The sequence below is a fragment of the Streptomyces sp. NPDC050549 genome, assembly GCF_040655035.1.
GTDB lineage: Bacteria > Actinomycetota > Actinomycetes > Streptomycetales > Streptomycetaceae > Streptomyces.
On sequence record NZ_JBFAJD010000018.1, the window covers coordinates 113,527 to 169,795 of the forward strand.

Here is a 56,269-nt window from a genome sequence, read left to right on the forward strand (position 1 = left end):
AGGACCGTGCGCTCGACGGTGGCGCCGTGACGTTCGGCGTACGAGGCGAAGAGACGCTCGGACGCGGTGTTGCCCGGCGTGATCGTGGTCTCGATCGCGGTCAGGCCGTACTCGGCCGCGACCCGCTCGGTGAGTCCGTCGAGCAGCCGGGCGGCCAGCCCGCGGCCGCGCTGTGCGGCCTCGACGGCGACCTGCCACACGAGCAGGGTGCCGGGCCGGTCGGGCGGGATGTAGCCGGTGACGAAGCCCATCGGTTCCCCGCGCTCGTCCCGCACGACGGCGGAGGTGCCGGCGAAGTCCCGGCACCACAGCAGATAGCTGTACGACGAGTTCAGGTCGAGGGCGTTCGAGTCCTTGGCAATACGCCAGAGCGCGGCGCCGTCGGCCACCGTGGGGTGGTCTATGTGCAGGTCTGCTCGGGTGGCGGTCATGCAAATTGAATTTACCGAGGGAAATTCGAAATTGCATGGAGGGACGGGGTTACGTCTGGGGCTGTGCTGTGCTATCACGCGTGCGGACAGGGGAGGTATGCGTATATTTGTCCCGCAGATAAAGGGCGAAGTGGACTGTCTGTGTAACGGGTCACAAGGGTGTAACCCTCACGAGATCTACGCGAATTATTTGCGTTTAGGTGCGCGGAAATCGGGCAGAAGAATTCCGGAATTACATCCGAATTAGGTGCCGGTCATGCCGTCGATGCTTTCCCGCAAGATATCGGCGTGACCGTTGTGCCGCGCGTACTCCTCGACCATATGAATAAGCACCCACCGCAGACTGACCTCGACGCCGGCGAGCGGCCCGTCCGGGATCCGCCCGAGATCGTCCGGCGCCGGCCGGGCGCAGTGCTCCTCGTCGAGCCCGAACACCCGCTGGAACCAGTTCCGTTCGACCTCGGGGCCTGTTACTGCGAACCTCTGCCACTCCAGCCCGTCCGGCGTTTGAGGACGAGGCCCTTCAGGCCGATCGGGGGGCCGGGGGCGGAGCCCTCGGCGGTACCTCGGCCGAGGGTTACCGCCACGCCCCTTCCACGGCCGTGCGAGCCCCCTCCGGGTCCACCGACACCCCCTGCTCGGCCAGCGCAGTGCCCAGTGCCGACAAGGAGCTCTGTACCGCGTCCGCCGTCGCGTCCACCCCGTAGTGGTTGACCCGGATCATCTCCTTCGACAGGGCGCCGCCGCCCGCCGCGAGCGGCAGCGTGGGGTCCGATGCCAGGGCCCTCGCCACCAGCTCCGACGCGACGACGTCCGACGGCGTCCTGAGCGTCGTAGCGACCGGTGCGGCCTCGGACGCGTCGTGGACGTACGGCTCCAGGCCGCCGCCCAGGGCCAGCGCGCCCGCCCTTGTCGCCGCAGCCGCTACGGCGTGCCGGCGCATCACCGTGTCCAGGCCCTCCGCCTCGATCCGCTCGACGCAGGCCTCCAGCGCCAGCATCTCCAACTGGGCCGGGGCGTGCGGCAGCGCCTTGCGGCCGGCGTCGGTCCAGCGGTCCTTCCAGTCGAGGAGGGAGAGGTACGAGCGGCGCGGGGCTCGGGGGTTGGAGGCCATCCGCGACCACGCGCGCTCGCTCACCGACACCGCCGACACACCCGCAGGGCCGCCCATCGCCTTCTGCGCTCCGATCACGCACAGGTCGACCCCCCACGCGTCCGGCAGCACCGGCTCCGCGCCGATGGAGGCGACCGCGTCGAGGTAGAAGAGGGCGCCGTGCGCGCGTACGACCTCGCCGATCTCCGCGACCGGGTTGGTGTTGCCGGTCGCGGCCTCCGCGTGGACCAGGGACACGAAGTCGATCTCCGGGCGCTCCGCGAAGGCCTCCCGGATCTGGTCTGCGGTCACCGCCGTGTGGAAGGGGACGGCCAGGTCGATCACCTCGGCGCCGCAGTCCCGCAGCCAGTTCCCGAAGGTCTGCCCGTAGGGGCCGGTGACGACGTTCAGCGCGACTGTGCCGGGACCGGCCGTCGAACGGATCGCGCCCTCCAGCGGCAGCAACGCCTCGCCCTGCATGATCACGACGTCCTGCTCGGTGCCGAGCAGCCGGGCCACCCGGTCCTCGATCGAGGCGAAGTGCGCGGCGCTCAGCGGGGCCAGGTCGAGGAAGGGGTGCGTCACGGCGGTGCTCTTTCACTCGCGGGGACCGAAGGTGTCCCGGGGATCGAAGGTGTCCCGGGGATCGATGGGAACGAGCGTAACCGGCGCCCCCGGGCCACCCCTGACCGGCGACTTCTTAGCCCGTACGGCCCCCTTGCCGATACCTCACCACGAGCGGTCCGCCCCGCCCCTCCCAATAATCGGAAGCCACAGTTCCGTCACAGGAGGCCTCCGTGAACACGCTCCTCGGCCGCCGGGCCCGCACCCTGGCCGCCACCACCGCGACGGCCGCACTCGTCCTCGTGGCCGGCTGCACGTCGAGCGACAGCGGCGGCAGCGGTTCGAAGACCGCAGCCGGTGGCGTCGAACTCGTCAAGGCCGGGCGGCTCACCACCTGCACCCACCTGCCCTACCCGCCCTTCCAGTCCGAGATCGACGGCAAGGTGCAGGGCTTCGACGTCTCCCTCATCGACCTGGTCGCGGGGGACCTCGGCGTGAAGCAGACGATCCTGGACACCCCGTTCGAGAACTTCAAGACCGGTGCCTTCCTCAACGCCGGCGAGTGCGACCTGGCCGCCGCGGGCATGACCATCACCGCCGAGCGCAAGAAGAACGTCGACTTCTCCGACCCCTACTTCGATGCCACGCAGGCCGTCCTCGTCGACAGGAAGAGCGGGATCACCTCCCTCGCCGACGTGAAGGCAAAGGGCAAGAAGCTCGGCGCGCAGGCGCAGACCACCGGCGAGGACTACGCGAAGAGCAAGGGCTTCGACCCGGTCTCCTTCGAGTCCTCCGACGCCGTCCTCAACGGTCTGCGCACCGGCCAGGTCCAGGCCGTCATCATCGACTACCCGGTGGTCCAGGGCTGGCTGAAGACCAAGGCCAACGCCGATGCCTTCCAGGTCGTGGACAACCTCAACACCGGTGAGCAGTACGGCTTCACGGTCAAGAAGGGCAACACGAAACTCCTCGCCGCCATCAACAGGGCGATCAAGGACGCGAAGGCCGACGGGACGTACAAGAAGCTGTACGAGAAGTGGATCGGCCCGTACGACGCCTCGGCCGCCTCGCCCTCGGCCTCATGACCGCTACGGACACCCAACTCCAGCCCAGGGCAAAGGGGCTGACGCGGCGTCAACGGCGCAGGCTGTCCCGGGGAGTTCAGTACACCGTGTTCCTCGGCGCGGTGATCGCCTTCGCGGTCACCGCCGACTGGGGACGTCTGAAGAACCAGTTCGCGCAGTGGGGCATCGCCAAGCAGATGTTCCCCGACGTCATCACACTGGCCTTGAAGAACACCGTGCTCTACACCCTGTCCGGCTTCGTCTTCGGGCTCGTCCTCGGCATGATCGTCGCGCTGATGCGGCTGTCCTCCGTCGGGCCGTACCGCTGGCTCGCCGGTATCTACATCGAGATCTTCCGGGGACTGCCCGCCCTGCTGATCTTCATCTTCGTCGGGGTCGCGGTTCCCCTCGCCTTCCCGGGCACGGAGATCGTCGGCGGCACGTACGGCAAGGTCGCCCTCGCGCTCGGCCTGGTGTCGGCGGCGTACATGGCGGAGACGATCCGGGCCGGCATCCAGGCGGTGCCCAAGGGCCAGTTGGAGGCGGCCCGTTCGCTCGGCTTCTCGCCGGCGCGGGCCATGGTGTCGATCGTCGTCCCACAGGCGTTCCGGATCATCCTGCCGCCCCTGACCAACGAACTCGTCCTCCTCTTCAAGGACTCCTCCCTGGTCCTGTTCCTCGGCGTCACCCTGGAGGAACGCGAACTGTCCAAATACGGAAGGGACTTGGCCAGTACGACGGCCAACTCCACGCCCATCCTGGTGGCGGGCCTGTGCTATCTCCTCGTCACGATCCCGCTGAGCTTCGTGGTGCGCCGTATGGAGACGAAGACCGGGGAGGCCGTGCGATGACCGCCCCGCCCGGGAACCCCGAGATCGAAGTGCGCGGCCTGCACAAGTCGTTCGGCACCAATGAGGTGCTGCGCGGCATCGACCTGGAGATCGGACAGGGCGAGGTGGTGTGCGTCATCGGCCCGTCCGGCTCCGGCAAGTCGACGCTGCTGCGCTGCGTGAACCTGCTCGAAGAACCCACCGAGGGGCGGGTGTTCGTCGGCGGCACCGAAGTCACCGACCCCGATGTCGACATCGACGCCGTACGCCGCCGTATCGGCATGGTCTTCCAGCAGTTCAATCTCTTCCCGCACCTGTCCGTCACCGAGAACCTCACCCTGCCCCAACGCCGGGTCCTGCGCCGGGACAGGGCGGCGGCGGAGAAGGTGGCCGCCGAGAACCTGCGCCGCGTGGGCCTGTCCGAGAAGGCCGCCGCCTACCCCGCGTCCCTCTCCGGCGGACAGCAGCAACGCGTGGCGATCGCCCGGGCGTTGGCGATGGACCCCGAGGTGATGCTCTTCGACGAGCCGACCTCCGCGCTCGACCCGGAGCTGGTGGGCGACGTACTGGCGGTCATGCGGATGCTCGCGAACGAGGGCATGACCATGATGGTGGTCACCCACGAGATGACGTTCGCGCGTGAGGTGGCCGACCGGGTGGTGTTCATGGACGGCGGGGTGATCGTCGAGGACGGCACGCCGGACCGGGTCATCGCCAACCCGACACACGAACGCACCCGCCACTTCCTGTCACGCCTGCTGGACCCGGCGATGGCCGAGGTACAGGACGAGGACGGCGCCCCTTGAGGGGACCCGCACCCGACGAACTATCGTGCGTCCCATGAGCGATCAACCGGTGCTGCACGTAAAGGGCCGGGTCCTGGTGGGCCCCGAGGACATCCGCGACGAACTCTGGGTGATCGACGGCCGCATCTCCTACGACCGTCCCGTCGACGACGGTGACATCCGAACCGTCGACGGCTGGACCCTCCCCGGCCTCGTCGACGCCCACTGCCACGTCGGCCTCGGCCCCCACGGCCCCGTGGACGCGGCCACCGCCGAAACGCAGGCCCTCACCGACCGCGACGCCGGCACCCTGCTGCTGCGCGACGCCGGCTCGCCGTCCGACACCCGCTGGATCGATGACCGCGAGGACCTCCCGAAGATCATCCGCGCCGGCCGGCACATCGCCCGCACCCGCCGCTACATCCGCAACTTCGCCCACGAGATCGAACCGGACGAACTCGTCGTCTACGTCGGCCAGGAAGCCCGACGCGGCGACGGCTGGGTCAAGTTGGTCGGCGACTGGATCGACCGCGACCTCGGCGACCTGTCGGCCTGCTGGCCGCGCGAGACCGTGGAGGCGGCGATCGCCGAGGCCCACCGGCTCGGTGCCCGTGTCACCGCGCACTGCTTCGCGGAGGACGCGCTGCGCGACCTCGTCGAGGCGGGCATCGACTGCATCGAGCACGCGACCGGCCTCACCGAGGACCTGATCCCGCTGTTCGCCTCGCGGGGCGTGGCGATCGTTCCGACCCTGGTGAACATCGCGACCTTCCCGCACCTCGCCGCAGGCGGCGAGAGCAGGTATCCGAGCTGGTCGGCCCACATGCTCCGGCTCTACGAGCGGCGCTACGACACCGTGCGCGCCGCCTACGACGCGGGCGTCCCGGTGTACGTCGGCACCGACGCCGGGGGATCGTTGGCCCACGGCCTGGTCGCCGCCGAGGTCGCCGAACTCGTCACCGCCGGCATCCCGGCCGCGGAGGCGCTGTCGGCGACCGCGTGGGGTGCTCGGCGGTGGCTCGGGCGGCCCGGGCTCGAGGAGGGCGCGTCGGCGGACTTCGTCGTGTACGAGTCGGACCCGCGCGCCGATGTGCGCGTCCTGGCGTCGCCGCGACGGGTGGTGCTGAACGGGCTGGTGGTCGAATAGTCGCCAGCCGATTCGAATGCGTTCACGGAAAACCCACGATGGGGTGAAGTGACGCAGGATCGCTGACGGTTCACCCTTCGTGGGTAATTCTTACCGGGTCCCAAGCATGTCTCTTCTGGGGGTCCCACACCTTGAACGGCACCAACTTCCGCATGCCCGCACGCCGTTGGGCCACCGTCGCCACGGCCACCGCCCTCGCCGCCGGTCCCGCGACGCTGGCCGGAGCGGGCTCCGCCCACGCGACCACCGACCAGGGTCGCGCGAGCGCCGTCGTACTGCGCACCGGGCTCGACGTGTCCCTGCTCAACAAGACCGTGGACGTCCCGCTCTCGGTCTCCCTCAACGAGGTCCAGGCACCGCGGACCGCCGAAAAGACCGCGCTCAGCGCTCAGTTGGACGGCGTGAACGGCGGGCAGTCCTTCAGTGTGCTCAGTGCGGACGTCGCCACGGCGAAGGCGACGGTGTCCGCTACGAAGGCCGAGGGGCACACCGACCTCGCCCATGTCCGGCTCCATGTACCAGGGTTGCCGTTGCTCTCGCTCATCGAACTCGACGCGGTCACGTCCAAGGCGACGTGTGAGGCGGGGAAGGCGCCGGTCGCCACGTCGCATCTGCCGGGGGCGGTGACGGTGCTCGGCAAGCGCGTCACGGTGACCGCCGGCGGTCCTACGGAGGTTCGGGTGCCGGGGGTGGGGTCGGTGCGCCTCGACTTGTCCAAGACCTCGACCACGTCGCGTACGGCGGCTGCGACCGCGCTTGAACTCAAGGTGTCCGTAAACCCGTTGAAGCTGAACGTGGCCGATGTGGAGGGGACGGTGACGTTGGCGCGGGCAACGTGTGAGTCACCGTCGCCGGCGCCGACGCCGGATGTGAAACCGCAGGGGGCTCCGGTGGAGGAGGGGTTGGCCGAGACGGGGGGTAGCTCCATGACGCCGTATGCCGCGGGTGGGGCGGTGGTGTTGCTGGCGCTGGGCGGGGTAGCGGTGCTGACAGCGCGCCGCCGTCGGGGCTGAGCCAACTACCTTTCCCACCCACCCGACTCGGTTGGTTGAGAAGCGGGCCCCAAAGGTCCCCCTCACCGGCCCGACAACGTCACCGCCTGATCCAGCGCCTGCAGGAAACGGTTCACCGTCGTCCGGTCCCGTACCGCCAGCCGTAGCCACTGCTCGCCCAGTCCGGGGAACGTGTCCCCGCGCCGGACCGCGAAGCCCAGGTCGCGCAGATGCCGACGTACGGCGAGCGCGTCGGGGACGCGGACCAGGACGAAGGGGCCCTCGGCGGGTTCCATGACCTGGAGGCCGTCGGGGGCGAACTCGGCCAGTCCGGCGACGAGATGGTCCCGGTCGGCGGCGATACGGTGGGCCGCGTGCGCGGCCTCCGCGAGGGCCGGTGCGTCCATGCACGCCTCCGCCGCGGCGAGCGCGGGCGTGGACACCGGCCACAGCGGCTGGGCCCGCTCCAACTCCGAGATCGTCTCGGGGGCGGCCAGGACGTAGCCGATCCGCAGCCCCGCCAGACCCCACGTCTTCGTCAGACTGCGCAACACCACCAGGCCGGGGATGTCCGTGCGGCCCGCGAGCGCCTCGCGCTCACCCGGCACCGCGTCCATGAACGCCTCGTCCACCACCAACGTCCGCCCCGGGCGGGCGAGTCGGGCGATCGAAGCCGCGGGGTGGAGGACCGACGTGGGGTTCGTCGGGTTGCCGATCAGCACCAGGTCCGCGCCCTCGGGGACGGCCTCCGGGGTCAGCCGGAAACCGTCCGCCTCCCGCAGCAGCACCCGCTCCACCGCGTGCCCCGCGTCCCGCAGCGCCGCCTCCGGCTCCGTGAACTGCGGGTGCACGACCACCGGCTGACGGACCTTCAGCGCGCGGGCGAGCAGCACGAACGCCTCGGCGGCGCCCGCCGTCAGCAGTACGCGGTCCACCGGCAGCCCGTGCCGCGCCGCGACCGCCGCCCGCGCCGCCCGCCCGTCGGGGTAGGCGGCGAGACCTGTCAGCGAGCCGGCTATTCGCTCGCGCAGCCACGTCGGGGGCGTGTCCGCGCGGACGTTCACCGCGAGGTCGATCAACCGGGCGCCGTCGTCACGGACTTCGGCGTCACCGTGATGACGGAGATCGTGGGCTCCGTGCGCGGGGTCGTGCGCGCTGTCCGCGGGATCGTGGGCTCTGTCAGTGTGCATGGGCGTGCCCACCGTGATGGTGATGCCCGTGGTGGTGGCCGTCGTGACCGTCGTCGTCCGGATGGAAGTGCGGCTGCTGCGGCTGCCCCACCTTGTCCTCGAATCCGGGCAGCGCGATGCGGTACACGCACGAGTCGCAGTTCATCCGCAGATCACCCTTGACCGCCTCCCGGTACCGCTCCATGACAAGGTCGAGCAACTCCGGCTCCGGACCGATGACTTCGGCCGACCGTACCTCGGTCTCCGGGTGCGCCGCCGCCCAGCCCTCCGTCTGCTGCCGTACCCGCTCCGGCAGGATGCCCGTGAACAGGAAGTACGGCAGTACGACTATCCGCCGCGCGCCCAGCTTCACACACCGGTCCAGGCCGCTCGGCACGTCCGGCGCCGCCAGCGACACGAACGCCGGTTCCACGCCCGCATAGCCCCGCCCCTCCCACAGCAGGCGCGCCGCCTTGTGCACCTCCGCGTTGGCGTCTGGGTCCGTCGACCCGCGCCCCACGAGGAGCACGGTCACATCGGCCCGGTCCTCGGGCGTCCGTGCCGACTCGCCGAGCGCCTCGTCGAGCCGCCGCTCCAGCACCTTCAGCAGCGACGGGTGCGGGCCCAGCGGACGGCCGTACGTGTAGGAGATCCCCGTGTGCCGTTCCTTCTCCCGGGCCAGCGCCGCCGGGATGTCCCCCTTGGCGTGCCCGGCGGACACCAGCATCAGCGGTACGGCGGCGAACCGGCGCACCCCGCGCTCCACCAGCTCGGTCACCGCGTCGCCCAGCGGCGGCGGCGACAGCTCGATGAACCCGCCCGCGACGGGCAGTTCGGGGTGACGGCGGCCCAACTCCCGTACGAAGGACCGGAACGCCTCGGCTCCGGCCTCGTCCCGGGTGCCGTGTCCGGCGATGAGCAGGGCGGGCGGCGGGGTGGTCACGATGTCTCCTCGGACGGTGATTCGGATGGTGAAGTGGAGTGGTACAGAAGGGCGTTGAGGGCAGCCGCGGCAACTGCCGAACCGCCCTTCTCGGACACGTTGCTCACGGCGGGCAGCCCGCTCTCGCGCAACGCTGCCTTGGACTCGACCGCGCCGACGAAACCGACGGGCAGCCCGATGACCAGCGCGGGGGAGGCGTCCAGCGTCAGCAACTCCTCCAGTGCGGTGGGCGCGTTGCCGATCACCCACAGGGCGCCGGGCCCGACCTCCTCGTAGGCGAGCCGGATCGCGTGCGCCGAACGCGTCAGCCCGGGACCGGACTTGGCGTCCTTGAGCCGGCACACGGTCTTGAGCCGCGTGATCCCGGCCGCGACCATCGCCACGTCCACGACCACTGACGCCCCCGCGTGCAGCGCACTGTGCGCCTTCGCCAACTCGCCCTCGTCCAGGACGAGATCGGTCGCGTACTCCAGATCGGCGGCGGAGTGGACGACCCGCTCCACGACCGCGCGGGTCAGCGGCGGGAGCTGCGAGGTGTTCAGGCGGGCGCGCATCCGCCGGTAGGACTCCACCTCGATCGGATGGACGACACGGTCCACGCTGATCACTTGACCACCTCCTGCGGAGCCTGCCAGCGGTACCCGCGCGGTGTCACCATGCGTCCGGCGATGTCCCGGGTGGCCGTGTTGCCGACGGTCACCACCGTCATCATGTCCACCATCGCCGGATCCAGCGCCGCCAGTGTCGTCAGACGGCTGGATTCGTCCGGCCGCGAGGCGTTCCGTACGACACCGACCGGCGTGGCCGGCTCCCGGTGCTCGGCGAGGATCGCCAGCGCCTTCGGGAGCTGCCAGTCGCGGCCCCGGCTGCGGGGGTTGTAGAACGTCACCACGATGTCCGCCTCGGCCGCGGCCCGCACCCGGCGCTCGATGATCTCCCACGGCGTGTGCAGATCGGAGAGGCTGATCGACACATGGTCGTGGCCGAGGGGCGCCCCGAGGATCGCGGCGGCGGCGAGCGCCGCCGTCACGCCCGGGACTCCGACCACGTCGATGTCGTCCGAAGCCTCCGCCAGCGCGGGCGAGGCCATCGCGTACACCCCGGCGTCACCGCTGCCGATCAGCGCGACCGCCCGGCCCTTGCGCGCCTCGGCCACGGCGGTACGGGCCCGCTCCTCCTCGGCGCCGAGCCCCGACTCCAGGACCAGCGTCCCGGGCCGCAGCAGATCGCGGATCTGGTCGACGTACTGGTCGAGCCCCACCAGCACGGCAGCGCGCCGGAGTTCGGCCTTGGCGCGCGGGGTGAGCAGGTCCCGGGCGCCGGGTCCGAGCCCGACCACCGCGAGCCGCCCGCGCGCGAGCCGCCGTACGACGGCACAGGTCGCCATCGCGGGCCGCCCGTCGGCGCGCTCCGACTTCCTCTTGGGGACGAGGAGTTCGCCCCCGCCCACGAGCGCGGCGGCCTCCGCCACGGACGGGGTTCCCACGGCGGCGAGGGGCGCCTCGGACGGATTGGGCACCTGCACGGCCGCCAACTCCTCGGCGGAGTGCGTCACCAGCGGCACCCCGAGCCGCCGGGCCGCCTCGACGATGCCGGGCTCGTCCGACTTGGCGTCGACGGTGGCGAGTTCGGCGAGGGACGCGAGGGACAGCCCGGCGTCACGCACCGCGCCCTCGACGAGCCCCAGCACCTCGTCCACCGGCGCCCCCCTGGATGCGCCGACCCCGACGACGAGCGACGGCGGCCGGAGTACGACCTCCCGCTCCGCGGGCTCCACGGCGCGATCGGTGACCCGGACGACGTGGGCGCCGTGGTCCGACACCTTCAGCGGCGGCAGCGGCCACGCCAACTCGGCCTCCAGGGCCACCGGTTCGCCGTCGAGCAGAGCCCGCGACACCCCGGCGACGTCCCCCTCCACCGGGAACCCGAGGGTGTCCAGGCCTGGCACGCCGACCGCGTCCGTGGCCGTGGTGACGACGGGCTGTGCGGACAGCAACTCGCCCACCTCCAAGGCGAGTTCATTGGCCCCGCCGTCGTGCCCGCCGACCAGCGACACGGCGAAGCGGCCGCCCTCGTCCACGCACACGACTCCGGGGTCGGTCCGCTTGTCGCCCAGCAGCGGGGCGATCAGGCGTACCACGGCCCCCGTGGCGAGGAAACAGACCAGCTGCTCGCACTCCGCGAACGCGGCCCGGACGGCGTCCCCGACGGGACCCTCGTACACGCGCGTACGGTCCGGCCACGCGGCGGCCAGCCGGTCCCGCGCCGTCGCTCCCGCCGCGGTGGCGGAGATGAGGCCGATCACTGAGCAACTCCTTCAACAGATGCCGGAGGCCGGACGCCCCACAGCAGAAAAACGGGGTTGGTCGCCGCCAGCCGGGTCACGTCCCCCGGCAGCGGCGCGAGCCGGGACGACTGCAACAGCACTCCGTCGACCGCGAGTCCGGCACCGCCGAGCGCCTCGCGCACCGCCGGTACCCGGTCGAGCGCGGCCATCGCGACGACCACGGTCCGCCGGGCCCGTCGAGCGCACGCGGTGACGATGGCGGGCAGTTCGCGCCCGCCCCCGCCGACGAACACGGCGTCGGGGTCGTCCAGGTCGGACAGCACGGTCGGCGCCGCTCCGTGCACGGTGTGCACGTCGACGCCGTGCGCCTCGGCGTTGGCGCGGATGCGCTCGACACCGTCCCGGGTCTTCTCGACGGCGGTGACGGCGGCGCCGAGCCGGGCGCACTCGACGGCCACCGAACCGGACCCGGAGCCGATGTCCCAGACCAGTTCGCCGAGCCGCGGCCCGAGCCGGGCCAGCGCCAGCGCCCGTACCTCGAACTTGGTGATCATCGAGTCCCGGTGCTCGAACTCCCGCTCGTCCAAAGCCCATTGGGCCGGCCCGACGGCGGCCCCCGCGACCGTCCGCACGCCACCCGGGCCCCGCGACTCGTCGAGGCACAGGATCACGCTCGCCGCCGTACCCCAGTCGCGGGCGGCGGCCTCGGCGGGCGTGACCCGTTCCACCTGTTCCTCCCCGGAGCCCAGCGCGGACGCGACGACGAGGACGCGTCCGGTGGTGCGGTGGGTGAGGGCGGCGCCCAGTTCGGCGGGTCCGGCGCCCGGTCCGGTGAGCACGGCGACCTTGGGATGCGCGCGGCATGCGTTGACCGCCGTACGGAGATCGCGGCCGTGCGCGCTCACCACGACCGCGTCGTCCCAGGTCAGGCCGGCGCGGGCGAAGGCGGTGGCGACGGAGGAGACACCGGGCCGTACGTCGAGGGCGTCGGCGCCGAAGCGTTCCGCCAGCGCCCGTGCGATTCCGAAGAACCCGGGGTCCCCGGAGGCCAGCACGACGACCGGCTCGCCCTTCCCGACGTACGCCTCGATGGTGTCGAGGGCGGGCGCGAGGGGGCCGAGGACGATCTGCTCGGCACCGTCCGGGAGCGTGGCGGCGGCCAGATGGCGCCGGCCGCCGACGACGAGCCGGGCAGCGGCGAGCACGTCGTCCGCGACCGGCGTGCCCGTCCCCGTACCGACGACCGTGATCACGTGCTCGCACCCCGCGAGCGCAGGGCCCGGCGGGCCTCCGGGTCGGCCTTGCGGTAGCCGTGGAAATGGCCGGGGTGGTACAGGTGCGAGCGGGTGCCGTGGGCGCCGAGGGCCGGGCCGACCAGGAAGAGGGTGTGCTTCCAGAGCTTGTGCTCCTTGACCGTCTCCTCCAGCGTGCCGACCGTGCAACGCACGATCAGTTCCTCGGGCCAGGTCGCCTGGTAGGCGACGACGACCGGGGTGTCCGTCGGATAGCCGCCCTCCAGCAGTTCACGCACCAACTGCCCACTGCGCGCGGCCGACAGGAAGATCGCCATGGTCGTACCGTGGCGCGCGAACTCCCGCACCTCCTCCCCGGGAGGCATCGGCGTCTTGCCGCCGCCGAGCCGGGTGAGGACGACGGACTGCGCGACCTCGGGGATCGTCAGCTCGCGCTGGGCGAGGGCGGCCACGGCGGAGAACGCGGAGACGCCGGGCACGATCTCGGTCTCGATGCCGATCGCACGGCACCGGTCGAGCTGTTCCTGCGTACCGCCCCACAGGGCGGGATCGCCGGAGTGGATGCGGGCGACACGCAGCCCCTCCGCCACGGCCCGCTCGTACACGGCGACGACGTCCTCCAGGGACATCGTGGCCGAGTCCAGGATCTCGGCGCCCTCGCGCGCGTGGTCGAGGACCTCCGCCTGGACCAGGCTGGCCGCCCAGATCACCACGTCGGCCTCGGCGATGGCGCGCGCGGCACGGAACGTCAGCAGGTCGGCGGCGCCGGGGCCGGCACCGACGAAGGTCACCTTGCCGGTGGGGGCAGCGGCATCGGCCATGGGGTCGGATCCTCTCAAGCGGGACAAACAGAACGGGAACGTCAGTGCACGTGGGGGCGGAGTGGTCCAGGATGTGCGCGAACAGGGGTTGATCGGATAGCAAGGGGACTATGGCGGTCTTCGTCGCGCTCGGCGCGTTCCTGATGACGCTGGCCGGCGGCTGGACGGCACAGCGCGTGACCGACCGCCGCCATCTCGTCCTGGGCCTGGCCGGCGGCCTGATGCTGGGCGTGGTCGGCCTCGACCTGCTGCCGGAGGCGCTGCGCGCGGCGGGCCGCGAGGTCTTCGGCGTACCGGCCGCCCTGCTGCTCTTCGTGGCCGGCTTCCTCGTGGCCCATCTGGTCGAACGCACGCTCGCCGCCCGCCAGGCCGCGCACGGAGCCGACGAGAGCAACGGGCGCGCGCCCGAGGTCGGCCTCACGGCGGCTGCCGCGATGGTCGGCCACAGCTTCATGGACGGGGTCGCGATCGGCGCCGCGTTCCAGGTGGGCGGTGGCATGGGCACGGCGGTCGCGCTCGCCGTCATCGCCCATGACTTCGCGGACGGCTTCAACACGTACACGATCACGAGCCTGTACGGCAACGCCCGCCGCAAGGCGATCGCGATGCTGGTCGCGGACGCGGCGGCCCCGGTGGCCGGCGCCGCCTCGACGGCGTACCTGACCATCCCGGCCCCGCTGCTCGGCGGCTATCTCGGCTTCTTCGGAGGCGTGCTCCTCTACCTCGCCGCCGCCGAGATCCTCCCCGAGGCCCACCACGAACACCCCGCACCCGCGACTCTGCTGTGCACGGTCGCCGGAGCGGCGTTCATCTGGCTGGTGGTCGGCCTGGCCGCCTGATCTTCGGGTCGTCACAGTTTCCCGCCCCGCCCGCCCTCGCGCCGCGCGGGGGCGATGAGCGTCGACAGATAGGGCAGCGGCTCCCCGTCCAGTTCGGCGGCCGGCCGGATCGACTCCTCGGGCAGCCCGAGCGCCGACCCCCACACCGCGTCCCCGATCCGCCCGGTCTCCCGCAGCGCCTCGGCGACCTCGGCCGCCTGCCGCCCGAACTTGTACGCCACGACCGTCCCCGGCCCGGCCAGCGCGTCCTTGAGCACGGCGGACCCGGCGGTCACCGGCACGAGCGTCAACGGCTCGGTCCCTTCGGTGAGTACGGCCCCGGAACGCGCGGCGAGATCCTGCATCGCGGTGATCCCGGGCACGGTCTCGACCACCACTCCCGGCACCGACTCCCCGATGGTCAGGGCGAGATAGGTGAAGGTGGAGTAGACGTTCGGGTCCCCGATGGTGGCGAACGCGACGACGGGATGCGCGGCGAGCAGCTCGGCCACCTTCGCCCCCGCCGCGTCCCAGGCGGCCTCGCGCCGCGCCCGGTCGGTCCGCTCGTTGAGCGCGAACACGACCCGCAGCACCTTCTCCTGGGGCACATAGTGCAGCACGGTGGCCTCGGCCCGCCCCCGCTCACCCGTGTCCATCACGGGCACGACGACGACATCCGCCTCCCGCAGAGCGTTGACGCCCTTGACGGTCACCAGCTCCGGATCGCCGGGACCCACCCCGACTCCGATCAACCTGCTGCTGCTCATGACGTCCGGCACCTCTCCACGAACCGACGGGCCACACCGGGCTCGGCCGCCCAGTGCGTGTGCAGATAACTCGCGTGCACACCCTGTTGTACGAAACCTTCGACCCGCCGCTCGGGGGCGTGCATCCCCCAGGCGGGAGCCGCCCCCGAGCCGGGCTCGACGACGGTCCGGTGGAACTCGTGCCCGCGCATCCGCGTCCCGGCCACGGCCAGCACACTGTCGCTCAGTGCGACGGCGTCCCGATACCCCAGGGTCAGCCGCTCGCTCATCCGCGCGGTGGCATCGAGCACCCCGCACATCGGCCGACCGTCCAACTCCCGGCACAGATACAGCAGTCCGGCACACTCGGCGGCCACGGGAGCGCCACTCTCCGCGAGGGCGGAGACGGCATTGCGCAACGGCTCGTTGGCCGACAACTCGGCCGCGTACACCTCGGGGAACCCGCCCCCGACGACCAACCCGCTTGTCCCGTCCGGGAGTTGCTCGTCGCGGAGGGGGTCGAACACGACGACCTCGGCACCGGCGGCGGTGAGGAGCTCGGTGTGCTCGGCGTAGGAGAAGGTGAAGGCGGGGCCGCCGGCGACGGCGACTCTTGAGCGAGGTTGTGCATGCTCAGCCCGTCCGGCGTTCGAGGACGAGGCCCCTTCGGGGCCGAAGCGGGAGTCTGGGGGCGCAGCCCCCAGGGACGATGGGGGTCCCCCCGCTCGAACGAAGCCGAGAGTGGGGGAGGGCAGGGGCGGCGGGGGCGAAGAAGCCAGAGCCTCAGCCGCAGCCCAAGCCGCACAGGACAACGCACCGGCACTACGTGCCAGCGCCATCAACCCCTCAAGATCACACCCGGCGGACACCTGTGCCCCCATCGCCGCGACCGCATCCACCGCCGCAGCCCGCCGCTCGGCGACCGGCACCAACCCCAGATGCCGCGACGGCGTGTCCACCTGCGGCGCCCGCCGCAGCACACCCAGCACCGGCACCCCCGCCGAGTCCAACGCCTCCCGCAACAGCGCCTCGTGCCGGTCCGACGCGACCTTGTTGAGGATCACGCCCCCGACCCGCACCTCCGGATCCCAGGACGCGAACCCGTGCACCAGCGCGGCGACGGACCGGGACTGCGAGGACGCGTCGACGACCAGTACGACCGGCGCCCGCAGCAGCTTCGCCACCTGGGCCGTGGACGCCAACTCCCCTTCGCCCGCGGCCCCGTCGAACATCCCCATCACACCCTCGACGACGGCGAGATCACACCCCCGCGACCCGTGCGCGAACAGCGGACCGACCAACTCCGGCCCGCACAGGTACGCGTCGAGGTTCCGCCCCACCCGCCCGGTGGCGAGCGCGTGGTACCCGGGGTCGATGTAGTCCGGCCCGACCTTGTGCGGGGACACGGCGAGCCCCCGCGCGGCGAACGCGGCCATCAGCCCCGTGGCGACGGTGGTCTTGCCGCTGCCCGATGAGGGCGCGGCAATGACCAGCCGAGGCACGGAAGACATCACCACTCGATGCCCCTCTGCCCCTTCTGCCCCGTGTCCATCGGGTGCTTGACCTTCGACATGTCGGTCACGAGATCGGCGAAGTCGACCAGCTTCTCCGGCGCGTTCCGCCCGGTGATCACCACGTGCTGCGTCCCCGGACGGTCCCGCAGTACGGAGATCACCTCGTCCGTGTCGACCCAGCCCCAGTGCATCGGGTACGCGAACTCGTCGAGCACGTACAGCCGGTACGTCTCGGCGGCGAGATCCCGCTTGACCTGCTCCCAGCCCTCGCGCGCCTTCTCCTCGTTGTCCATCTGGGAGTCGCGCTGCACCCAGGACCAGCCCTCGCCCATCTTGTGCCAGTCGACGGACCCGCCCTCGCCGGAAGCCCCCAGCACCCGAAGGGCGTTCTCCTCGCCGACCTTCCACTTCGCCGACTTGACGAACTGGAACACCCCGATCGGCCACCCCTGGTTCCAGGCCCGCAACGCCAGCCCGAAGGCGGCGGTGGACTTGCCCTTCCCGATGCCCGTGTGCACGACCACCAACGGCCGGTTGCGCCGCTGACGGGTCGTCAGTCCGTCGTCCGGTACGACACTCGGCTGCCCCTGCGGCATTACGCGGCCCTCCTCTGTACGTCCTTGACCAGCCCGGCGATCGAGTCGGCCCGCAACTCGTCCAGCGTCACCGCCGTACCCTCCAGCTCACCGGCCAACTGCCGTGCCAGACCCAGCCGTACGGGCCCGGACTCGCAGTCCACGACCACGGAGGCGACCCCGTCGGCCGCGAACAACCGCGCCGCCCGCCCGGCCAGCGCGACCGGCTCAGGACCACCGGTGGCCCGCCCGTCGGTCACCACGACCACCAGCGCCCGCCGCGCGGGATCCCGCAACCGCTCCACCCGCAGCACGTCCCGCGCCTTCAGCAGCCCGGCCGCGAGCGGAGTCCGCCCACCGGTCGGCAACGACTCCAGCCGTACGGCGGCGGCGTCCACGGAGGAGGTCGGCGGCAGGGCGACATCGGCGGCGGACCCCCGGAAGGTCACCAGACCCACCTTGTCCCGCCGTTGATACGCGTCGAGCAGCAGCGACAGTACGGCGCCCTTGACCGCGCTCATCCGCTGCCGGGCCGCCATCGACCCGGAGGCATCCACGACGAACAGCACGAGGTTGCCCTCACGCCCCTCCCGCGTCGCCTGCCGCAGATCGTCCCGGCGCACGACCAGACCGCGCCCGGCCCGCCCACGCGCCAGCTGATGCGGTGCCGCCGCCTGCACGGTCGCCGCCAAGTGCAGCTTGGTGAGCGCCCCTCGGGGCCGCCGGGCCCCCGTGGTCCGCCCGTGCTCGGTCCGCGCCCGCGAGCGCCGCCCGGCGGCACCCTCGCCGATGCCCGGCACGCTCAACGCCTTGGTGCGGAAGGGTTCGGAGGCGCGTACGGGCTGCTGCTCCCCGGAGTTCTGCGGCCGACCGCCCTCGCCGGCCTCCGGCTGCGCACCGGTGTCGCCGCCCTGAGGGCCGTCCGAGTCGTCCTCGGGCGATTGCCCACCGCCGCCACCCGGGCCGTCCGGCCCGGGATCGTCGTCTTCGGGCGCCTGCTCCTGCTCGGCGAACTCCTCCAACGTGTCGTCGAGCTTGTTCTCGTCAAGTCCCGGCGCGTCGAAGGGATTTCGCCGCCTGCGGTGCGGCAGCGCGAGCAGCGCGGCCTGCCGTACGTCCTCGGCGAGCACGTCGGTCCGCCCGGCCCAGGCGGCCAGCGCGGTCGCCGTACGCGCCATCACGATGTCGGCACGCATACCGTCCACCTCGAAGGCGGCACAGGTCGCCGCGATCTGCCGCAGCGCCCCGTCGCCCAGCCGCACGGACGGCAACAGCGCACGCGCGGCGATGATCCGGGCCCGTACGGAGGACTCCTCGTCCGCCCAGCGCTCGGTGAATCCGGCCGGATCGTCGTCGTAGGCGAGCCTGCGCCGGACGACCTCGACCCGCTGATCGGGCTCCCGCGAGGCCGCTACTTCCACGGTCAGCCCGAAGCGGTCGAGCAACTGCGGGCGCAGTTCGCCCTCTTCGGGGTTCATGGTGCCGACGAGCAGGAAGCGGGCGGCGTGCCGGACGGAGACGCCCTCGCGTTCGACGTACGACGCGCCCATCGCCGCCGCGTCCAGCAGCAGGTCGACCAGGTGGTCGTGGAGGAGGTTGACCTCGTCGACGTAGAGGATGCCGCGGTGCGCGTCGGCCAGCAGGCCCGGCTCGAAGGCCTTGACGCCCTCGGCGAGCGCCCGCTCGATGTCGAGCGCGCCGACGAGCCGGTCCTCGGAGGCGCCGACCGGCAACTCGACCATGCGGGCCGGGCGTTGGGTGCCGGGTCCGGTCTCGTGCGGTCCGTCCGGGCAGGCCGGGTCGGGTGCGGCGGGGTCGCAGGAGAAACGGCAGCCGGGGACGACGGCGACCTCCGGCAGCAGCGCCGAAAGGGCGCGTACGGCCGTCGACTTGGCCGTGCCCTTCTCGCCGCGCACCAGCACCCCGCCGACCGCCGGCGACACGGCGTTCAGCAGCAGCGCGAGCCGCAGGTCGTCCTGGCCGACAACGGCCGTGAACGGAAAGGGAGTTGTCACTGGTCGTCGCCCTCCAGGTCGCCTTCGAGCTCCAGATAGGTGGCCCGCAGTCGCTCCAGCGTGTCCGCGTCCGGCCCGGCCCACAGACCGCGCTCGGCGGCTTCGAGGAGCCGTTCCGTGATGCCGCGCAGCGCCCACGGGTTGGACTTCTTCATGAAGTCCCGGTTCTCCGGGGCGAAGACGTACTCCGCGCTGAGCTTCTCGTACATCCAGTCGTCGACGACCCCGGCCGTCGCGTCGTAGCCGAAGAGGTAGTCGACGGTCGCCGCCATCTCGAAGGCGCCCTTGTAGCCGTGCCGCCGCATCGCTGCCATCCAGCGGGGGTTGACCACCCGGGCGCGGAATACCCGGTGGGTCTCCTCGCCGAGCGTGCGCGTCTTCACCTGGTCCGGAGTCGCCGAGTCGCCGACGTACGCCTCGGGGGAGGCGCCGGTGAGGTGGCGGACCATGGCGACCATGCCGCCGTGGTACTGGAAGTAGTCGTCGGCGTCGACGAGGTCGTGCTCACGGGTGTCGACGTTCTTCGCCGCTACGGCGATTCGGCGGAACGCCGTCTCCATGTCCCCGCGTGCCGCCCGCCCGTCCAGGCCGCGCCCGTAGGCGTAGCCGCCCCACACCGCGTACACCTCGGCGAGGTCCGCGTCGCTGCGCCAGTTGCGGGCGTCGATCAGCGGCAGCAGACCGGCGCCGTACGCGCCCGGCTTGGAACCGAAGATGCGGGCCGTCGCACGGCGGCGGTCGCCGTGCTCGGCGGTGTCCTCGTCGGCGTGCGCGCGGACGTAGTTGGACTCGGGGGGTTCCGGCAGGTCGGCCACGGCCCGTACCGCGTCGTCGATCAGTCCGACGACGTGCGGGAACGCGTCCCGGAAGAAGCCGGAGATGCGCACCGTGACATCGATGCGCGGCCGGCCCAGCTCCGTGACCGGCACGATCTCGAAGCCGGTCACCCGGCGCGAGGCGTCGTCCCAGACCGGACGGCAGCCCAGCAGCGCGAGGATCTCGGCGATGTCGTCGCCCTGGGTGCGCATCGCCGAAGTGCCCCACACCGTGAGGCCGACGGACTTGGGGAACTCGCCGTTGTCCTGGAGGTACCGCTGCACGAGCGAGTCCGCCAGCGCCTGCCCGACCTCCCAACTCAGCCTGGACGGAATGGCCTTGGGGTCGACCGAGTAGAAGTTGCGGCCGGTCGGCAGGACGTTGACCAGCCCGCGGGTCGGGGAGCCCGAAGGCCCCGCCGGGACGTAACCGCCGTCCAGGGCCTTGAGGATGTGGTCGATCTCGTCGGTGGTGCGGGTGAGCCGGGGGACCACCTCGTCGCAGGCGAACTCCAACACCGCCACGGCGGCCGGGAGTTCGGCGCCGATGACGGAACGCACGAGCGCCGGGACGGCGGTGACGTCCCACTCCTGGGCCTCCATGCCCTCCGCGAACCGGCGGCACAGCTGCTCCAGCAGATCGATCGCGTCGGCCGCCGAACGGGCCGGTCCCTCGACGAGATCCGTCAGCTCCACCGGCACCTTCAGGGGAGCGCCGGGCTCGGCCAGCAACTCCTTCTCGTCGAGCCCGAAATGCTCCGCCAGCGAAGCCCGTAGCCCCGGCAGCGCGTTGGCCTGTCCGCCCCACACCTGCGAGGCGCGCAGCACGGCCAGCACGAGGTTCACACGAGCCTCGCCGACCGGGCCGCCGCCGAGGATGTGCAGGCCGTCGCGGATCTGCACATCCTTGATCTCGCACAGATAGCCGTCGATGTGCATCACGAACTCGTCGAACGCCGCGTCGTCCGGCTGGTCGTCCACATGCAGGTCGTGGTGCAGCTCGGCCGCCTTCACCAGCGTCCAGATCTGCGCGCGGACGGCCGGTGCCTTCGTCGGGTCCAGGTCGGACACCAGGGCGTACTCGTCGAGGAGTTGCTCCAGCTTCGCCAGGTCGCCGTACGTGTCGGCACGCGCCATCGGCGGCACCAGGTGGTCGACGACCGTGGCGTGCCCGCGCCGCTTGGCCTGGGTGCCCTCGCCCGGGTCGTTCACGATGAACGGGTAGATCAGGGGGAGTTCACCGAGTACGGCGTCCGGCGCACAGCCACTGCTGAGCCCAAGTCCCTTGCCGGGCAGCCATTCCATGGTGCCGTGCTTGCCCATGTGGATGATCGCGTCCGCGCCGAAGCTGTCGTCCAGCCACCTGTACGCGGCCATGTAGTGGTGCGACGGCGGCATGTCGGGGTCGTGGTAGATCGCGATCGGGTTCTCCCCGAAGCCGCGCGGCGGCTGGATCATCACGACGACGTTCCCGAACTGGAGGGACGCGAGCACGATGTCGTCGCCGTCGACGTAGAGGCTGCCCGGCGGCTCGCCCCACGCGTCCGACATCCTCTGCCTGAGGTCGGGTTCGAGCTTGTCGAACCATGCCCGGTAGTCGGCGAGCGGTACCCGCGCGGGCGCGGCGGCCAGCTGCTCCTCGGTGAGCCACTCCACGTCATGCCCACCGGCATTGATGAGCCGGTGGATCAACTCGTCCCCGTTGTCGGGGTGTTCGTCGACTCCGTACCCGGCGTCCCGCAGCGCGTCCAGCACCCGGATCGCCGACGCGGGCGTGTCCAGGCCGACCGCGTTGCCGACGCGCGAGTGCTTGGTCGGGTAGGCGGTGAAGACGACCGCGAGCTTCTTCTCGGCGTTCGGCTTGTGCTTCAACTTCGCGTGCCGTACGGCGATTCCGGCGACCCGCGCGGCCCGCTCGGGGTCGGCGACGTAGACCGGGACGTCGTCCGGGCCCTGCTCCTTGAAGGAGAAGGGGACGGTGATCAGCCGCCCGTCGAACTCGGGGATCGCGACCTGCATCGCCGCGTCCATGGGGGAGAGGGCGGCGTCGGACTCGTCCCAGGCCGAGCGGGACGACGTAAGGCAGAGTCCTTGCAGCACAGGCACGTCGAGGTCGGCGAGCGCGCCGATGTCCCAGGCCTCCTCGTCACCGCCGGCCGAGGCCTGCGAGGCGTGCGTACCGCCCGCGGCGAGGACGGTGGCGATCAGGGCGTCCGCCCTGCCGAGGATCTCGTACAGCCCGGAGTCGGCACCGCGCAGCGAACCGCAGTACACGGCAAGGGCGTTGGCGCCCTTCGCCTCGATCTGTTCGCACAGGGTGTCCACGAAGGCCGTGTTGCCGGAGAGGTGATGCGCCCGGTAGAAGAGCACGCCGACGGTCGGGCGGCCCTCGACGAAGGCACGCTCGCCGTGGACGCCGAACTCGGGCATCTTCTGCGGCGCTTCGAAGCCCTCGCCCGTGAGCAGCACGGTGTCCGAGAGGAAGCGGGCGAGTTCGGTGAGGTTGTCAGGCCCGCCCTCGACGAGATAGCGCAACGCCTCGGCCACCACACCCGCCGGTACCGACGACTCGGCCATCAGCTCGGCGTCGGGGACGGTCTCCCCGCCCAGCAGCACGGTCGGGATACCCGAGGCCTTGAGCGCGGCGAGCCCGTCCTCCCAGGCCCGCTTGCCGCCGAGCAGCCGTACGACGGCGATGTCCGCGCCGGCGAGGAGCGCGGGCAACTCCTCGGAGGCGTCCACGCGGGACGGGTTGCCGATCCGGTACCCGGCGCCGGAGGCACGCGCCGCCAGCAGATCCGTGTCGGCGGTCGACAACAACAACACTGTGCTCATGCGGGCGCTCCCGGTGGAATGAAAGGCAGTCCTTGTGGCGCGCCGGACTCGATGAGCCGCCACAGCGCGTCCGTGTCCGCGTGCTGTTCGATCAGGTCGCCGAGCCGGTCGAGCTGCTCCTCGCGCAGCGCGGCGAACGAGGTGTCGGCGGCCGGTACGAACCGGCGCCCCGCGGCGGCGGCCACCTCGCGCAGGAACGCCCGCCGGAACCCGTCCGACTCCAGCGAACCGTGCCAGTGGGTGCCCCAGGTCCGACCGACCCGGCAGCCGTCCAAGAAGGCTTCCCCGCCGGTCAGTTGGGCGACACCGTGATGGATCTCGTACCCCTCCACCCGCTCGCCGAGGGCTTCGCCGACGGGTCGGGTGAGGGTCTTCTCGTGCGCGAACCGCACGCGCAGGGGAAGTACTCCGAGTCCGTCGACCGAGCCCCGCCGGCTCTCGACCTCGTCGTCGATGTGCTCGCCGAGGATCTGGAAGCCGCCGCAGACGCCGAGGATCGGCCGCTGTTCGGCGGCCCTGCGGACGAGGGCGTCGGCGAGACCGCGCTCCCGCAGCCACTCCAGCGCCTGCACCGTCCCCCGGGTCCCGGGGATCACGACGAGATCGGCGTCGGCCAGCTCCTCCGCCCGGTCCACGAACCGCACCACGACACCCGGTTCGGCGGCCAGCGCGTCCACGTCCGTGAAGTTGGACATGAGCGGGATCGCGCAGACGGCGACCCGCAGCACGTCCTCGCCGACCGGCGGCGCGGTGCTGGACTCGCGGACGGTCCCGCGCAGCGAGATGCGCAGCCCGTCCTCCTCGTCGATGCCGAGCCCGTGCCGGAACGGCAGCACGCCGTACGTCCGGCGCCCGGTGAGGCCGTGCAGCATCTCCAACCCCGGCTCCAGGAGAGACACATCGCCCCGGAACTTGTTGACGAGGAACCCGGCGACGAGGGCCTGATCCTCCGGGCCGAGCAGTGCGACGGTCCCGAAGAAGGAGGCGAAGACGCCGCCGCGGTCGATGTCCCCGACGACAAGAACGGGTAGCCCGGCATTGCGTGCGATACCCATGTTGACGATGTCGGTCCGCCGCAGATTGATCTCGGCGGGACTGCCCGCCCCCTCGCAGATCACCGCGTCATACGTGCCCCGCAACTCGGCGAGACAGTCCAGCACGGTGCCGAGCAGCGCCTCCTGCCGCCCGCCGTGATAGCCGCGCGCACTCATCTCGCCCACGGGCCTGCCCATGAGCACGACCTGACTGGTGCGGTCGCCGCCCGGCTTCAGCAGCACGGGATTCATCAGCGCGGTCGGCTCGATGCGGCAGGCCTGCGCCTGCATGGCCTGCGCCCGGCCGATCTCGGCACCTTCGCGCGTGACGAACGAGTTGAGGGACATGTTCTGCGCCTTGAAGGGCGCGACCTTCACGCCCTGCCGCACCAGCCACCGGCAGATCCCGGCGGTGACGACACTCTTCCCGGCGTCCGAGGTGGTGCCCGCGACCAACAGCCCGCCGCCGCTCATGACTTCCGTCCCTTCACCAGCAGCCGCCCGGCGACACTGACCCCGAACGCGAGCCAGCCGACGCGCCGGGACAGCCGTACGGCACGGTCTATGTCCGGTACGGCGACGGCGCGCCCGTCGCCGTTGAGCACGGGCCGGTGCTCGACCCGGCCGCCGTAGGAGAGCGTCCCGCCCAGTCGCACGCCGAGGGCACCCGCGAAGGAGGCCTCCACGGGACCGGCGTTGGGGCTCGGGTGCTTGCGGGCGTCGGTGCGCCAGGCGTGTACGGCACCGCGCGGGTCGCCGCCCGCAACGGTCGCGAGGGCGGCGGTGAGGCGGGCGCCCGGCCAGCCGGCCACGTCGTCGAGGCGGGCCGAAGCCCAGCCGTAGCGACGGTACTTGGCCGACTTGTGGCCGACCATGGCGTCCAGGGTGTTCACGGCCCGGAAGCCGAGCAGACCCGGGACACCCGCGATGCCGCCCCACACCAGGGCGCCCACCACCGCGTCGGAGGTGTTCTCGGCGACGGACTCGACGACGGCCCGGGCGATCCCGTCGGCGTCGAGGGCCTGCGGGTCGCGGCCGCAGAGGTGCGGCAGGCGCGCCCGCGCGGCCTCGATGTCACCGGCCTCCAGCGCCCGCCCGATGGTCCCGGCCTCGCGCGCGAGCGAGGTCCCGCCGACGACCGCCCAGGTGGCGGCGGCGGTGAGGGCGGCAGAGGCCGTACGGGACGGTCGCAGGGCCGAAGTGGCTACGGTGGCGAGGGAGACGGTGCCGCCCACGCACACGGCGGTGTGCAGGGCGCCCCAGCCTCGGTGGTCGCGCCACAACAGCTGTTCCACGGCACCTGCGGCGCGGCCGAACGCGGCGACCGGATGCCCGCGGCGGGGATCGCCGAGCAGATGGTCGCCGAGAAGGCCGGCGGCGGCGCCGTACGCGAAGACGCGATCGGCACGCATCGGCTCAGCCGGTCGCTGAGTCGGACACTGCGCTGGTACGGGACCTCGAACGGCAGCCGAGCATGGCGATATGTCCTCACTCAGGGTGTCCACGCCCTGGTTCGACGAGACCGGCGGTGAGAGTTCCTGGCTCCCGGGGTTGTCTACCCCGGTGACAGTGGCGGGACCGCGCCGGATTCGCACCGGCTTCCTCTCCTGCCGCCGTACATGGCTCCGGCAGTCCACCACGGGGTTGGAAGGGGCGTCAACTTGCTGTTGACCTGCGGGGGAGGAGTGTGCTGATGCCCACACGCGGGTCGTCGGAGGGGGCACGAAGACGTGGGGTGCGGTTCGGTGATCCGTCCCGCACCCCACGGTGGGTCCAACTGGCGGCCGGTCAGGCCACGATGATGTAGATCCCGTACGCCACCGCCGCCGCGCAGGCCGCGAAGCAGGCGTACGCGCCGGTCAGGGCGAGGGTCGCGGAGTCGCCCTGGGCGGTGGCCCGTTCGCGGCGCGAGAGGGCGGTGATGCCGAGGGTGAAGACGGCCACCAGGGCCACGGTGACCACGAGGCTGACGCCGAAGACGGAGCCGAGGGCTGCCCAGTCGATGTCCATGCTGATTCGTTCCTTCCAACCGGGGGCGCGGGCTCAGACGGCGGCGGCCGGCGGGGTCGCCGGGTCGGACTTCACGACGGGGGCCGGGGTCGCGGGCGGCGAGGGGATCGTCGCCGTGAGGCCTTCGGAGAGGGCGACCGACGGGGGCGGGGTGACGGCGGCGATCGCGGCGGTCACCACACCGGCAGGCTCCTCGAACTCGTTGACGTTCGAGGCGTCGACCACCTGGCGGCGGGAGAGCAGCCAGATCGCGGTGCTGGAGGCGATCAGGAAGACGGCCACCAGCGCGGTGCCCCAGTCGCCGAGGTCGGTCACGGACTCGGCGAGCGCCCCGACCAGCGCGGCGGCCGGCAGCGTCAGACCCCAGGCGACGAACATCCGGGTGGCGGTCGACCAGCGGACGACACCGCCCTTGCGGCCCAGGCCGGCACCCATCACGGAGCCGGAGACGGCGTGCGTGGTGGAGAGCGAGAAACCGATGTGCGAGGAGGCCAGGATGACCGCGGCGGCGCTGGTCTGGGCGGCGAAGCCCTGCTGCGGCCGGAGGTCGGTCAGGCCCTTGCCCATGGTACGGATGATGCGCCAGCCGCCGATGTAGGTGCCCATCGCGATGGCGAGGCCCGCGGAGAGGATGACCCAGGTGGGCGGGTCCGAGTCGGGGGCGATGGAACCGCCGGCGATCAGCGCCAGAGTGATGATGCCCATCGTCTTCTGCGCGTCGTTCGTGCCGTGGGCCAGCGAGACCAGTCCGGCGGAGGCGATCTGGCCGACCCGGAAGCCCTTGTCGGCGGCCTTGCCGTCCGAGTTCCGGCTCAGCGTGTACGAGAACCGGGTGGCGAGCATCGCCGCGACACCCGCGACGATCGGGGCCGCGACCGCGGGCAGGAGCACCTTGGTGACCAGGACGTCGCCGTGGACCGCGCCGGTGCCGGCCGAGGCGATGGTGGCGCCGATCAGACCGCCCATCAGGGCGTGCGAGGAACTGGACGGCAGGCCGACGAGCCAGGTCACCAGGTTCCAGAGGATCGCACCGACCAGGGCGGCGAAGATGACCTCGGGACGGATGCCGCTCTCATCGACGAGACCTTTGGAGATCGTGTTGGCGACCTCCACGGAGAGAAAAGCGCCCACCAGGTTGAGGGTGGCCGACATGGCCACCGCGACCTTGGGCTTGAGTGCACCGGTCGAGATGGTGGTGGCCATCGCGTTGGCGGTGTCGTGGAAACCGTTCGTGAAATCGAACGCGAGTGCGGTGACTACCACAATCGCGAGAATCAGCGAGAAGCTTTCCATTTACCCAGGCAATCGTTCGAGGTCATTGTTGCGTTGACCGTAGGAAACCTGGGTGAACGGAAGATGAACTGAGGGGGTCTCCAAAGTGTCTGTACGGGCTAGTAGCCGCGGGCGAACTTCTTCAGTTGGCTCAAGGACCCGTTGAAGAGGTTCTGATCACCCGGGAGGCCGCCGCTGTTGTCGTACTGCCAGAAGGTCCAGTACGACCAGCCGGCGGGCAGCGGGCCCGTGTCCGCCGACTCGTGGCGGGCGATCCACAGCGCGTGTGTCGAGGCCAGGGCGGTGCTGCCGCCCGTGCAGGTGTTCCACCAGTGGGCGGTCGTGTAGATCACCGGACGACGGCCGGTCTCCCGCTTCACCTCGGCGCTGAAGGCCTTGATCCAGCTCACCGTCCTCGCCTTGCTCAGGCCGTAGCAGCCGTGCTTCTTGTCGTACGGGTTGTATTCGATGTCGAGCGCCGGCGGCAGCGTCCAGCCGTCCGCCTTCCAGCCGCCGCCGTGCGCCACGAAGTACGCGGCCTGGGTCGTGCCCGACGACTTGTCGGGGAGCGCGAAGTGGTAGGCGCCCCGGATGATGCCGGCTGCCCGGGCGCCGTTGTACTGCTGGGTGAAGTAGGGGCTGACGTAGTCGGTGGACTCGGTCGCCTTGACGTAGACGAAGGTGGCGCCCTTCGCCTTCGCGCTCGGCCAGTTGACGTTCTTCTGGTGCGAGGAGACGTCGTGGCCCTTGGCGGGGCTCGCGGCGGCGGCCGGAATCTCGGCGAGCGCGAGCGCGGTTCCGCCGGCGGCGAGCGCAGTGACGGCCGCGACGAGGCGGGCGCGATGACGGGACGGTTTGCGATCACGGGCCATGTTTCCCCCGGGAATGGCGGCGTGTACGACAAATCCCCCAGAGGCTATTGGAAGATCTGTCGACGCCGATCGGTCTCCGGCCAAGCGGCCTGAGTGGGCGTTACATGCCTATATGTACTCTTTCGGAGATGCGGCTTCCGGCTTAAAGTGCCCGCGCCCGAGCGCGTGTTGGAGAACCGGCTGGCAGGATCGCGGCATGGCTGAGCGGCGGCGGGACGAGCGGGGCGGACGGGAAGTCGGGGAGGGCGCACAGGCTGTGGGGGAGCCGTGGCGCAGGCGTGTGCGCCCCGAGGAGGCGCAGGCCTGGGGCGAACTCGTCGCGACGGCCCGCCGGACGGTGTCCGACGGCCTGGTGGTCGGCACCTCCGGGAACGTCTCGGTGCGCGTCGGCGACATCGTCCTGGTCACGCCTTCGGGCGTGCCCTACGACCGGCTGACACCCGACGACACGGTCGGCGCCGACCTCGAAGGCCGACAGGTACTCGGCACCCTCCTCCCGACGAGCGAACTGCCCATGCATCTCGCCGTGTACCGCAGCACCGACGCCCGCGCCGTCGTCCACACCCACGCCGTCCACGCGACGGCCGTCTCGACCCTCGTCCCCGAACTCCCCTCGATCCACTACATGTCCGGCGCCCTCGGCGGCCCGGTCCGGGTTGCCCCGTATGCGACATACGGCACCGAGGAGTTGGCCGAGAACATGCTCCAAGCCCTCGCCGACCGCTCCGCCTGCCTCCTCCAGAACCACGGCACGATCGCCTACGGTGCCTCCCTGGACCAGGCGTTCGACCGCACGGCCCAGCTGGAGTGGATGTGCCGGTTGTGGCTGACGGCGTCGTCGGTGCCCGGGCTGTCGCCGACGCTGCTGTCGGGGGAGCAGGTGGCGGAGGCGGGGGAGCGGTTGCGGGGGTATGGGCAGCGGGGGTGACCCGCCCGCGGCGCCTCTCGCTCGCTTCGGCGGCCCGCGATACCTTCGCGGCCCGCGTCGACCCTGTGCCGCCTTCGGCTGGCCGCCGGGCGGGTCCGCCGGGACACTGGAGCCGTGCGCACAGTCAAAGCGACGGCCGCGGCCGTCTCCGTGGCCCTCGCGGCCGGTGCGGTGGGCGTCGCCGCCGGGCGGTACGCCAGCGACGCCGCGCTGAAGGCGCCGCCCGGCCGTCCCCTGCCGACCGAACCCCGGCTCACGGTGCACGCCACCGCCGCCGGGCAGATCACCCTCACCCGGGACCTGGCCTCCCTGCGCCCCGGCATCTACGGCCTCGCCGGTGACGGCTCCCACGCGGTCGTCGGTCACGTGATCGACACCGCGCCCCACTCCGCCGACGCCGTCGTACGCCGCCTCGAACGCGTCACCCACGGCACCCTGCACCCCCGCGACAAGGTGTGGCTCACCCCCAACGTCCACATCGGCAACCCGAGCGCCGCCCTCGGCCTCGACCACGCCGACATCGACATCCCCGGCGAACTCGGCTCCCTGCCCGCGTGGTTCGTACCCGGCGCGCGCAGCACCTGGGTGATCGCGGTGCACGGCCTGGCCACCACCCGCGAACTCGCCCTGAACGTCATGGAGTTCCTGCACCGCAACCGCTTCCCGGTCCTCGCCCCCGCCTACCGCGGCGACCTCGGCGCACCCCGCAACCCCGACGGCCTCGGTCACCTCGGCGAGACCGAGTGGCGCGACCTGGACGCGGCGATCCGCTACGCCGTGCGCTACGGCGCCGAGCACGTCGTCCTGTACGGCTGGTCCACCGGCGCCACCATGGCGTTGCGCGCCGCCGCCCACTCCGGGATGCGCAACCGCGTCTCCGGCCTGGTGCTGGACTCGCCGGTGCTCGACTGGGAGACGACGCTGCGCGCCCTCGCCACCGCCCGGCGCACCCCGGGCGCGCTGCTGCCGCTCGCGGTCCGCGCCGCCCAGGGCCGCACCGGTCTGCACGGCGACCGCATCGCCGAGGCCGCCGACCCCGCCCGGCTCAAGGTCCCGACCCTGATCTTCCACGGCCCCGACGACACCGTCGCCCCCTGGTCCCTCTCCCGGCGCTTCGCCGCCCGGCGCCCCGACCTGATCACCCTCCAGCCGGTCGCCCGGGCCCCGCACGGCGCCATGTGGAACGCCGACCCGGCCGCCTACGAGGAGATCCTGCGCCGCTTCCTGACTCCGCTGATGTGACCCCGGCCCACCCCCCTCCCACCTTCCGTTTAGCCCTGTACCACTGGCCTGAACCAGGCCCCCAGCAGCCCGCGGGACCCCCTGCCCGGGCCCTCCCCGTCGCCCGCCGTGACATTCCGTTTGGGTTTTCGGACCGTCAACCGGAAGACTGCACCCGTGACGTCCCGTATCCCGCGCGACTCCAGGCTTCGACTCGTTCGCCCGCGACCCCTGGCCGCCGCCCCCCGAGCGATGAACCAGCGGCGCTCGCGCCGCCCCGCGCCCCGTCCTCCGGAGGGCACACCGGCCCCCGCGGAACTGGCCAGAATGGCACGCTCCGGCCTGGCCGGCGCGGCCCGCGTCGCCCACTGGGCCGACGCCGCACTACGCCCCGGCCGTGACGGCGCCGGCCCCGACGGCAAAGGCACCCTCTCCGAAGCGACCGCCGAACTCGCGGCCGAGGACTTGGGCCTGACCCCGGCTCAGGTCCGCGCCGACTGGGACACCGCCCGCCTCGCCGGCCTCGTCGAGGTGCACGGCGACAGCGCCCGCCCCGGCTGGCGGCTGCGCGCCTGGGACCGCGACGACAGCGCCGTCCTGCGCGGCTGGGTCGCCCTCTTCGACGCCTGGTCGCTCGCCCACCCGGAACCCCGGGATTACGAGCCCTCCGCCGTCGCCGAGGTCGTCTCGGCCATGCCTCAGGTGCTCTCCTTCCTCCAGCTGTCCGCCGGGCCCGTCCCCGTCGCCCAGCTCCTCGACCTCCTCGGACAACGCGTCACCGAACTGCGCACCGAGCGCTGCGAGATCCCCTACGGCCCGCAGCCCGAGCCGGTCCAGCAGCCCCCGGCCGACGACACCCCTCTCGACGCCCTCCTCGACTGGGCCCTGCACGCCCTCGCCTCCGTCGGTGCCCTCACCTACGGCGACGGCCAGGCCACCCTCACCCCGCTCGGCAGCTGGGCGGTCTGGGTCAAGCTGGAGCAGATCTGCGTGGCCGCGCAGAGCCCCGCCGGGAACATCGAGCAGTCCGCCGAGGACATGCTCCGCGGCTGCTCCCAGCTCCGCCCGAACGCCGCCCGCGCCGAGTACCGCGCCTGGCTCGCCGCCCGCACCGTGGGCAGCGCGGTCGGCGAGCTGATCGATGCCGCCCGCGGCGAGGACGCCCTGCTGCGGGGCCTCGCCTTCGAGGCGCTGCGCGTCGTCGGCGCCCCCGCCGAGCCCGACGTCCGCGCGGCGGTGGACGACGCGACGCTGCGGCCGTACGCCCTGCTGTGGCTCGCCGAGCACGACGGGATCGACCCGGAGGACGCCCACGAGGTCCTCACCCGCGAAGAGGCCACCTGGATGTGGGTCGACACCGCCGCCGCGGTCGCCGACCACGGGGAGGCCCCGCTGCTCGTGCGCCACCTGGAGTCCGCGATCCAGCCGACCGTCCCCATGCTCCTCGACGAGGTGCGCGCCGTGGGGCACCCGCGCACCGTGCAGGTCCTGGTCGCGCTCGCCGCGGCCCACCCCGACCCGGCGCTCGCCAAGGCCGTACGCCGGGCTGCCTTCCAGGTGCACACGGGGGGCAGCTAGGCGGGGTCAGGCACCTGCCGTCCCGGGTATCTCCGGGGCGTAGGCACCGAAGCTCCAGATGTTGCCCTCGATGTCCCGGGCCATGTAGTCCCGGGATCCGTACTCCTGGTCCGTCGGGGGCATCAGGATCTCCGCGCCGTGCTCCACGGCCCGTCGGTGGTGGGCGTCGACGTCGTCCACGACGACGTACACCCCGACGGGTCCCGCGGTCTTCATCGCCTCGTCGAAACGCCCGCCGCGGCCCTTGGAGCCGAGCATCACCGCGCCGTTGCCCTGCACCAGCTCGGCGTGCATCACCGAGCCGTCCTCGCCCTCGTACACCGCGAGTCCGGTGAAGCCGAAGGCCTCCGTGAGCTGCCGGATCGCCGCCTTCGCGTCCGTGTACAGCAGGGACGGGTAGATGCTGGGACGCCCGCTGTCCTTGCCTGCCATGCCCATCACTTCCTTGCGCATCCGGTGTTGTCAGGTGCCGTGTGCTTTTGCTGTCTTTCCGCTGCTTCGATCGCTTTCGACGAGTCTTGCACCCGCCACTGACAACGCCCCGCGAACCGGCGCCCCGACCCTCAGTGGAAGGTGTCGCACTGCGCCATGTCGCCGGTCCGGTAGCCCTGGTGGAACCACTGCTGCCGCTGCGCCGCCGAGCCGTGCGTCCACGTCTCCGGCGTGACCCGGCCCTGGAATCGCTCCTGGATCCGGTCGTCGCCCACGGCCGCCGCCGCGTCCAGCCCGTCCCGGATGTCCGCCTCCGTGAGGCTGGTGATCAACGGCCGCCCGGTCGACTCGTCCTTCGTGGTCGTCGCGTGATGCGCCCAGACCCCCGCGTAGCAGTCCGCCTGCAGCTCCACCCGCACCGCGTTGCTGTTCGCACCGGTCCGCCCGTCCTGCGCCCTGCCGAGCGTGCCCATCAGGTCCTGTACGTGGTGCCCGTACTCGTGGGCCACGACATACGCCTGCGCGAACGGGCCGCCGCTGGAGCCGAACTTCGTCCGCAGCTCGTCGAAGAACCCCAGGTCCAGATAGACCTTCCGGTCGCCGGGACAGTAGAACGGCCCCACCGCCGAGGTCGCCGTCCCGCACGCGGTGGCGACCTGCCCGCTGAAGAAGACCGTGGGGGAGCGGGTGTACGTTCCGCCGCGCCGCCGGAACTCCTGCGCCCAGAAGTCCTGCACGCTGTTGACCACCGCCACGACGCGGCAGTCCTCCTTGGTGTTCGCGTCCTGTCCGGTGCGGCAGCTCGACTGCACCTGGGCCGGTGAGGACGCGGTCGCCACGGCTGAGTCGCTGCCCGACGACAAACCGAGGTTGTCCGGGCCGACACCGAAGAACAGTCCCAGGAGCAGCGCGATCAGCCCCGCGAGTCCCCCGCCCACGGTCGCGCGTCCACCGGGAATCCGGCTGCCGCGCACGTCCTGCACCTCGGAGGTGTCCAGAGCGGCATCGTCGTCGAACTGCATGGGCCCCGCTCTCCGCGCGTGTGGACCCCCCTGGCGCCATCCTCGCCCGCCGTCCGCGCGGAGGCGCCGGGCGAGGGACCGAACGGGGGACGCCCGCCCCGGGCGCGTGCCGTTCGTCACGGCGCGGCGCCGCTCGTCGCCCGGCCGCGTCCGGGCGCCGGCCCGGACCGCCCAGCTCATCGCCGTGCACCGTGTGGGCCGGATCACCCAGGGTCGCGCGCCCCCGGCAACGACCCGCCGTGGACAGAAAAAACGCTTGCACCCGCCCGTTAGACTTGGCCTATGGCCATTCTCCTCGCGCATTAGACGGCGGGAACGTCCTCAGCCGCCCCTTCCGCCTACGACCCCGCTCTGGAGTCTGACCGTGATCTCCGCCTCCGGTATCGAACTGCGCGCCGGTGCCCGCGTCCTCATCGAGTCCGCGACCTTCCGAATCGCCAAGGGCGACCGCATCGGCCTGGTCGGCCGCAACGGCGCCGGCAAGACCACCCTGACCAAGGTCCTGGCCGGTGAGGGCCAGCCCGCCGGCGGCACCGTCACCCGCTCCGGCGAGGTCGGTTACCTCCCGCAGGACCCCCGCACCGGCGACCTGGACGTGGTCGCCAGCGACCGCATCCTCTCCGCGCGCGGCCTGGACACCCTGATCCGCAAGATGCGGGAGAACGAACAGCGCATCGCCAACGGCAGCGGCGCCACCCGCGACAAGGCCATGCGGCAGTACGAGCGCCAGGAGACCGAGTTCCTCACCAAGGGCGGCTACTCCGCCGAGGCCGAGGCCGCCACCATCGCCGCCGCGCTGAACCTGCCGGACCGCGTGCTCGGCCAGCCCCTGCACACGCTCTCCGGTGGTCAGCGCCGCCGTATCGAGCTGGCCCGCATCCTGTTCTCCGACGCGGACACGCTCCTGCTCGACGAGCCGACGAACCACCTCGACGCCGACTCGATCGTCTGGCTGCGCGACTACCTGAAGACGTACCGCGGCGGGTTCATCGTGATCTCCCACGACGCCGACCTCGTCGAGACCGTCGTCAACAAGGTGTTCTACCTGGACGCCAACCGCGCCCAGATCGACGTCTACAACATGGGCTGGAAGCTCTACCAGCAGCAGCGCGAGGCGGACGAGAAGCGCCGCAAGCGCGAGCGGCAGAACGCCGAGAAGAAGGCCGCCGCCCTGCACTCGCAGGCCGACAAGATGCGCGCCAAGGCCACCAAGACGGTCGCCGCGCAGAACATGGCCAAGCGTGCCGACCGGCTGCTCGCCGGGCTGGAAGCGGTCCGTGTCTCCGACAAGGTCGCCAAGCTGCGCTTCCCGGAGCCCTCGCCCTGCGGCAAGACCCCGCTCATGGCGGAGGGCCTGTCGAAGTCGTACGGCTCCCTGGAGATCTTCACCGATGTCGACCTGGCCATCGACAAGGGCTCGCGCGTCGTCATCCTCGGCCTGAACGGCGCCGGCAAGACGACCCTCCTGAAGCTCCTCGGCGGTGTCGAGGAACCGGACACCGGTGAGGTCATCAAGGGGCACGGCCTCAAGCTCGGCTACTACGCACAGGAGCACGAGACCCTCGACCCGGAGCGCACGGTCCTGGAGAACATGCGCTCCGCCGCCCCCGACCTGGACCTGGTCGAGGTCCGCAAGACGCTCGGCTCGTTCCTGTTCTCCGGCGACGACGTCGACAAGCCCGCCGGAGTCCTCTCCGGCGGCGAGAAGACCCGCCTGGCGCTCGCCACCCTGGTCGTGTCCGCGGCGAACGTCCTCCTCCTGGACGAGCCGACGAACAACCTCGACCTGGCCAGCCGCGCGGAGATCCTCGGGGCACTGAGCACCTACAAGGGCGCCGTCGTCCTCGTCACCCACGACGAGGGAGCCGTGGAGGCTCTGCAGCCGGAGCGGATCATCCTGCTGCCGGACGGTGTCGAGGACCTGTGGGGCGCGGACTACGCGGATCTCGTCGCCCTGGCCTGATCGCCCCGGCTTGATCGAATGCTTGATCAACGGCGTATGGATCATTCGGCCTACCGGTGATCCACCATCTGTGTGAGATCTCCTCGTACCGAGGTGTGTCCTACATCAATTTTCCGGCCGAGTCCTTTATCGACAAGGGCTCGGCCGGTCCGCGTCTCTGACCAGGTATTTCGCGCAGCAACTCGTTCGGCCGTACGGACGCGGCCGTTAGGAATTCCACATTCCACTTGTGGGGACGCGCTCCTGTCGTCAAAACCTTGTCTTACGGACCTTGCCGAATGGGTGGCCATGAACGCTTGGAGGGGTGATCATGAGGAGACCAAGAGCGCACTTCCCATGAGGAGGCACGGGTGGCCGAGACTCTGAAGAAGGGCAGCCGGGTAACCGGCGCCGCGCGCGACAAGCTCGCGGCAGACCTGAAGAAGAAGTACGACTCCGGTGCGAGCATCCGGGCGCTGGCCGAGGAGACCGGCCGCTCGTATGGCTTCGTACACCGGATGCTCAGTGAGTCGGGCGTCACGCTCCGTGGGCGTGGCGGGGCGACCCGGGGCAAAAAGGCTTCGGCCTGACCCCGAGCGGCTCGACGGCTTCGATGGTGGCCACCCGGTCGGACGACTGACCGGCCGGGTGGTTACTGTGCAGTCACTTAGCTCTGCTCTGTTGACCGCACACATCGGAGGCGCCCCATGGCTTCGCCCGAACAGGACGACAAGGACCTCGGTCCCGTACTCGACAAGGACGGGGTACGGCTCACCGTCGACGACGCGATCGCCACGGTGACGCTGACCAACCCGGCCAAGCGCAACGCTCAAAGTCCTGCTCTGTGGCGGGCGTTGGCGGAGGCCGGGCGGTTGCTGCCGGGCTCCGTCCGTGTCGTGGTGCTGCGTGCCGAGGGCAAGTCCTTCTCGGCCGGACTCGACCGGCAGGCGTTCACGCCCGAGGGCTTCGACGGCGAACCGTCGTTCATCGACCTCGCGCACAGCAGCGACGCCGTGCTGGACGAGGCCATCGCCGGGTACCAGGAGGGCTTCACCTGGTGGCGGCGCAGCGACATCGTGTCCATCGCCGCCGTACAGGGGCATGCCATCGGCGCCGGCTTCCAGCTCGCCCTCGCCTGTGACCTGCGCGTCGTCGCCGACGATGTGCAGTTCGCCATGCGCGAGACCAGCCTCGGACTGGTGCCCGACCTGACCGGCACCCACCCGCTGGTGGGGCTCGTCGGCTACGCCCGCGCGCTGGAGATCTGCGCGACCGGGCGCTTTGTCGCGGCCGAGGAAGCGGTGAGCACCGGCCTGGCCAACATCGCCGTCCCCGCCGACCAGGTCGAGGACGCCGTACGCGACCTGGCGACGGCCCTGCTGGCCGCGCCGCGCGACGCCGTCATCGAGACCAAGGCGCTGCTCCAGGGCGTCCAGGGGGGGGCGTACGACGATCAGCGCACCGCCGAGCGCGCCGCCCAGGCGCGACGGCTGCGGGACCTGGCAGGCGTCGGCGAATAGGCGTCGGCCGCTCGCTGTTCAGTCGATCCTCGTGACGAGTACTGCCACGGTCGGGTGACCGGGCAGCACCTCGCCGACCTTCGCGCGGACCCCCCGGGCCACCTCCAGGGCCCGGTGGTCCGCGTGCACGGCGACCTCCACGCGCGCGTGCAGCCGCGGCAGCGCACCTTCGTCCCGCCGTTCCTCGATGTGCACCGCCCGCCCCAGCCCGCCCAGCACACCGGTCAGCCGGGCCACGCCCGGGACGCCGAGCGCAGCCGCGATGACCAGGGACTCGCCGCCGTCATCAACATTGACCGTCTGGTCAATGTCATCAACGTGGTCAATGTCGGCCGCGGCGTGATCCACACCGTCCGCACGGTCAACGTCGTCCATATGGTCCAACAGGGCTGTCACCTGTAGATCAACCTCCGTCACCACCAGCCCGAGGCGCTCCGCCGCGGCCCTCGCCAGGGCCGTGCGCAGCCGGGAAGCGGTCGTCGGAAGGGGCTCGGTCGCCACGGCCGCGAAGTCGGCCGTGATCCGCAATGGGCCGGGCGGCAGGGCCCCCGGCGGTGGCGGTACGGCAGGCTCCTGGGCGTCCTCCGGATCCGCGAGCGCGATGCGCAGCGCGCCCAGCCGCACGCCCCGTACATGCTCCGTCACGCCCCGCAGCACGGCCTCGGCCGCCCGCTCCGCGATCCACGCGCCGTCACGCCTGTCGCCCAGGGGCAGCAGCCTGCCGAGCCCCAATTGCTGCCGTACCGCTCGCGTCCATGAGTCCGCCGTCATTCCTCCAGCCTGCCGCATCCCCGGCGCGAGAGAATGGAAGCGCACTTACCGTGGTCGAAGGACGACGACCGAAGGGACGCACGGCGATGACCGACATGACGGAACGGAACCGGACGCAGGACCCCGACGGCGAGAAGGAGCCGCTGCAGACCCGTAAGACCCCCACCAAACGAGGCGGCGGCGACCCGGCGTCCAGGGGGCGCACCACCATCGCCGACGGGGTCGTGGAGAAGATCGCCGGGCTGGCCGCACGGGACGTCCTGGGCGTCCATGCCATGGGCAGCGGGCTGTCCCGCACCTTCGGGGCCGTGCGCGACCGGGTGCCCGGCGGTTCGAAATCGGTGTCCCGGGGCGTGAAGGCCGAGGTCGGCGAGCTGCAGACCGCCCTCGACCTGGAGATCGTCGTCGATTACGGCGTGTCGATCGGCGATGTCGCCCGGGCCGTACGGGAGAACGTCATCGCGGCCGTGGAGCGGATGACCGGACTCGAAGTCGTAGAGGTCAACATCGCGGTCAGCGATGTGAAGCTGCCCGACGAGGAGGACGAGGAACCGGAGCCCCGGCTCCAGTGACCGGGTCGACGGATGACCTCATGGACAGTGGGCCGACGAACGAGCTGAGGAGCGCAGGATGAGCAGGGCCGTGGTCGGCATGATCGCCGGAATGGCGCTGGGCTTCGCCGGATACTTCGGCGGGTTCGGCGCGTTCCTGCTGGTGGCTGCCCTGGGCGCCATCGGGTTCGTCGTCGGCCGGTTCCTCGAAGGGGACCTGGAACTCGGCGACTTCTTCCGCTCGCGCGACGACCGGCGGCGGTGACGTCCGTGAGCGGCGGGGCCGGCGCGCTCGACGAACGCGGCAGACCCCTGGCGGTCGTCGCGCCCGGTGAGCGGGGTGCCACCCGGATCGCCGACCGGGTCGTGGCGAAGATCGCCGTGCAGGCGGCCCGCGAGGCGCTGGGACCGCTGCACCCGGACGCCGCGCCGCCGCATGCCACCGTCGTCGTACACCACGAAGCGGTACGCGTGCGCGTGCACCTCGAACTCGACTATCCCTGCGACATCGGCGACCGCTGTCTTCGGGTGCGTCGACAGGTGGTTCAGCGGGTACGCGCGTTGGTGGGCATGGAGGTGCCCGAGGTCGCCGTTCAGGTGGAACGGCTGCATCCGGCACAGGCACACCGCGCGGCACAGGGGAGGACGCGATGAGCGAGCCCCAAGGCTCCGAAGGCACGACCCAACGACTACCGGTCATCGAGAAGGAGAACGACCCCGGACACGGCGGCTACGACCCGGCGGCGGACCGAGGTCCCGCCCCCCAGGTCGACGGCGGTGGCAAGGACGGCCGCTTCTGGTCGGCGCGCCGCGTCCCCGCGGGCGTCGTCGCCGTCCTGCTGCTCGCCGGCGCGGGCGCCCTGCTCTACGACATCACCGCCGTACGCGCCGAACGGCCCGCCGCGCACTGGCGCCGCGAGCTGGCCCGGCAACTCGCCGAACGGCCCCTGGACGGCACCTGGGTCCTCGTCGGCGCCGGCATCGCCGCCGCCCTCGGCCTCTGGCTGATCGTGCTCGCACTCACGCCCGGCCTGCGCCAGGTGCTGCCGATGCGCCGCACCCACGCCGACGTCCGGGCCGGACTGCAACGCGCCGCCGCCGCGATGGTGCTGCGCGACCGGGCCATGGAGGTCTCGGGCGTGCAGTCGGTGCGGGTACGCACGAGCCGGACGAAAGCCGATGTCCGCGCGGTGTCCCATTTCCGGGAACTGGACGATGTACGCGCCGACTTGGACGCCGTGCTGACCGACGCGATCACCGGACTCGGGCTGGCCGGGCCGCTCGCGCTGTCGCTGCGCGTCGACCGTTCCGGACGGAAGGGGTGAACGCGGTGCTGAGGGTGGTCAACCGTGTGGTGATCGGTGTCGTGGGTCTCGTGCTGGTCGTGCTCGGCGGCTCCGTGCTGGCGGTCGGGCTGGGAGTGAAGCCGCCGTCCTGGTGGATCTACGACGGCCGTCACGACGTACTCCTGAGCGACGCCCGGCGGACCCGCTGGCGGCACGACGGCTGGTGGTGGCCCACGGTGCTCGCGGTGCTCGCCGTCCTCGTCCTGCTGGCGCTGTGGTGGCTCGTCGCGGTGCTGCGGCGGCGCCGGCTCACCGAGGTCGCCGTCCGCACCGGCGACGGCGAGGGCGCGCTGCTGCGGGGCCGGGCCCTGGAAGGCGTCCTCGCCACCGACGCGGGCGAGCTGGACGGCGTGGCCCACGCGCACGTGCGGCTCGTCGGCACCCGCACGGCACCCGAGGCCCGCGTCCGGCTCGGTCTGGACCCGCACGTGGATCCCGGAGTCGCCCTCGACCACCTGACGGCCAACGCCCTGGCCCACGCCCGCGATTCGGCGGGCCTGGACGCACTGCCGACGGAGGTACAGCTGACGGGTGTCAAGCACCGTGCGGAGCGGGTCGGTTGACGGTTCGTCAGAACCCGTGCCGCATGCCGCCGTCGACCGGCACCATGATCCCCGTCAGATAGGACGCGGCCGGCGACAGCAGGAACGCCGCCACCCGCCCGAACTCGTCCGGCGTCCCGTACCGCCGCAGCGGAATCCGCGTCTCGTTGGCCCTCCGGGTGGCCTCCGGGTCCGCGGACATCCCGTCCAGCTCGCGCACGCGGTCCGTGTCGATGCGGGCGGGCAGCAGTCCGACGACACGGATGCCGCGCGGCCCCAGCTCGTCCGCGAGGGACTTGCCGAAGCCGGCCAGGCCGGGCCGCAGTGCGTTCGAGATCGTCAGCCCGGGGATCGGTTCGTGCACCGAACCGGACAGCACGAAGCCGATGACCCCGCCCGCCTCCAGTTCCCCGGCCGCCGCGCGGGCGAGCCGTACCGCGCCGAGGAACACGGACTCGAACGAGGCCTGCCACTGCTCGTCGGTGGTGTCCGCGACGAACCCGGGCGGCGGCCCGCCGACGCTCACGAGGATGCCGTCGAAGCGCCCGAAGCGGTCGCGCGCGGCGGCGATCAGCCGGCCGGGCGCCTCCGCGTCGGCGTTGTGGACGGCCACGCCCACCGCGTTCGGCCCCAGTTCGGCCGCCGCGTCCGCGGCCCGCTGCTCGTCCCGCCCCGTGACGACGACCTTCGCGCCGTCGGCCACCAACTCGCGCGCGGCGGCGTTGCCCAGTCCACGGGTGGCCCCCGTGACGACGTACACCCGGTCCTTCAGTCCAAGATCCATGGTCCCTATCCTGCCCTCTCGTCCCCGAACAGGGTGAGGGCGGTGTTCACCAGGCCGATGTGGCTGAACGCCTGCGGGAAGTTGCCCAGCTGACGCCCGGCCACCGGGTCGTACTCCTCCGCGAGCAGCCCCACGTCGTTCGCGAGCCCCACCAGACGCTCGAACAGCACCCGGGCCTCCTTCGTACGGCCCGTCATGTACAGCGCGTCCACGAGCCAGAACGAGCACGCCAGGAAGGTGCCCTCGTCGCCCGGCAGCCCGTCCACGGGGATGTCGGCGGCGGTGTCGTAGCGGCGTACGAAGCCGTCGTGGCCGAGCGCCGCCTGGACCGCGTCGACCGTGCCGACGACCCGGGGATCGTCGGGCGGCAGGAAACCGAAGCGGGGGATCAGCAGCAGGGCGGCGTCGAGTTCCTGCGAGCCGTAGTACTGCGTGAACGTGTTGCGTACCGGGTCGTAGCCCTTCTCGCACACGTCCTTGTGCACCGCGTCCCGCAGCTCGCGCCAGCCCGACAGGTCCCCGGGGAGGTCGGCGTACTCCTCCAAAGTGCGTACGGCCCGGTCGGCGGCCACCCACACCATGACCTTGGAGTGCACGAAATGGCGGCGCCCGCCGCGCACCTCCCACAGCCCCTCGTCGGGCTGCCGCCACTGCGCGCGCAGCCACTCCAGGAGGATGCTCTGCAGCGACCACATGTGCGGTTTCGGTGACAGACCCGCGCGCCGTGCCAGCCACAGGGAGTCCATGACCTCCCCGTAGACGTCGAGTTGGAGCTGGTTGACGGCGCCGTTGCCGATCCGTACGGGGGCCGAGTCGCCGAAGCCGGAGAGGTGCGGCAGTTCGAACTCGGGCAGCCGCCGCTCGCCCGCCACGCCGTACATGATCTGCAGGTCCGCCGGATCGCCCGCGACCGCGCGCAGCAGCCAGTCGCGCCAGGCCTCGGCCTCCTTGTGATAGCCCGCGGTGACGAGAGCGCCGAGGGTGAGGCTGGAGTCGCGCAGCCAGCAGTAGCGGTAGTCCCAGTTGCGTACGCCGCCCATCTCCTCGGGCAGCGAGGTGGTGGCCGCGGCGACGATGCCGCCCGTCGGGCGGTAGGTGAGGGCCTTGAGGGTGATCAGGGAACGTACGACCGCGTCCCTGTAGGGGCCGTCGTAGCTGCAGCGGGCCGCCCAGTGCACCCAGTCCACGACGCTGGTCCGCAGCGACTTGTACGGGTCGACGAGCGCCGGACGCGGCTCGTGCGAGGGATGCCAGGTGAGGACGAAGGCGACCTTCTCACCGGCCTCGACGGTGAACTCCGAGAGGGTGCTGAAGTCCTCGCCCCAGGTGCGGACCTCGGGTTCGCTGCGCAGCCACACCGAGTCGGGACCCGCGACGGCCACCCGGTGCCCGTCCGCCCTGCGCACCCACGGCACGACCGCCCCGTAGTCGAAGCGCAGACGGAGCCTGCTCCGGACGGTGACCTTGCCGCTCAGACCCTCCACGATGCGAACGACATCGGGGGCGCGGTGGCGCTGGGGCATCAGGTCCGTGACGCGTACCGTGCCCTCGTCGGTCTCCCACTCCGTGTCCAGGACCAGGGTGTCGGGGCGGTAGGCGCGGCGGGTGCAGCGGTCCGCGCCCGCGGGGGCGATGCGCCAGTGGCCGTTCTCCTCGTCACCGAGCAGTCTCGCGAAGCAGGCCGCCGAGTCGAAGCGTGGCAGACACAGCCAGTCGACCGAGCCGTCCATGCCGACCAGGGCCGCTGTCTGTTCGTCGCCGATGAGGGCGTAGTCCTCGATACGTGGGTGCACGGGGTGCGGGTTCCCTGAGTATCGACCACGCAATCAAGGTCGGGGCCGGGCGGGTGAAGCACAGGAGGGGTCACACCGGCGCGGGCTCGGCCTCCGCCGTCTCCGCTTCCTTCGCCGCCGCCTCCCGGCGGTCGCGGGCCTCGCGGCGGGCCAGGACGACATAGCCGACGGGTACGGCCGCGGCGAACAGCCACCACTGGATCATGTACGCGTAGTTCAGCGGGGCGTCTTCCTTGCCCGGGTCGGAGATCTGCTCCGGGGTGCCGCCCTTCGCCTCGGGCGCCGTCTGCTCGACATAGCCGCCGAGCACCTGGGCATGCAGCCGCTTCGCCTGCTCCTCACTGTTGATCAACATGATCTGGCGGTCGGGCAGGCCCTTGATGTCCTTGATGCCGCTCGCAGCGGTCGTCTCGTCGGCCATCAGACGCCCGGTGATCGTGGTCCTGCCGCCCGGCGGCGCGGGGATCTTCGGGAAGGCGGTCTGCGCGCCGTTCGCCGGGATCCATCCACGGTTGATCAACACCACCTTGCCGTCCGTCAGCACGAAGGGGGTGAGTACATGGAAGCCGACCTCGTCGTCGTCATTGGTGCGGCGCCGGACGACGACTTCCTTGGAGGTCTCGAAGGTGCCCGTCGCGGTGACGGTGCGGTACCTCTCCGTGCGGGTGACCGCGTGCCCGGGGGTGCTGATCCGCTCCACGGGGACCGCCTTGGCGTGCAGCGCGTTCGTGACCAGCTGGTTCCGGGCGCTGCGCATCTCGTAGCGGTGCATCTGCCAGATGCCCAGCCTGATCATCGTGGGGATCAGGAGAAGGGTGATCAACGCGAGGATCACCCACTGCCGGGACATCAGGAAGCGGTACACCCCACGACCGTACAACTCGGTCGTGGGGCGCATTCAGCGGGGTCTGTCCTCGGACCGTCCTCAGACCTTGTCGATGATCCCCACCTTCCCCTCCGCCCGCGCACAGTGGCCGCCGCAGAACCAGTGGCCCTCGACCTCCACGCCCTGGCCGATGATCTGCACCCGGCAGTGCTCGCAGATCGGGGCCATGCGGTGGATCGCGCAGGAGAAGCAGTCGAAGACGTGTACCGCGCCCTGCGCGTGCACCTCGAAGCTCATGCCGTAGTCATTGCCGCACACTTCACATCTCGCCATGCGCCACAGGGTGGGCCGTCCGCCCGGCACGGGCGAGCGGACGCGGGGCGAGTCGTACGGCAATCACCCGTCCGTACGGTCACCGGGGCACCGTCAGTCGGCCGCCTCGACGTCCCGCAGCAACTGCCCGAACGCCGCCTCGTCCACCACGGGCGTGCCGAACTGGCGGGCCTTGACCACCTTCGAGGTGCCCGAGTCCGGGTCGTTCGTGACGAGCAGGCTGGTCAGCCGGGACAGGCTCGTGGCGACATGCAGCCCGGCCTCCACAGCACGGTCCTCCAGGAGCTCGCGCTCGATGGACGTGTCCCCGGAGAACGCGATCCGCATCCCCTGCTTGAGCGGCTTGCCGTCCTCGAACCGGCCCGGGTTCGGGTACGGACACGCGGGCCGCTTGCGCGCGGGACGCCAACTGCCCGCCCCGTAGCCGCTGTAGCCGCCCCCCTGGTGACCGATCCGGGGCGCCGGCCGGTCGGCGGTCCACTCGGTCAGCGGCCGGCACTCGTGCAGCGGCAGCCGTACGCCGCTGCTCGCCGCCGCCCGCAGACTCGGCCGGAACGCCTCGGCGAGCACGCGCGCGTCGTCCAGCGCGTGGTGCGCGCGCTGCTGCACGACACCGAAGTGCGCCGCCAGGGACTCCAGCTTGTGGTTGGGCAGCGGCAGGGACAGCTCCTTGGAGAGCGCGATGGTGCACAGCCGCTGCCGGACCGGGGGCTCGATCTGCACGCGCGCGTACTCCCGCGCGATCATCTGCCAGTCGAAGACCGCGTTGTGCGCGACGAGCACCCGGCCCTCCAGGCGGGTCGCGAACTCCTCGGCGATGTCCTTGAAGAGGGGCGCGCCCTCCAGTACGTCACTCGTCAGACCGTGGATCCACACTGGGCCGGGATCGCGCTCCGGGTTGACCATCGTGTACCAGTGGTCCTCGACCTCGCCGAGCGCGTCCAGACGGTAGACGGCCGCGGAGATTATCCGGTCGTCCCGGGCCAGACCGGTGGTCTCCACGTCAACTACCGCATACCCCTGGGGATACGCGGCCGGCCACGGAGTGGCAGCGGACACTGCTGGCGAGTGGTCTTCGAGCATGGTCACTGAGGATACGGGCCGTCACTGACAGCCCTGTCCCTCAGGTGGTCTGTCCCGCCCGCCCGTTCGGGTCCGCCGAACGCACGCGCGCGTGGCTATGGACCTTTCGACCGCCCGGTGCAAGCGTGCTGCCCGCCTGACGGATGACGGCCTACGAAGGGCGGTACGGCGTATGGCACGCGTACGGTACGGCGCACGGACCGAGGCGGAGATCGCCGCCGCACGCACTGCGAGCGCAAAGCTCCCGGACATCTGGTCCACCGGTGTGGTGGCCGTCTGGGAGAGCGACCCGGACGCGGTCGCGGCGGTCCTGCCGCCGCCCCTCAAGCCCACGGGCCGGCCCCTGGTCCGGGTGAACATAAGCAAGGTCGAACTGACCGGATACCCCCTGGGCGCGGGCTCGTTCGCGGTCGCCGCCGCGCACGACGGCGTCGAGGGCTGGTACCCGCTGGTCATGCCGATGACCCACGAACGGGCCCTCACCGGCGGCCGTGAGGTCTTCGGCGAACCCAAGAAGCTCGGCGAGGTCACCGTCGAACGAGTGGGCCTCGTCGTGCACGCGTCCCTCGCCCGGTACGGTATCGCCTTCGTCGAGGTCCGCGGCGCGGTCACCGAGGAACTGCCCCTCCCCGGGCCGACCCGGAAGACCGACTTCTACTTCAAGTTCCTTCCCGCGGTGGACGGTTCCGGCTTCGACGCCGACCCGGTGCTCGTGCACTGCCTGCGCAACGAGAAGGTCCGCCGCCTCGAACGCGTCACCGGAGACGTCGTCCTGCGCGAGTCCGTGTACGACCCGGTCGCCGACCTCCCCGTACGCACCCTCGTCGACATCACCATCGGCGAGAAGACCAGCGACCAGCGCGGCAAGGTCGTCGAACGGGTCGACGCGCGCGCCCTGTTGCCGTACATCCACCAGCGTTACGACGATCCGCAACAGGTCCATGACGGGCCCCCGGAAGGGAGCGTCTGATGGAGCTGAGGGAGGGGCAGGTCGCCGTCGTCACAGGGGCCGCGAGCGGGATCGGGCTCGCGATGGCGCGGCGGTTCGCCGCCGACGGGCTCAAGGTGGTCCTCGCCGACGTCGAGCAGGGCGCCCTCGACAAGGCCGCCGCCGACCTGCGCGCCGACGGCGCCGATGTGCACGCGCGCGTGGCCGACGTCGGTGTACGCCAACAGGTCCTGGATCTCGCCGAGTCGGCGTACGACACGTACGGCGCCGTCCACGTCCTGTGCAACAACGCGGGCGTCGGCTCGGGCGCCGAGGGCCGGATGTGGGAGCACGAACCGAACGACTGGCAGTGGGCGTTCGCCGTCAACGTGTGGGGTGTCTTCCACGGCATCCAGGCGTTCGTGCCGAGGATGATCGTGTCGAATCAACCCGGTCATGTCGTCAACACGTCCTCCGGGGACGGCGGTATCGCCCCGCTGCCCACCGCCTCCGTGTACGCGGTCACCAAGGCGGCCGTCGTGACGATGACCGAGTCCCTGTACGCCCACTTGAGAGCGGAGCACGCGCGTGTGGGTGCCTCGGTGCTCTTCCCGGGGCCGCACATGCTGCGCACGGGCCTGTGGGAGTCGCACCGCAACCGGCCCGCCCGGTACGCCAAGGAGCGGCCCCGCAGGACCCCTTACCGCAGCCTCGACCAGTGGGAGAGCGCGATGAAGGCGGCGGGCAAGGAGGTCGCCTTCACGCCCGTCGAGGAGGTCGCCGACCTCGTCGTGGACGGCATCCGCGCGGACCGCTTCTGGCTGCTGCCCGAGAGCGAGCACAGCGATACCCAGATCCGGGCACGCGCGCGCTCGATGCTCGACCGCTCGAACCCGTCGTATCTGGAGAGCTTCATCCTGGACTGACCGAGGGGACTGTTGTGACCGACCAGGAGCCGTACCTGATCATCTCCTCCGACTGCCACGCCGGGCTGCCAACCGAGGAGTACCGGCCCTATCTGGACGCCCGGTTCCACCGGGACTTCGACGAATTCCTCGCCGGACGCGACCGGCGCCGCGAGGAGATGACCCGGCTCGGCATCCGCAACGAGGCGTTCGCCACCAAGTGGTTCCAGGACAACGAGGAGGGCCTGCGCGGGGGTTGGGACACCGCGCAGCGCCTCAAGGAGCTGGACGGCGACGGGGTCGCCGCCGAGGTGGTCTTCCCGGACGCCGACGCGGTCGACAGTCAGACCGCCGCGCCCTTCGGAGTCGGACTCGGCCTCTCCGGGGACCAGGACCCCGAGTTGGGCATGGCGGGCGCGCAGGCACACAACCGCTGGCTCGCCGACTTCGTCTCCGAGAACCCCGAACGGCACTGCGGGGTCGCCCTGTTGCCGGTGACGGCCCCCACGGAGAAGGTCGTCGCGGAGATCCACCGCGCCAAGGAGTCCGGGCTCGGCGCCCTGATGATCCCCTCCATGTGGGTCGACAAGGAGCCCTACCACGACCGCTGTTACGACCCCGTGTGGGCAGCCGCCGCCGAGTGCGCGATGCCCGTGCTGACCCACTCCGGGGCCGCGCCCCGCCACGAGTACGGCGACCACCTCGGCATCTACGTCAGCGAGGTGACCTGGTGGCCCGCCCGGCCGCTCTGGTTCCTGCTCTGGTCCGGGGTCTTCGAGCGTCACCCGGGCCTCAAGTTCGGTGTCGCGGAGTCGGGTTGCTGGTGGCTGCCGAACCAGCTGTGGTTCATGGACCGCCTCTACCTCGGCGCCCACGGCGGCAAGAAACTCTCACCCTTCGCGGAGCTGAAACGGCCGCCGAGCGAGTACCTCGACCGCCAGGTCTTCATCTGCGCCACCAACACCAAGCGCCGCGAGTTGGCCCAGCGATACGAGATCGGCGTCGACAACATCCTCTGGGGCAGCGACTTCCCGCACCCCGAGGGCACCTGGCCCGACACGCGCGCGTGGCTGAAGCGCACCTTCCACGACATCCCGGTCGACGAGACCCGCCGCATGCTGGGCCTGGCGGCGGCCGACGCCTTCGGCTTCGACGTGGCGGCCCTGGAGCCCCTGGCACGACGGATCGGTCCCACCCCCGCCGAACTCGGCCAGCAGGACGACCAGGAGGCCGTGAGGGCGTCCTGGGCGCGCTCCCGCGAGGTCGGGCGGCACTGGCTGACCGACCACGACTTCCCGGTCCTGGGGGTGACGCCATGAGCGCCACGAGTGAGGACCGGTACACGGTCATCTCGGCGGACTGCCACGCGGGCGCCGATCTCCCCGACTACCGGCCCTACTTGGAGAAGCGGTACCACGACGAGTTCGACGCGTGGGCGGCCACCTACGTCAACCCGTACGAGGACCTGGTCGCCGACACGGCCGACAAGAACTGGAACTCCGCGCGGCGGATCGCGGAGCTGGAACAGGACGGGATCGTCGCCGAGGTCGTCTTCCCGAACACCGTCCCGCCGTTCTTCCCGTCCGGCTCCCTCATGGCGCCCGCGCCGACGGCCGAGGAGTTCGGGCGCCGCTGGGCCGGCCTGCGCGCCCACAACCGCTGGCTGGCGGACTTCTGCGCGGCCGCGCCGGGCCGGCGGGCGGGTGTCTTCCAGATCTTCCTGAACGACGTCCAGGAGGCCGTCCAGGAGATCCGGTGGGCGGTCGAAGCGGGCCTCAGGGGCGGTCTGTTGCTGCCCGGCACCCCACCGGGCTCGGGGCTGCCGGAGCTGTACTCGTCGACGTACGACCCGATCTGGGCCGTGTGCGCGGAACTCGGCGTGCCCGTCAACCACCACGCGGGCTCGGCCGCCCCGCCCCTCGGCGACGAACCGGCCGCCCGCGCGGTGTTCATGGTCGAGACGACCTGGTTCTCGCACCGCGCCCTGTGGCACCTGATCTTCGGCGGTGCCTTCCGCCGCCACCCGGACCTGAAGCTGGTGCTGACCGAGCAGGGTTCCGGCTGGATACCCGGGGTGCTCGACATGCTGGACTACTACCACGGGCGCCTGGTCGCGGCGGCGTCGAAGGCGACCACCGCGGAGTCCAGGTTCGGCGCCGGGCTCGCCGCCTCGATGGGCAAGGGTCCGTCGGAGGTCTGGCGCGACAACTGCTTCGTGGGCGCCAGTTTCATGCGCCCGCACGAGGTGCCCCTGCGCGACCGCATCGGCATCGAGAAGATCATGTGGGGCAGCGACTACCCGCACGACGAGGGCACTTATCCGTACTCCAGGGAGGGCCTGCGCTTCGCGTACGCGCGCGTGCCGCGCGACGAGGTCGCCGCCATGCTCGGCGGCAACGCGGCCCGCCTGTACGGCTTCGACCTGGACCTCCTGGACCCCATCGCGGCGAAGGTCGGCCCCACGGTCGGCGAAATCGCGCAACCGCTCGCCGAACCGCCGGCGGACGCCACGAGCCCGGTGTTCGCGCGAGGGGCGTCGGTACGAGTGTGGTGACGCGAGGGGTGGGATCCTCCGGGGTGTGACGGAACCGACCAATGACGAGGCCCATGACGAGGCCCACAGCGGCCCACTGGGCTCGCGGCTGAACTGGCTGCGGGCGGCGGTACTGGGAGCCAACGACGGCATCGTGTCCACGGCGGGGCTGGTCGTCGGCGTGGCCGGCGCCACGGACGACCGCTCCGCGCTGCTGACTGCCGGCCTGGCGGGCCTCCTCGCCGGCTCCATGTCGATGGCGGCGGGGGAGTATGTGTCCGTCTCCACCCAGCGCGACTCGGAGAAGGCCGCCCTGGCCCTGGAGAAGCGCGAGCTGAAGGAGCAACCGGAGGCCGAGCTGGAGGAGTTGACCGAGCTTCTCCAGGACCGCGGCCTGTCCCGTGAGGTGGCCATGGAGGCGGCGGCCCAGCTCACGGAACGCGACGCGCTGCGCGCCCACGCGCGCGTGGAGCTCAACATCGACCCCGACGACCTCACCAACCCCTGGCACGCGGCCTGGGCGAGCTTCCTGTCCTTCACGGTAGGCGCGCTGCTGCCGCTGCTGGCGATCGTCCTGCCACCGGCGGACTGGCGCCTCGGCGTCACCGTGGTGTCGTCGCTGGCGGCACTGGTCCTGACGGGCTGGAGCAGCGCACGGCTCGGCGCGGCGGACACGAGACCGGCGATGCTGCGGAACGTGATGGGCGGGGCACTCGCGATGGGGGTCACCTACGCGGCGGGGGCGCTGCTGGGGGCGGTGGGGGTGTAGCGGACCCACTGCCCGGGCGCGGCGGGCCCATTGGCGGAGATCGCCAACAAGCAAGCGCGTACCCCAGGAAATACTTGTGGGTAACAACGTCTAGTCGTGACCGATTCGCGGTCCTACGGTTCACCCATGCCGAACCTGCCCGATGCCGTGCTCTGGTCGATACCCGCCTTCGTGCTGCTCACCGTGATCGAGATGATCAGCGTGCGCATCCACCCCGACGAGGACGCGGCGGGCTACGAGACGAAGGACGCGGCGACGAGCGTCGGCATGGGGCTCGGGAGCCTCGTCTTCGACTTCCTCTGGAAGATCCCGATCGTCGCGATCTACACCGCGATCCACGAACTCACCCCGCTGCGCGTGCCCGTCCTCTGGTGGACGATCCCGCTGATGCTGCTCGGGCAGGACTTCTTCTACTACTGGTCCCACCGCGGCCACCACGTGATCCGCATCCTGTGGGCCTGTCACGTCGTCCACCACTCCAGCCGCAGGTTCAACCTCACCACGGCCCTGCGCCAGCCCTGGACGACCCTCACGGTATGGCCGTTCTACGTCCCGCTCGTCGCCCTGGGCGTGCATCCCGCCGCGCTGGCGTTCTGCTCCTCGGTGAACCTCGTCTACCAGTTCTGGATCCACACCGAGCGGATCGACAAGATGCCCCGATGGTTCGAGTTCGTCTTCAACACGCCGTCCCACCACCGGGTCCACCACGCATCCCAGGGCGGCTATCTGGACCGCAACTTCGGCGGCATCCTCATCGTCTGGGACCGGCTCTTCGGGTCGTTCGTCCCGGAGGTCGAGCGGCCCGTCTACGGGTTGACGAAGAACATCAACACCTTCAACCCGATCAAGGTCGCCACCCACGAGTACGTCGCCATCGCCAAGGACCTGAAGAAGGCGACCAGTTGGCGCGAGCGCGCGGGGCGGGTGTTCCGGGGACCGGGCTGGACGCCGGCGGCTGCGGCGGAACAGAGCGAAGAGCCCGTGGCCGCGTGAGAGCCTCCCGGGCGCTGCTCGGTGCCTTCGTCCTCGCCACAGTCCTCGACCTCGTCTCCCTCCTCGTGGGCTTCCGCGCCGGACATCTGGTCACCAAACCGCTGATCGTGCCGCTGCTCGCCGCCTTCGCCGCCCGCGCGGGCGGGCCTCGGCTCCTGGTCGCCGCCCTGCTGTGCGGCTGGGGCGGCGACGTCCTGCTGCTCTCCGACACCGACCCCGCCTTCATGGCCGGGATGGCCTCCTTCGCCGCCGGTCACGTCTGCTACCTCGTCCTGTTCCGGCGCCACGGTCCGCCACGCGCGCGTGCGGGTCTGCTCGCATTCGGCTACGCCGTCGCCCTCGTCACCCTGGTCGTCCTGCTGTGGCCCGGCCTGCCGGCCGGCCTCCGTGTCCCCGTCGCCGGCTACAGCACCCTCCTGACCGCCATGGCGTACACCGCGGCCACCAGGCTCGGCCCGGTCGCCGGGCTCGGCGGGGCGCTCTTCATGCTCTCCGACACCCTCATCGCGACCGGCGTCGCCGACTGGCCGCAGCTGCCCCGGCCCGACTTCTGGATCATGCTGACCTACGCGGCGGCACAGTTCCTGCTGGTCCGGGGTGCCCTCGATGCGCGGCCCGCACCGGCGGCGGCTTACCGTGAAGTGCGCTCGACCACCCCCTGAGCGCACCGCACCAGCAGACCAGCGACGAGAAGGACCCTCGCCATGCGCGCCACCACCATCCACGCCCCGTTCGACATGCGCGTGGAGGACGTGCCCGAGCCGATGGTGCAGCTGCCCACCGACGCCGTGGTCCGGGTGCTGCGCGCCTGCATCTGCGGCAGTGACCTGTGGGCGTACCGCGGCGAGGCGGACCGGCAGCCGGGGCAGCGGATCGGACACGAGTTCCTCGGGATCGTGGAGGAGACCGGCTCGGAGGTGAACGGTGTCAGGGCCGGTGACCTCGTGGTCGCGCCGTTCATGTGGTCCGACGGCGTCTGCGCGTACTGCCGCGAGGGCCTCACCACCTCCTGCGTGCACGGCGGCTTCTGGGGTGCCGTGGGCTACGACGGCGGCCAGGGCGAGGCGGTACGCGTGCCCTTCGCCGACGGCACGCTCGTACGGCTCCCCAAGGAGGCGGCCTCCGACGACCACCTGCTGTCCGCCCTGCTGACCCTGTCGGACGTCATGGGCACCGGCCACCACGCGGCCCTCGGCGCGGGCGCCCGCAAGGGTGCCACCGTCGCCGTCGTGGGCGACGGAGCGGTCGGCCTGTGCGCCGTGCTCGCCGCCAAGCGCCTCGGCGCCGAGCGGATCATCGCCCTCGGGCGCCACGAGACCCGCACGGCCATCGCGCGCGACTTCGGCGCCACCGACGTCGTCGCCGAACGCGGCGAGGCCGCCGTCGAGGCCGTCCGCGAACTCACCCGTGGCCAGGGCGCGCACTCCGTCGTCGAGGCCGTCGGCACCGAGCAGTCCATGCGTACGGCCGTCGGTATCACGCGCGACGGCGGCGCCATCGGCTTCGTCGGCGTGCCGCACGGCAGCGGCACCGGCCTGGACCTCGGGGTCATGTTCGACCGGAACATCGCGCTGCGCGGCGGAGTCGCGCCGGTCCGCGCGTACATCCCGGAACTGCTGCCCGACATCCTCGACGGCATCATCGACCCCTCGCCCGTCTTCGATCTCACGGTCGGCCTGGAGGGCGTGCCCGACGGCTACAGGGCGATGGACGAGCGCACGGCCCTGAAGGTCCTGGTCGTCAACAGTTGATCAATGCCGGCGCCGGTCAACACTGGATTCGATCAATGCCAGCGAATCGGCACCGGCAGGGCGGTCAACAGTCCGGAGACCACGACCACCACCCCCAGGACGACGACCTCGGCCCGCGCGGGTGAGAAAGCGGCCAGCGGATCGGTGGCGCGCCGCAGCCGGTAACGCGCCCACAGCGCGAGTACGGCGACGGTTGCGACGAGGAGCACCTTGGCGAGCAGGGTGCGCCCGTACGCCGTCGTCGTCAGCTGGTCCAGGATCGTGCCGGCCGGCATCCTGCGCAGCGAACTCCACACCCCCGTGGCGGTGATCGCGGCGAGCAGCACGGCGGCCACGCGCGCGTAGAGACCCAACAGCGCGGCGCCCGCCTCGGTGTCCCGCCACTGCCGCAGCGTCCGCAGCGCGTGCAGCAGCCCGCCGGACCACAGCGCCGCGCACGTCAGATGCACCAGGGTCAGCTCCGAGCCGACCAGCTGGCTGTGCTCGCCCACCGGGTGCGCGCGCAGCGCCTCCGCGAGGACCACGGCGGCAAGGGGCCACACCTGTACGGCGGGCCGGCGCGACCGGGCGCACAGGGCCGCCACCGCGAACGCGTTGACCTCCAGGAGCGCCAGCTTGCCGTCGCGGGACTGGTAGAGGCCGCCGACGTCGATCTCGGAGAGACGGTGCGGCACCAAATTGCCCGTCGCCACGACCGACGCGAGTCCCAGCGCGGCGACGAATCCGGCACCGGCTGCGTGCAGGGCCCAACTCCCGGGGCCGTTCTGGGGAGCGCCGGGCACGGTGCGTGCCAGCCGGTTCACGAACAATTCGCCCAACGGCACGCACAGCGCGCCGAACAACACCGCCCGCAGCAGCGCGATGCCACCGACACCGGGCGCGGCGGCCTCCCCGGTGCCGTGCAGCGCTGCGGACGGGCCGAGCAGCGGAATCAGCGCGGCGAGCAGCACCAGGGCCAGTACGGCGACGGCCCGGCGCGTACCGGGGCGCCGCCCGGGGCCGCTGGTGTCGGCCGCTTCGACAGTCGGTCGTATCAAGGTCACCCCAAGATCTTCACCAGCCGTCACAGAACCGGGCAAGTGCAACAAAGTAACTGGCGGAACCGGATTCCGCTCACAGTTACGTTTCCGCCCCGCCCCCCGGATCAAGCCCAACGAGCCGGGTCCGTGCCCCAACGGCCCGGCGGGCGCGCCCAGTTCACGGGCCCGCCGGCGAAGGAGACCGGCGACAGCGCGTGCCGCAGCCGCCCGATACCGCTGCCAGTCTCGACCAGCCAGGCGTCCGGCTGGTTGTACGCCGCCCCACTCCGCACACGCACCGTCGGGTCTTCGGCGCGTGCCGCCCCGCCCGCCGTCAGCCACGCCGCGGTCCGTGCCAGCGCCAGCCGCAGTACGAGCCCGCAGCCCTGCTCCGACCGCTCCGTCAGCGCCCGTAGCACCGACGCCGCCAGCAGATACCCGGTCCCGTGGTCGAGGGCCTGCGCGGGCAGCGCGCCGGGCCGCTCGGGCGACCCCTCGGTGGCCGCGATGCCGGTGGCGGCCTGCACCAAGCTGTCGAATCCGCGCCGTCCGCCCCACGGTCCGTACGCACCCCACGCCGACAACCGGGCCACGATCGGCCCGGGCCGGCGGTCGGCCAGCGCCTCGGGGGAGAGCCCGAACCTGTCCAGGGCGCCCGGCCGGTACCCGGTGACGACCACATCGGCTTCCCCGAGCAGCTCCTCGAAGGTCCGCCGGTCGGCCGCCAGACCGAGATCCAGACGTGTCGACCGCTTCCCGAAACCGGTGTCCGCGTGCGCGTCGGGATCCTCGGGCAACTGCGGGGCGTCCACGCGCAGTACGTCCGCGCCCAGCAGCGCGAGCGTGCGGGTGGCGACCGGGCCCGCGATCACCCGGGTCAGATCGAGCACACGCACCCCGGCCGCCGGCAGCAACGGATCTCCGTCGAGCGGCGGCAGCGCACGCGCGCGTGCCGTGTCGAGCCGCTCGCGCTCGACAAGAGGCCGCCCGGCCACCGCGACCCCCTGCGGGTGTACGGCCCACTCAGCCGCCGTCCGCAGTGCGACCGCGAGGCCTCCGGCGGCGTACACGGTCTCCTCCACCTCCGAAGCGGACCGTTCGGCGAGCACGTGGGCCACGTCCTCCACGGAGGCGTCGTCCGGCAGCCCCAGCGCGCCCAGCAGTCGCGCCCGGTGATGCGGATAGTTCGCGTGGGTGCGGACCCAGCCGTCGGCCGTCCGCCAGAACCGCGACAGCGGCGCGAAGGAGACAGGCGCCCTCCCGTCGATCAGCAGATGCCGCTCACTGACGAACGCCGTGGCGACGGCCCCGTCGTCGACCCGTACCCCGGGCACCTCCGTGAGCCCGGCCCGCCGCGCCCCCAGCTCGGCGGCGGCCAGCGCACACGCCCCCACACAGGCCCGGGCCAACTCCCGTACGGGAAGCCGTGCTTCGAGCGCCTCTCGGCGCGCGACGGTCGAGACACGCGGGACCAGGGCGGGGTCGCCGCCCAGCGCGGCCCATGCCACCTTGATATTAATCATGATTGAACTATGCATTATTGATTTGATCAATGTATCTGTGGCGGCGATTCAGACATGAACGGGCCGGGCGGAGATCCGCCCGGCCCGAATCAACAGCATCAACAGAGAGAAGCAGGTACGGGCTACTTGACCGCCCGCAGCGCGTTGACGATGCCGAAACCGTAGAAGCCGTTGACGCGCTTGCCGCCCACGCAGGTCGCGTCCGCGATGCCGTCGCCGTTGGTGTCGTACACGTCGGTCGGGCAGCCCGGGTTGTCCGCCTCGGCCTTCAGCAGCGCCTGCAGCTGGGCCGGAGAGGCGTGCGGGTGCGTGGACTTCAGCAGCGCGGCCACGGCGGCGACGTGCGGGGTCGCCATCGACGTGCCCTGGAGGTAGCCGTACGTGTTGTTCGGCAGCGTGGACAGGATGCGGCCGTTCTTCGACGGGGTGTCCGGGATCTGCCGGGCGTCCCCGCCCGGCGCCGACACGTCGATCACGCCCTGGCCGTAGCTGGAGAAGTACGACTTGGCCTTCGTGACACCGACCGAACTCACCGTCACGACACCCGGCAGCTGGGTCGGTACGTCGAAGCACTCGTGCGGGTCGACCGTCCGGGTCACCGCGGTGGAGTCGTCGGGGCTGGAGTCGTCGACCAGGGCGTGGGAGTCGAGGTCGTCGTTGGAGTTGCCGGCCGCGGCGACATTGAGCGTGCCCTTGCTCTGGGCGTACAGCTGGGCCCTGTTGACCGCGTCGACGATGGCACGTTGATCGGGGTCGTCCATGCAGTTGTACAGCCAAGGATCAACGTAGTAGCTGTTGTTGGTGATCTCCACGCCGTGATCCGCGGCGAACACGAACGCGCAGACCACGCTCTCCGGGTAGAACAACTGGCTGGAGTCCGGCTCCGCCACCGTGATCCCGGCGACCTTCACGCCCGGCGCGACCCCCGCCACACCGATGCCGTTGCGGGCGGCGGCGATCTCGCCGGCGACATGCGTGCCGTGGTAGTGGGCGGAGTCCACGGGACGCCAGGAGCCGTACGTCGTGTCCGCCTTGCCGCCCACACAGTTCGCGGACTGCGAGGGGGAGAAGTTCGGGGCGATGTCCGGGTGGGTGTCGTCGACGCCGACGTCGATGACGGCGACCGTCACGCTCTTGCTGCCCGGGTTGATCTTCGCGGCCTTGTCGGCGCCGATGGCGGGCAGGTCCCACTGGTCGGCTTCGAGGGGCTCGCTGTCTCCGGCCGCGGCGGAGGCCTTCGCCGTCTTCACGGCCTGCTCCTTGGAGAGGTACTGCACCGCGCCCTCGTCCG

The 56,269-nt window shown here is 71.6% G+C and carries 54 protein-coding genes, 1 pseudogene and 1 riboswitch (2 of these 56 running past the window's edge); of the genes and pseudogenes, 25 read left to right on the plus strand and 30 right to left on the minus strand.

The features are described 5' to 3' along the window. The 3 genes and pseudogenes from ectA to AB0I51_RS25705 all read right to left on the minus strand — a co-directional run. Positions 1-431, minus strand: the 5' portion of a protein-coding gene (gene ectA, locus AB0I51_RS25695) for a diaminobutyrate acetyltransferase (protein WP_362978874.1). It extends 76 nt beyond the left edge of the window; 431 of the gene's 507 nt are visible here — the first part of the coding sequence; its start codon is at positions 429-431; its stop codon lies off the left edge, out of view. 243 nt (positions 432-674) lie between these two features. Beyond that, positions 675-848: pseudogene (locus AB0I51_RS25700) on the minus strand (DUF664 domain-containing protein); the annotation flags it as partial. A 160-nt stretch (positions 849-1,008) separates the two neighbouring features. Next, positions 1,009-2,109 (minus strand): aminotransferase class V-fold PLP-dependent enzyme, encoded by a 1,101-nt coding sequence (locus AB0I51_RS25705; RefSeq protein ID WP_362978876.1) that lies wholly within the window; start codon positions 2,107-2,109, stop codon positions 1,009-1,011. A gap of 212 nt (positions 2,110-2,321) precedes the next feature. Here AB0I51_RS25705 and AB0I51_RS25710 point away from each other — a divergent pair, with 212 nt between their 5' ends. The 5 genes from AB0I51_RS25710 to AB0I51_RS25730 all read left to right on the plus strand — a co-directional run bounded on the left by AB0I51_RS25710 (position 2,322) and on the right by AB0I51_RS25730 (position 6,927). After that, a complete protein-coding gene (locus AB0I51_RS25710) occupies positions 2,322-3,173 on the plus strand; it encodes an ABC transporter substrate-binding protein (RefSeq protein WP_362978878.1) in 852 nt (283 codons plus the stop codon). Further along, positions 3,170-4,003 (plus strand): amino acid ABC transporter permease, encoded by an 834-nt coding sequence (locus AB0I51_RS25715; protein WP_362978880.1) that lies wholly within the window; start codon positions 3,170-3,172, stop codon positions 4,001-4,003. Before AB0I51_RS25710 ends, AB0I51_RS25715 begins: the two co-directional genes overlap by 4 nt. Then, entirely contained in the window at positions 4,000-4,788 is a 789-nt protein-coding gene (locus AB0I51_RS25720; RefSeq protein WP_362978882.1) for an amino acid ABC transporter ATP-binding protein, read from the plus strand. Before AB0I51_RS25715 ends, AB0I51_RS25720 begins: the two co-directional genes overlap by 4 nt. 34 nt (positions 4,789-4,822) lie before the next feature. Then, positions 4,823-5,914, plus strand: coding sequence for an amidohydrolase family protein (locus AB0I51_RS25725; protein WP_362978884.1), 1,092 nt, complete (start codon positions 4,823-4,825; stop codon positions 5,912-5,914). Positions 5,915-6,045: 131 nt separating this feature from the next. Further along, positions 6,046-6,927, plus strand: coding sequence for an SCO1860 family LAETG-anchored protein (locus AB0I51_RS25730; protein WP_362978886.1), 882 nt, complete (start codon positions 6,046-6,048; stop codon positions 6,925-6,927). 62 nt (positions 6,928-6,989) lie between these two features. Here AB0I51_RS25730 and cobC read toward each other — a convergent pair whose 3' ends face one another. From cobC to cobM, 6 genes are read right to left on the minus strand one after another with little or no spacing between them, the layout of a single operon-like run. Then, positions 6,990-8,096, minus strand: coding sequence for an Rv2231c family pyridoxal phosphate-dependent protein CobC (cobC, locus tag AB0I51_RS25735; RefSeq protein WP_362978888.1), 1,107 nt, complete (start codon positions 8,094-8,096; stop codon positions 6,990-6,992). Further along, positions 8,086-9,018, minus strand: coding sequence for a sirohydrochlorin chelatase (locus tag AB0I51_RS25740; RefSeq protein ID WP_362978890.1), 933 nt, complete (start codon positions 9,016-9,018; stop codon positions 8,086-8,088). Before AB0I51_RS25740 ends, cobC begins: the two co-directional genes overlap by 11 nt. After that, positions 9,015-9,617, minus strand: a complete 603-nt coding sequence (locus tag AB0I51_RS25745; protein WP_362979036.1) for a precorrin-8X methylmutase — start codon at positions 9,615-9,617, stop codon at positions 9,015-9,017. Before AB0I51_RS25745 ends, AB0I51_RS25740 begins: the two co-directional genes overlap by 4 nt. Before the next feature lie 5 nt (positions 9,618-9,622). After that, the gene (gene cobJ / locus AB0I51_RS25750) at positions 9,623-11,323 is read right to left on the minus strand and encodes a precorrin-3B C(17)-methyltransferase (RefSeq protein ID WP_362978892.1); all 1,701 of its coding nucleotides are present in this window, start codon (positions 11,321-11,323) and stop codon (positions 9,623-9,625) included. Further along, a complete protein-coding gene (cbiE, locus tag AB0I51_RS25755) occupies positions 11,320-12,558 on the minus strand; it encodes a precorrin-6y C5,15-methyltransferase (decarboxylating) subunit CbiE (RefSeq protein WP_362978894.1) in 1,239 nt (412 codons plus the stop codon). The genes cobJ and cbiE overlap by 4 nt, the downstream gene beginning before the upstream one ends. Continuing rightward, positions 12,555-13,379 carry a precorrin-4 C(11)-methyltransferase gene (gene cobM / locus AB0I51_RS25760; protein ID WP_362978896.1) on the minus strand — a complete coding sequence of 275 codons (825 nt, stop codon included), beginning with the start codon at positions 13,377-13,379 and terminating at the stop codon, positions 12,555-12,557. Before cobM ends, cbiE begins: the two co-directional genes overlap by 4 nt. Positions 13,380-13,489: 110 nt before the next feature. Here cobM and AB0I51_RS25765 point away from each other — a divergent pair, with 110 nt between their 5' ends. After that, on the plus strand, positions 13,490-14,218 hold the full coding sequence (locus AB0I51_RS25765) for a ZIP family metal transporter (RefSeq protein WP_362978898.1): 729 nt from the start codon (positions 13,490-13,492) through the stop codon (positions 14,216-14,218). Between the two features lie 11 nt (positions 14,219-14,229). Here the strand turns inward: AB0I51_RS25765 and cobI are convergent, their stop codons facing one another. From cobI to AB0I51_RS25815, 10 genes are all read right to left on the minus strand, one after another. After that, positions 14,230-14,976, minus strand: coding sequence for a precorrin-2 C(20)-methyltransferase (gene cobI, locus AB0I51_RS25770; protein ID WP_362978900.1), 747 nt, complete (start codon positions 14,974-14,976; stop codon positions 14,230-14,232). Then, on the minus strand, positions 14,961-16,454 hold the full coding sequence (locus AB0I51_RS25775) for a cobyrinate a,c-diamide synthase (protein ID WP_362978902.1): 1,494 nt from the start codon (positions 16,452-16,454) through the stop codon (positions 14,961-14,963). The genes cobI and AB0I51_RS25775 overlap by 16 nt, the downstream gene beginning before the upstream one ends. After that, positions 16,454-17,053 (minus strand): cob(I)yrinic acid a,c-diamide adenosyltransferase, encoded by a 600-nt coding sequence (gene cobO / locus AB0I51_RS25780; protein ID WP_362978904.1) that lies wholly within the window; start codon positions 17,051-17,053, stop codon positions 16,454-16,456. Before cobO ends, AB0I51_RS25775 begins: the two co-directional genes overlap by 1 nt. Then, entirely contained in the window at positions 17,053-19,047 is a 1,995-nt protein-coding gene (locus tag AB0I51_RS25785) for a putative cobaltochelatase (RefSeq protein ID WP_362978906.1), read from the minus strand. Before AB0I51_RS25785 ends, cobO begins: the two co-directional genes overlap by 1 nt. After that, on the minus strand, positions 19,044-22,697 hold the full coding sequence (gene cobN / locus AB0I51_RS25790; RefSeq protein ID WP_362978908.1) for a cobaltochelatase subunit CobN: 3,654 nt from the start codon (positions 22,695-22,697) through the stop codon (positions 19,044-19,046). Before cobN ends, AB0I51_RS25785 begins: the two co-directional genes overlap by 4 nt. Further along, a complete protein-coding gene (locus AB0I51_RS25795) occupies positions 22,694-24,205 on the minus strand; it encodes a cobyric acid synthase (RefSeq protein WP_362978910.1) in 1,512 nt (503 codons plus the stop codon). Before AB0I51_RS25795 ends, cobN begins: the two co-directional genes overlap by 4 nt. Further along, complete coding sequence (locus tag AB0I51_RS25800) at positions 24,202-25,143, minus strand: cobalamin biosynthesis protein (RefSeq protein WP_362978912.1); 942 nt, start codon at positions 25,141-25,143, stop codon at positions 24,202-24,204. Before AB0I51_RS25800 ends, AB0I51_RS25795 begins: the two co-directional genes overlap by 4 nt. 99 nt (positions 25,144-25,242) lie before the next feature. Continuing rightward, a riboswitch (cobalamin riboswitch) is annotated at positions 25,243-25,385 on the minus strand. 134 nt (positions 25,386-25,519) lie between these two features. Then, the gene (locus tag AB0I51_RS25805) at positions 25,520-25,741 is read right to left on the minus strand and encodes a hypothetical protein (protein WP_359605563.1); all 222 of its coding nucleotides are present in this window, start codon (positions 25,739-25,741) and stop codon (positions 25,520-25,522) included. A gap of 33 nt (positions 25,742-25,774) precedes the next feature. Further along, positions 25,775-27,034 (minus strand): inorganic phosphate transporter, encoded by a 1,260-nt coding sequence (locus tag AB0I51_RS25810; protein ID WP_362978914.1) that lies wholly within the window; start codon positions 27,032-27,034, stop codon positions 25,775-25,777. A gap of 98 nt (positions 27,035-27,132) precedes the next feature. Then, complete coding sequence (locus tag AB0I51_RS25815; protein WP_362978916.1) at positions 27,133-27,885, minus strand: lysozyme; 753 nt, start codon at positions 27,883-27,885, stop codon at positions 27,133-27,135. 196 nt (positions 27,886-28,081) lie between these two features. Here AB0I51_RS25815 and AB0I51_RS25820 point away from each other — a divergent pair, with 196 nt between their 5' ends. From AB0I51_RS25820 to AB0I51_RS25830, 3 genes are all read left to right on the plus strand, one after another. Then, positions 28,082-28,813: a class II aldolase/adducin family protein gene (locus tag AB0I51_RS25820; protein ID WP_362978918.1), complete on the plus strand. Its 732-nt coding sequence runs from the start codon at positions 28,082-28,084 to the stop codon at positions 28,811-28,813. Between the two features lie 114 nt (positions 28,814-28,927). Continuing rightward, the gene (locus AB0I51_RS25825; protein WP_362978920.1) at positions 28,928-30,055 is read left to right on the plus strand and encodes an alpha/beta fold hydrolase; all 1,128 of its coding nucleotides are present in this window, start codon (positions 28,928-28,930) and stop codon (positions 30,053-30,055) included. Positions 30,056-30,211: 156 nt separating this feature from the next. After that, positions 30,212-31,612 (plus strand): hypothetical protein, encoded by a 1,401-nt coding sequence (locus tag AB0I51_RS25830; protein WP_362978922.1) that lies wholly within the window; start codon positions 30,212-30,214, stop codon positions 31,610-31,612. 6 nt (positions 31,613-31,618) lie between these two features. Here the strand turns inward: AB0I51_RS25830 and AB0I51_RS25835 are convergent, their stop codons facing one another. After that, positions 31,619-32,044 carry a VOC family protein gene (locus tag AB0I51_RS25835; RefSeq protein WP_362978924.1) on the minus strand — a complete coding sequence of 142 codons (426 nt, stop codon included), beginning with the start codon at positions 32,042-32,044 and terminating at the stop codon, positions 31,619-31,621. Between the two features lie 131 nt (positions 32,045-32,175). After that, positions 32,176-33,066 carry a neutral zinc metallopeptidase gene (locus AB0I51_RS25840; RefSeq protein WP_362978926.1) on the minus strand — a complete coding sequence of 297 codons (891 nt, stop codon included), beginning with the start codon at positions 33,064-33,066 and terminating at the stop codon, positions 32,176-32,178. A gap of 364 nt (positions 33,067-33,430) precedes the next feature. Between AB0I51_RS25840 and AB0I51_RS25845 the strand changes: the two genes are divergently transcribed. The 3 genes from AB0I51_RS25845 to AB0I51_RS25855 all read left to right on the plus strand — a co-directional run bounded on the left by AB0I51_RS25845 (position 33,431) and on the right by AB0I51_RS25855 (position 36,528). Beyond that, a complete protein-coding gene (locus AB0I51_RS25845; protein WP_362978928.1) occupies positions 33,431-35,029 on the plus strand; it encodes an ABC-F family ATP-binding cassette domain-containing protein in 1,599 nt (532 codons plus the stop codon). Positions 35,030-35,379: 350 nt separating this feature from the next. Then, on the plus strand, positions 35,380-35,598 hold the full coding sequence (locus tag AB0I51_RS25850; RefSeq protein WP_019060653.1) for a helix-turn-helix domain-containing protein: 219 nt from the start codon (positions 35,380-35,382) through the stop codon (positions 35,596-35,598). 117 nt (positions 35,599-35,715) lie between these two features. Next, positions 35,716-36,528, plus strand: coding sequence for an enoyl-CoA hydratase/isomerase family protein (locus AB0I51_RS25855; protein WP_362978930.1), 813 nt, complete (start codon positions 35,716-35,718; stop codon positions 36,526-36,528). Between the two features lie 18 nt (positions 36,529-36,546). Here AB0I51_RS25855 and AB0I51_RS25860 read toward each other — a convergent pair whose 3' ends face one another. After that, complete coding sequence (locus AB0I51_RS25860) at positions 36,547-37,299, minus strand: nucleopolyhedrovirus P10 family protein (protein WP_362978932.1); 753 nt, start codon at positions 37,297-37,299, stop codon at positions 36,547-36,549. 86 nt (positions 37,300-37,385) lie between these two features. Between AB0I51_RS25860 and AB0I51_RS25865 the strand changes: the two genes are divergently transcribed. Genes AB0I51_RS25865 through amaP form a run of 5 tightly spaced genes read left to right on the plus strand, consistent with a single transcriptional unit; the run spans position 37,386 to position 39,759 of the window. Continuing rightward, on the plus strand, positions 37,386-37,871 hold the full coding sequence (locus AB0I51_RS25865; protein ID WP_362978934.1) for an Asp23/Gls24 family envelope stress response protein: 486 nt from the start codon (positions 37,386-37,388) through the stop codon (positions 37,869-37,871). A 58-nt stretch (positions 37,872-37,929) separates the two neighbouring features. After that, entirely contained in the window at positions 37,930-38,115 is a 186-nt protein-coding gene (locus tag AB0I51_RS25870) for a hypothetical protein (RefSeq protein ID WP_019060657.1), read from the plus strand. Next, the gene (locus tag AB0I51_RS25875) at positions 38,112-38,504 is read left to right on the plus strand and encodes a hypothetical protein (RefSeq protein WP_362978936.1); all 393 of its coding nucleotides are present in this window, start codon (positions 38,112-38,114) and stop codon (positions 38,502-38,504) included. Before AB0I51_RS25870 ends, AB0I51_RS25875 begins: the two co-directional genes overlap by 4 nt. Continuing rightward, positions 38,501-39,175, plus strand: coding sequence for a DUF6286 domain-containing protein (locus tag AB0I51_RS25880; protein ID WP_362978938.1), 675 nt, complete (start codon positions 38,501-38,503; stop codon positions 39,173-39,175). The genes AB0I51_RS25875 and AB0I51_RS25880 overlap by 4 nt, the downstream gene beginning before the upstream one ends. Before the next feature lie 5 nt (positions 39,176-39,180). Then, positions 39,181-39,759 carry an alkaline shock response membrane anchor protein AmaP gene (gene amaP / locus AB0I51_RS25885; RefSeq protein WP_362978940.1) on the plus strand — a complete coding sequence of 193 codons (579 nt, stop codon included), beginning with the start codon at positions 39,181-39,183 and terminating at the stop codon, positions 39,757-39,759. A 7-nt stretch (positions 39,760-39,766) separates the two neighbouring features. Here amaP and AB0I51_RS25890 read toward each other — a convergent pair whose 3' ends face one another. The 5 genes from AB0I51_RS25890 to AB0I51_RS25910 form a co-directional block, all read right to left on the minus strand. Continuing rightward, entirely contained in the window at positions 39,767-40,522 is a 756-nt protein-coding gene (locus AB0I51_RS25890; RefSeq protein WP_362978942.1) for an SDR family oxidoreductase, read from the minus strand. Between the two features lie 5 nt (positions 40,523-40,527). After that, entirely contained in the window at positions 40,528-42,315 is a 1,788-nt protein-coding gene (locus AB0I51_RS25895) for a glycoside hydrolase family 15 protein (RefSeq protein WP_362978944.1), read from the minus strand. A 70-nt stretch (positions 42,316-42,385) separates the two neighbouring features. After that, complete coding sequence (locus tag AB0I51_RS25900; RefSeq protein WP_362978946.1) at positions 42,386-43,213, minus strand: SURF1 family protein; 828 nt, start codon at positions 43,211-43,213, stop codon at positions 42,386-42,388. Positions 43,214-43,240: 27 nt separating this feature from the next. Further along, complete coding sequence (locus AB0I51_RS25905; RefSeq protein WP_078532401.1) at positions 43,241-43,474, minus strand: hypothetical protein; 234 nt, start codon at positions 43,472-43,474, stop codon at positions 43,241-43,243. A 93-nt stretch (positions 43,475-43,567) separates the two neighbouring features. Beyond that, entirely contained in the window at positions 43,568-44,557 is a 990-nt protein-coding gene (locus AB0I51_RS25910) for a DEDDh family exonuclease (RefSeq protein ID WP_362978948.1), read from the minus strand. A gap of 172 nt (positions 44,558-44,729) precedes the next feature. Between AB0I51_RS25910 and AB0I51_RS25915 the strand changes: the two genes are divergently transcribed. From AB0I51_RS25915 to AB0I51_RS25950, 8 genes are all read left to right on the plus strand, one after another. Further along, positions 44,730-45,527: an acetoacetate decarboxylase family protein gene (locus AB0I51_RS25915; protein ID WP_362978950.1), complete on the plus strand. Its 798-nt coding sequence runs from the start codon at positions 44,730-44,732 to the stop codon at positions 45,525-45,527. After that, on the plus strand, positions 45,527-46,411 hold the full coding sequence (locus AB0I51_RS25920; RefSeq protein ID WP_362978952.1) for an SDR family NAD(P)-dependent oxidoreductase: 885 nt from the start codon (positions 45,527-45,529) through the stop codon (positions 46,409-46,411). Before AB0I51_RS25915 ends, AB0I51_RS25920 begins: the two co-directional genes overlap by 1 nt. Before the next feature lie 14 nt (positions 46,412-46,425). Next, complete coding sequence (locus AB0I51_RS25925) at positions 46,426-47,709, plus strand: amidohydrolase family protein (RefSeq protein ID WP_362978954.1); 1,284 nt, start codon at positions 46,426-46,428, stop codon at positions 47,707-47,709. Continuing rightward, positions 47,706-48,944, plus strand: coding sequence for an amidohydrolase family protein (locus AB0I51_RS25930; RefSeq protein ID WP_362978956.1), 1,239 nt, complete (start codon positions 47,706-47,708; stop codon positions 48,942-48,944). The genes AB0I51_RS25925 and AB0I51_RS25930 overlap by 4 nt, the downstream gene beginning before the upstream one ends. A gap of 25 nt (positions 48,945-48,969) precedes the next feature. After that, a complete protein-coding gene (locus tag AB0I51_RS25935) occupies positions 48,970-49,692 on the plus strand; it encodes a VIT family protein (RefSeq protein ID WP_362978958.1) in 723 nt (240 codons plus the stop codon). 126 nt (positions 49,693-49,818) lie between these two features. Next, on the plus strand, positions 49,819-50,685 hold the full coding sequence (locus tag AB0I51_RS25940; protein ID WP_362978960.1) for a sterol desaturase family protein: 867 nt from the start codon (positions 49,819-49,821) through the stop codon (positions 50,683-50,685). Beyond that, positions 50,682-51,347, plus strand: a complete 666-nt coding sequence (locus AB0I51_RS25945) for a lysoplasmalogenase (RefSeq protein ID WP_362978962.1) — start codon at positions 50,682-50,684, stop codon at positions 51,345-51,347. The genes AB0I51_RS25940 and AB0I51_RS25945 overlap by 4 nt, the downstream gene beginning before the upstream one ends. A 42-nt stretch (positions 51,348-51,389) precedes the next feature. Then, entirely contained in the window at positions 51,390-52,436 is a 1,047-nt protein-coding gene (locus AB0I51_RS25950) for a zinc-dependent alcohol dehydrogenase family protein (RefSeq protein WP_362978964.1), read from the plus strand. A 32-nt stretch (positions 52,437-52,468) separates the two neighbouring features. Here the strand turns inward: AB0I51_RS25950 and AB0I51_RS25955 are convergent, their stop codons facing one another. The 3 genes from AB0I51_RS25955 to AB0I51_RS25965 form a co-directional block, all read right to left on the minus strand. Continuing rightward, positions 52,469-53,479 (minus strand): CopD family protein, encoded by a 1,011-nt coding sequence (locus AB0I51_RS25955; RefSeq protein ID WP_362978966.1) that lies wholly within the window; start codon positions 53,477-53,479, stop codon positions 52,469-52,471. A 101-nt stretch (positions 53,480-53,580) separates the two neighbouring features. Then, positions 53,581-54,978: a CoA transferase gene (locus AB0I51_RS25960; protein ID WP_362978968.1), complete on the minus strand. Its 1,398-nt coding sequence runs from the start codon at positions 54,976-54,978 to the stop codon at positions 53,581-53,583. Between the two features lie 122 nt (positions 54,979-55,100). Then, positions 55,101-56,269, minus strand: the 3' portion of a protein-coding gene (locus AB0I51_RS25965; protein WP_362978970.1) for a S8 family serine peptidase. It continues 364 nt past the right edge of the window; the window shows 1,169 of its 1,533 coding nt (coding positions 365-1,533); the start codon falls outside the window, past its right edge — the gene reads right to left on this strand; it ends in the stop codon at positions 55,101-55,103.

What these genes read in the sequence shown, in the direction of transcription:
- cobO (WP_362978904.1), bottom strand. Translation starts at nt 17,053, where the DNA reads ATGCCGCAGGGGCAGCCGAGTGTCGTACCGGACGACGGACTGACGACC.
- AB0I51_RS25715 (WP_362978880.1), top strand. Translation starts at nt 3,170, where the DNA reads ATGACCGCTACGGACACCCAACTCCAGCCCAGGGCAAAGGGGCTGACG.
- AB0I51_RS25800 (WP_362978912.1), bottom strand. Translation starts at nt 25,143, where the DNA reads ATGCGTGCCGATCGCGTCTTCGCGTACGGCGCCGCCGCCGGCCTTCTC.
- AB0I51_RS25815 (WP_362978916.1), bottom strand. Translation starts at nt 27,885, where the DNA reads ATGGCCCGTGATCGCAAACCGTCCCGTCATCGCGCCCGCCTCGTCGCG.
- AB0I51_RS25835 (WP_362978924.1), bottom strand. Translation starts at nt 32,044, where the DNA reads ATGGCAGGCAAGGACAGCGGGCGTCCCAGCATCTACCCGTCCCTGCTG.
- AB0I51_RS25840 (WP_362978926.1), bottom strand. Translation starts at nt 33,066, where the DNA reads ATGCAGTTCGACGACGATGCCGCTCTGGACACCTCCGAGGTGCAGGAC.
- cobM (WP_362978896.1), bottom strand. Translation starts at nt 13,379, where the DNA reads ATGGCCGATGCCGCTGCCCCCACCGGCAAGGTGACCTTCGTCGGTGCC.
- AB0I51_RS25775 (WP_362978902.1), bottom strand. Translation starts at nt 16,454, where the DNA reads ATGTCTTCCGTGCCTCGGCTGGTCATTGCCGCGCCCTCATCGGGCAGC.
- AB0I51_RS25900 (WP_362978946.1), bottom strand. Translation starts at nt 43,213, where the DNA reads ATGCGCCCCACGACCGAGTTGTACGGTCGTGGGGTGTACCGCTTCCTG.
- AB0I51_RS25920 (WP_362978952.1), top strand. Translation starts at nt 45,527, where the DNA reads ATGGAGCTGAGGGAGGGGCAGGTCGCCGTCGTCACAGGGGCCGCGAGC.
- AB0I51_RS25905 (WP_078532401.1), bottom strand. Translation starts at nt 43,474, where the DNA reads ATGGCGAGATGTGAAGTGTGCGGCAATGACTACGGCATGAGCTTCGAG.
- AB0I51_RS25870 (WP_019060657.1), top strand. Translation starts at nt 37,930, where the DNA reads ATGAGCAGGGCCGTGGTCGGCATGATCGCCGGAATGGCGCTGGGCTTC.
- AB0I51_RS25890 (WP_362978942.1), bottom strand. Translation starts at nt 40,522, where the DNA reads ATGGATCTTGGACTGAAGGACCGGGTGTACGTCGTCACGGGGGCCACC.
- AB0I51_RS25930 (WP_362978956.1), top strand. Translation starts at nt 47,706, where the DNA reads ATGAGCGCCACGAGTGAGGACCGGTACACGGTCATCTCGGCGGACTGC.
- AB0I51_RS25865 (WP_362978934.1), top strand. Translation starts at nt 37,386, where the DNA reads ATGACCGACATGACGGAACGGAACCGGACGCAGGACCCCGACGGCGAG.
- AB0I51_RS25880 (WP_362978938.1), top strand. Translation starts at nt 38,501, where the DNA reads ATGAGCGAGCCCCAAGGCTCCGAAGGCACGACCCAACGACTACCGGTC.
- AB0I51_RS25720 (WP_362978882.1), top strand. Translation starts at nt 4,000, where the DNA reads ATGACCGCCCCGCCCGGGAACCCCGAGATCGAAGTGCGCGGCCTGCAC.
- AB0I51_RS25765 (WP_362978898.1), top strand. Translation starts at nt 13,490, where the DNA reads ATGGCGGTCTTCGTCGCGCTCGGCGCGTTCCTGATGACGCTGGCCGGC.
- cobC (WP_362978888.1), bottom strand. Translation starts at nt 8,096, where the DNA reads ATGCACACTGACAGAGCCCACGATCCCGCGGACAGCGCGCACGACCCC.
- AB0I51_RS25805 (WP_359605563.1), bottom strand. Translation starts at nt 25,741, where the DNA reads ATGGACATCGACTGGGCAGCCCTCGGCTCCGTCTTCGGCGTCAGCCTC.
- AB0I51_RS25960 (WP_362978968.1), bottom strand. Translation starts at nt 54,978, where the DNA reads ATGATTAATATCAAGGTGGCATGGGCCGCGCTGGGCGGCGACCCCGCC.
- cobN (WP_362978908.1), bottom strand. Translation starts at nt 22,697, where the DNA reads ATGAGCACAGTGTTGTTGTTGTCGACCGCCGACACGGATCTGCTGGCG.
- AB0I51_RS25950 (WP_362978964.1), top strand. Translation starts at nt 51,390, where the DNA reads ATGCGCGCCACCACCATCCACGCCCCGTTCGACATGCGCGTGGAGGAC.
- AB0I51_RS25820 (WP_362978918.1), top strand. Translation starts at nt 28,082, where the DNA reads ATGGCTGAGCGGCGGCGGGACGAGCGGGGCGGACGGGAAGTCGGGGAG.
- AB0I51_RS25860 (WP_362978932.1), bottom strand. Translation starts at nt 37,299, where the DNA reads ATGACGGCGGACTCATGGACGCGAGCGGTACGGCAGCAATTGGGGCTC.
- AB0I51_RS25910 (WP_362978948.1), bottom strand. Translation starts at nt 44,557, where the DNA reads ATGCTCGAAGACCACTCGCCAGCAGTGTCCGCTGCCACTCCGTGGCCG.
- AB0I51_RS25795 (WP_362978910.1), bottom strand. Translation starts at nt 24,205, where the DNA reads ATGAGCGGCGGCGGGCTGTTGGTCGCGGGCACCACCTCGGACGCCGGG.
- AB0I51_RS25940 (WP_362978960.1), top strand. Translation starts at nt 49,819, where the DNA reads ATGCCGAACCTGCCCGATGCCGTGCTCTGGTCGATACCCGCCTTCGTG.
- AB0I51_RS25725 (WP_362978884.1), top strand. Translation starts at nt 4,823, where the DNA reads ATGAGCGATCAACCGGTGCTGCACGTAAAGGGCCGGGTCCTGGTGGGC.
- AB0I51_RS25810 (WP_362978914.1), bottom strand. Translation starts at nt 27,034, where the DNA reads ATGGAAAGCTTCTCGCTGATTCTCGCGATTGTGGTAGTCACCGCACTC.
- AB0I51_RS25855 (WP_362978930.1), top strand. Translation starts at nt 35,716, where the DNA reads ATGGCTTCGCCCGAACAGGACGACAAGGACCTCGGTCCCGTACTCGAC.
- AB0I51_RS25915 (WP_362978950.1), top strand. Translation starts at nt 44,730, where the DNA reads ATGGCACGCGTACGGTACGGCGCACGGACCGAGGCGGAGATCGCCGCC.